The organism is Kribbella sp. NPDC005582, from assembly GCF_040605415.1.
In the GTDB taxonomy this organism is placed as follows: Bacteria; Actinomycetota; Actinomycetes; order Propionibacteriales; family Kribbellaceae; genus Kribbella.
Genome location: NZ_JBEXCU010000008.1, coordinates 1 through 57,671 on the forward strand (window position 1 = coordinate 1; position 57,671 = coordinate 57,671).

Below are 57,671 nucleotides of genomic sequence, written 5' to 3' on the forward strand. Positions count from 1 at the left end.
AAACTCACACCCATCGAGTTTGAGACAATTCAACCCGTCGCACTCGCGGCCTGAAACACCAAACCCCGCGAGTCAACTGAACTCGGGGCAGTCCCCCCTCCTTGGCGGTGCATGCGAGGTTCGCTACGGCGCTGGTCGAATGACAGCTCCAGTGCGGGTCCTCGTGAACGGCCGGGCCGCTCACACCTGCGGTGACGAGGCAATCCCGGTCGCAGAACTGGTCGAAGCCGAAGTTCGGGCATTCTTCGGCGACCGCCTTCCCGAGCTGACGAATCATCTCGACATCGTCTTCAACATCACCAGCAACTCCAGCCCAGGCGCGGTGATCACGGACGGCTCAGTACCGGACCGCGTCCGGTGGTTCAACCCACGCTCGATCGAAGATCTTCGTGAGAGACGAGTCCGGTTGTCGAACGACACCTCGTTGGGGACTGGCTGGGCGCCAGAGAACCCCTTCGAATCGTTCGTTCGCGAACTGGTCGACCGCTTTTCGGGACGATCCAAGTTCACGCTTGCCCATCCCTGGTGCGGATCGGACGTGAAACTTATGGGCTACTGCGACGGGGAGCTCGCCGACGTCGTCCTCTGCGTACCGCAGAAGTCGAGGTTCGTCAGCAACCGCGCCGAGTACGTGCGAAACCTCGAGGTTGTGCGCGAAGAGTGCTGCCGGCTAGCAGCGGCACAACTGCCAGATTCCGAAGTGCGTTTCCGCCTCAATGCACGGGATGTTCCCGATCGTGACGAGCTGTATCTGACACATACCGGCAGCTCGATCGAGTCCGGCGACGAAGGCGTGGTCGGTCGAGGCAATCGTGTGAACGGTCTGATCACCCCGCTTCGGCCGATGAACCTGGAAGGTGCCAACGGCAAGAATCCGGTGTACCACGTAGGCAAGCTCTACAACATCGTTGCCCAACGACTGGCGGAACGGCTGTCCAACGAGACCGGAGCCCACGCAGAAGTGCACCTGGTCAGCCTGACCGGACAGCGGCTCGATCAGCCCTGGCGTGTCCTGGTTCGCCTGACGGACGACACCGCTGACATGGACAAGGTCAGGGCGCTTGTCACTGACGCCCTAGCAAGCTTCCCTGCCGTGACTGACGAGCTGGTGGCCAACGGGATTGTGTTGAGCTGATGAACCTTGGGGAGGTTTCCGAAGGCTGCCGACGAAGGCTTGTCGGGCACTACGGAGCAGCAGCGCTCGAATGGGTTGAGGAGGCGCCCGGACTACTCCAGGTTGCGGCTGCTCGGTGGGGTTTGTCGCTGATGAACTACCACGACTCTGGTCACGCGTCAGTTGTGTCGACCGCAGTCGACCAGCATGGTCGACAACTGATGGTCAAGGCGTGGACCGATCCAGCGCGGTATCGACGTGAGGTCGCGGCGCTTCGGCACTGGGCTGGTGGACCGGCCGTAGAGGTGATCGAGACAGCGGATGACTTGTGCGTGGCTGCCTTGGAGATGGTCGGCGAGGAACCAGGCGGTCGCGGTCGCCCCGTCAACGAGCTCGCACTGGTAACGGAGGCGCTGCGGCGCCTGCACGCCGTCGGCCGTCAGCCGACTCTTGCTAGCTTCCCGCTCCTTGCTGACTACTTGCGGGCCGAGATCACCCCGCGAATTTGGAAACGGCTGCGAGATCAGGACCTCGGCCGATGGCGGCCGGTGGCCCAGGCCGGCCTCCACGCTCTACGAGAGGCTGCCGGTGGTCATCCAGCTGGCGCCGGGAATCAAACCCTGCTTCACGGAGATCTCTACCGCGAGAACGTGCTGTTCGCGGACGTCCAGCAACCAGTTTTCCTTGACCCACTGCCAATGCTGGGATCGGAGGCCTTCGACTGGGCCTTCTGGGTCGTGTACTACGAGGTCGAACGCGGTTTCGAAGACCGGTTGGTGCTTGCTCAGCGGGTCTCGGGTCTATCGGTTCAAGATATCCGTCGGTGGTGCACAGTCCTGTTCCTGGACGGGCTCCTCTATTACCTCGAAACCGAAGATCCGAGAGCCTCGTTGCTGGGCGATACGGCCACCGCGTTCGTCCGGAACGACGAGGGGAGAAGCTCGTGGTCAACTTGATTTGTCGCCACGCTCAGACGGACTACAGCGTCCAGCACCGCGTGAACGGCGATCCTACATATCCGATCCTGCTGAATCGCGTGGGGCGCCAGACATGCCGCCAACAACGAGCTTCTTCGCGCTTCTCCGGTGTGCAGAGCTGGATCACCAGTGAGTTCCCACGCACACGCCAGACTGGCCGGCTCCTCATGGGGCCGTCGACCCGCGAACCACTGGTCGACCCCCAGCTGAACGAACTCGACTACGGAGTATTTGAGGGCACCCCGTTCCTTTCGTATGGGGAGTGGCTCGGCCAACACGGTGCAGACGAGCGACCCGAAGGAGCAACCGAGTCTCAGCGAGAGGGCATCCTGCGAATGCTCAGCGCCTTGGCCGGCATGCCCAACCATCTCGGCGATCGCGTGATAATCGGCCACGGCCTACTGACATCTGTGCTGATTTGGGGCCTCAGCAGCCACCACCTCGAATCGCTTCCGCTCTTTCTCCCCGAGGCACCGTATGTCGAACCACTTACGCTATCTGACGACGAGCTGAAGGACCTCGTAACAGCCCTACATGATCGGATCGCGCCATCAAAGATGCACCGGTGACGTCCGTAGGCAGCGATCGCCGCCTGGCTGCTAACTTCGACGGCACATGTCCACTGCAGGAAAATGAAGGATTGTCGCCATGCATGATGCTCGTGTTCTGATCGAGATGGGCCCCGAGGCCGTCCGCCGACTGGCCCGTCGGGGTTACAGCCTGGACCTGTCACTGCTCGAGGACCTGCAGTCTCGGCGGAACCAGAGCATTCATTCGATCGATGACCTTAGGGCCGAGTCCAAGCGGGTAGCCAGCGAGGTCCAGGCGACGGCGCGCGCTGGCGGAGACATTGCGGCTCTCAAGGAGACCGCGCGCAAGCTAAAGGAGCAGATCAACGACATCGAGGCCGAGCTGGGCGGAGTGCAAGAGGAACTCACGACTCTTCTACTAAGCATTCCGAACCTGCCGGACGACCGCACGCCCGAGGGCGACTCGGACGAGTTCGCGACCGAGGTCCGACGTGTCGGGGCCCAACCTGCCTTCTCATTCAGCCCCAAGGACCACGTAGATCTTGGCGAGAGGACCGGAATCCTCGACTTCGCCCGGGCCACCAAGCTGTCGGGGCCGCGCTTCGCCGTGACCCGCGGCGCAGGTGCAGCACTGGAGCGTGCACTGTCCACGCTCTTTCTCGACCTACATACCCGCCGCCACGGCTATGTAGAGCACTCAGTCCCCTATCTGGTCAGCCGGAAGACCATGACCGGAACCGGTCAGCTGCCAAAATTCGAGGCAGACCTCTTCAAGACGGGTGTCGCCGAGCGGGACCTCTTCCTGATCCCAACCGCTGAGGTCCCGCTCACCAACCTCTATGCCGACGAAGTCATCCCTGCCGCGGAACTACCGGTGGCGATGACCGCGAATACACCATGCTTCCGATCCGAGGCCGGATCATATGGTCGCGACACCCGCGGCTTGATCCGACAGCACCAGTTCACCAAGGTCGAGATCGTCCGGATCGTCGATCCCGAGCATGCCGACTCCGAGCTGGACAACATGCTGGGCCATGCCGAGGCGTGTCTCAAAGAACTCGAGCTGGCATACCGGGTCGTCATGCTCGCCGCCGGCGACACCGGATTCTCAGCCCAGCTCACCTACGACATCGAGGTCTGGTTCCCAAGCCAGAACACCTACCGCGAGATCTCCTCCGTCTCCAGCTTCGGCACCTTCCAAGCCCGCCGCGCGAACATCCGAACCCGTGGCGCAGATGGCAAGCCGAAACTGGTCGCCACACTCAACGGCTCCGGACTGCCCATCGGCCGGACCCTCGCGGCGGTGCTCGAGCAGCACCAGCAAGAGGACGGATCGATCTTGCTCCCTCAATCTCTTGTTCCCTACCTTGGCTTCCGCCGCATCGCGGCGAACGGATCACCGGAGGAATAGTGCTTGTCGGCGTCTGCGACTTCCCAAGTGACTACCCGTTTCCGCCCGCCGCCTATGGCGGCATCGAGCGCTGGCTCTGGGCGGTCGCTGTCGGGGCCCGGGCCGCAGGCGCCGATGTTCATCTGCTCGGACCAGGCTGGATCCCAGACCTCGGCCAGGAATGGACCCGAAAGCCAGTCCGCCTGGAAGACATCACTGCCGGCTCACTCGCAGAGCAAGAGCTGCGCAGTACGGCGTACGACCTGCTCGTGGTCGGCCACGAATACCCGTCACATCCCGGATGGGTCCGCACCTGGGAGCGAATGGACTGTGACGTGGCTACATTTCAGCACTCACCGACCTTCAACCACTCACCGGATGCCTTCGACGGCAAGCGATCACGTCTCTACTGCTACTCACCCGAGATGGTCGAACGCTACGAAGCTCACCAGCCGATAGCCGAACTCGCAGTCCACCTGGGTATCGACGAGCAGGAACCCAAGGCGAGCGCCGGCAGCGAATTGGTTTGGCTAGGCAGGATCGACAGCGACAAATCCCCGCACCTTGCTGCCAGAGCTGCCGAACTGCTTGGTCGGCGGATTCGTATCGTGGGCCCAATCTTCGATGAGTCTTACGTGCGTGCACACGAACACCTGCTGGGCGCCGACCATGTCGAACTAACTGGCGAGCTGGGCGGGTCCGCGAAGATCGCAGCGCTCCAGGCCGGGTCGGTATTCGTCTATACCTACGCTCGCAGCTACGTCGAGGCGGGCGCCGCAGTCTTCGGCGAGACCCTGCGTGCCGGAACGCCAGTGGCGGCACTTAGCTGGCGTGAGGGCACCTGCGCCGCCGCAGCCACATGCGAGCAGACGGGCGTCGTAGCAGTCGCCGATCCTGCCGAGGACGACGAGAATGCAGCTCATCGGCTGGCAGAAGCCATCATCCAAGCCGACGAACTCGAACACTCGACAGTCCAGGAGATCGGCCAACAACGCTTCCATCCCACGCGCCATTTCGAAGCGCTGACGTCGGCACTGTGCTGATTCCGGACCCGGTGGGCTGGATCCCCGGTTCACTCCGCCGGATTCTCGGCCCCAGATGGACAATTCATCTCGAGGGTGATCTGCTGACAGCCCTGCATAGCGATCGCTCGGATCGCTACACGCCACCGCGACGCTCTCTCACCTTCGCCGACCTACTCGATGTGCTGGCGTCCAGCTTCGCAATGCACGGCGTGCCCCGCGCCCGCCCCCTGCCGCTTCGTTGGGGACGCGACACCGACCTCACCGTATCCGCGGTCCAGGCCCTCGACCCTCTCCTCAAAGATGGCCAGAAACGGGTCTACCGATCAGGCTTCCTGCCGCAGCCGGTCGTGCGCCTCACGGGACAGCGTGACGACCGCGGCGAACTACGCGACGGATTCCTCACGTCGTTCGTCAATGTCTCCCACATCCAGCCCATCAGGCACCAGGACGACTTCTCAGGAGTCGTCGACATCTGGCTCTCTATCCTCTCCCGACTCGGTCTGCATGCCCGCCACATCGCCCTCTACGGTCATCTGACGACATGGCCGCGCGACCAGGTCAACGGCGTAACACTGCGCTTCAAGCACCTGGACCTAACTCTGGGAGACATCAATCTCCTCTGGAACGTCAACCAACCCCATCGCATGGCCGTCGACCTCGGCAGCGGCCTCGAGCGCCTTGCCTGGGCGAGATCCCGATCCAACTGGAAAGACCTCGTCTTCGGTCCCTTCGCCAACGCCGCACCGCCAGCGACGCTCGACGCCATCCGCACAGCGACCCTCCTACTCGGCCACGGCATCCGCCCAGGTCCCAGAGGCGCCGCCGGCACCACCCGCCGAATCATCAACACCATCGCGCCCGACGCATCTCCCCTCGGACTAGACGCAATGGTCCGCTTCTCACACCGCTACTGGCAGCCGCTGTCTGCCCTCACGCTTGAGTGGCCGGCCATCGCCTCAGCTATCGACAACGAACGGTCTCGCCAAGTCAGCTCTACCCGAAGTTGAAAAGACCGCCCGTTTGCGACAGGCCTATGAGTTCCCGACCGCCGACGATTGAGGACCGGCTCTGCCGAACTCGCTCAGCAGATGCGAGAGCATCGTTGAGATGGCCCGCTTGGACCGTTCACAGAATGTTGAGGCCAGACAGTGGGCTCTCCGAGGTGTCACCGCAGCGCTCAGCCCAGTCTCTGGCGACGAAGATCGCTCGGCTCAAAAGGTGATCACCGGCGCGCTGAGTCGAGAGGACCAGGCCTAGCTCGTCGAAAGCCGGGTCCCCGCATTGATTTATCCGGAGGTCCACGCCGAGGCCTTGGTGGTTGTCGAGAAACCAACCGGCTACCTCGGATGGAGGACGACCGATCAACTCGACCTCGTCAAGAAACCTGACGCGGGGACCAATCAGAGCATCGACAGCAACGGCTTTGAGACGCCCGGTCTCGGCATCGTAGAGCGTATCGACACCTACCTTCGAGAACCGCGCATCTCTCACGTAGCTGTTGTACTGGCCATAGCTGCTCGGCTGCTCGTCGAGCGCCTTCTCGACATCGCTCTGATCCATACCTCCGCCCAAGAGCAGGGGCCCAACCCGCAGCATGGGAACGAGATCCCAGACTTGGCGTTCGCTATCCGGCTTGGGTCGTTGCCACCATGAGCCATAGGACATCATGATCCCCTTTTGTCACTCGCCTACAGGTCCTGCAATTCGAAGCAACCGGACCCAACACACTCGATGACTGCTCAGATCAGTCGGTCGCTGTCTTGGTCTGGCCACCATGCTTTGTGATTCGCGGTCGCAAGGTCATCCGTACGGCCGAGTGCGTGATGACCGACGCTGAGGCCTTTCCAGCCCACACATAGGCTTCACCTGGTTGCAGGCGCGCCAGCTGTTCCGGGCGGAGCGCGGTCAAGGCGGAGTTGGCCTTCTGGATATGCTTCAGCCAAGCGGGCGACGTCATCTTATGCATGATGACAACGTCAGAGAGCTCTATCAGCGAAGTTGGGACCGATGGCGGGTCCTGGCTAGCGACCAGAATACTCATGCCTTTATGCCGCATCTCCCGGACAGATTCGACGAGCACGTCAACGAGGTCAGGACTGTCGATGTACTTGTGAGCCTCGTCGAAGACGACAAGCTTGTTGAATCGGCCGTCTGTGTCGGTTGCCTCAGCGAAAAGTTGCATGAGGACAACGAACAGGCCGAGGCTCTCGTCCTTCTCGATGTACTCGTCGCGCAAGTCGACGATGATCAGCCGCCCAGGGCGGACATAGTCAGAGATCCGCACCGAGTCGTCGATGTACTCGGCCGCCAAATCAAGGCGCTGGAAGGCGAGGTCTTTCATGTTGTCGGCCATCGTCGAGGCGCCGACGCCGCGGCGGATCGTGTCGAGGCTCAGCGACGCCCGGTTGGCACGAAAGATCTGCTTGAGCTGACGTATGTACATGGCCTGATTCCCAACCGCACCAAGCAGGAATGACCAGTGTGCGGCCTGGAGTTCCCCGGACCCGAAGAGCAGCGGCTGCACGTCAACGCCCGGAAACTCAGCGCGTCGTTCCACCACTTGGGCGGCCGGGGTAAGGAGCACTACATCGTCCAGGGCGTTGGGTTCGGCGCCGTATCGGTTCCGCAATATCGCCAGCTGCGCGTCCTGATCGTTGGGTTTAATCATCGATGTGAACTCGGGTGCGTAGTCCTGAGTGCGGCTGTAATGGAAGACGATGGTCGCAAGTGGGCGGGGAAGTTCGTTAATTCCTGAGGCAGGCAGAGTGGCACCCTCAATGAGCGACCCAAGGGTGTAGCTCTTGCCACCCCCTTGGACACCAAAGAGGCTGATGGTATGGGTCTCGTTGAGGTCGAGGCCGGTCTTCTGCCCGCCAGCAACCTCGCCGAGCATTGCCCATTGGGGTGAGATCCCGTTGGTGCCGACCATGATCGACGGCGCTGCAGCGTTGGGCTTCTGCGCGTCTCTTGGCTCCGAACCCGTTGCTTGTCCGCTACTGGCAATGGGTGCAACCGACGCGGCGGCGGATTCAGCGGTGGCACCCGTTGTGAGTGCGGCGGGCACCGTCGGTGTCTCGTCGAGTGGCTCCTCATGCCGAGCCTGCCCACTGCGACCCGTTTGCGCTTCGTCGGCCTCAGCTGGTGCCATGTCATCGATCGCTTCGAGGGGCGTCGCCCGGAAGGCGGCATTTCCCCGTCGCGTACGGGTGAGGGCTGGAACGGTAGTGGCATATGACTCAGTGCCGTCGCTGGGACGGTCGAGGTTCGTCGGGATCGCGTCGAGCAGTTCGTCGATCTCGTCGCGGCCGATGTGGTGGAACTCGACCCCGTCGACGATCTCCGGTTCGCTGCCGTCCCCCGCGAGCTCGAAGACGAGCCCGATCCGCTCGAACGAGAGCCTATAGCCGTCGTCGAGAGTCTGCAGGAGACGTCGAGCGTGCGTACTGACGGAGCGACCGACCATCTTGTAGCGCTCGGCGCGCTCCAGATAGAACCGCAACAGCGCGGCGAATTCGACGTTCTTCACCGCGCGATCGACCCGGTCGGGGTCGTGCAAGTTCGGGTCGAACTGCGCGGCCAGCACCGCCCGGGAGGTCTCGACCTGGTCGATGATCGACTGCTGCAGCGTCCCGTACTCGATGACGTTGCGGATCAACGAGTACGCCTTGACCTCCACCAGCCGGCAGGTGATGGTCCGCGCCTTCGCGTCGAACGAGAACAACGCGAGGTCGGTACGCCGCAGCGACCTCTCCACCGCGGGACGACGACGCGCCTCGGCGTACAACTCCTGATGGGCATCGAGGGGAATGACGATCTGGTCTCCGATGGCCCGCTGGCCCTCGAGGTAGAGGCGCGCCAACGCGAGGCCGAGGACTTCGGAGCGCTGGTTGCGGGCCGCCGAGGAGAGCTTAAAGGCGAGGCTTCCCGACAGCAGTCGGAGCTGTTCAAAGAAGGTCCGCAGGTGCCGGTCCTCGACCACGACGCCATGGTCGCTGATCGCCGCGGCCAGCAGTCCTCGGAGCTCCTCGATCTTGCGCGAACTGACCAGCACCTGCCGACCGAGCCCGACTCGGCCGGCGATGTAGTCGATCACGAAATCGCTGCGGCGGCTGGCGTCAGTGGCGCGGTCGAAGTACTCCAGGCCGAGGGTACGGTCAATGATGACCACCCAATCGCTGACGTCGTGGGCTTGGTGCAGTAAGGAGCGCTGCTGGCCGTCGAGGTTGAGCGTGGTGGCGGGGACCTGGCCTGATGCGGTGCCGTCGGTAGCTACGGACGCCGACGCGAGGGCGAGGGTCCGGGGTAGTTCGGCGAGCAGGTCGCTCAGCGAGTTCACGGCCGATCCAGGATGGGCGAAGACGGGAGTCTTTCGCCAGGTGACGCTGGTGCCGTCATCGTTGACGTCAAAGGTGGTGGTGGCCTGCTGAATGAGTCCATACGCCGGCGCGTGGGCGATCTCGTTCAGCGGGCCTGTTTCGTGCTCCTCACCGGAGAAAGCGTCGACGAAAATGGTTAGGTTGGCCTCGAACTCGCTCGGGCTCTCCTCGAACTCCTCCATGGAGCGGATGGAGTAGGCGAGCTTGGGCACGCTGCTACCACCACGGGCGCTGAAGGCGTCCGCCTCGTCGCTATTGAAGCGACTGTCGGATCGAGTCAGGTCGGCCAGCTGTTCACCGATGCCGGGCATCGCGGTTTGGAGGGTACATAGCCGCAGGTCGTAGGTGAGCTCCTTGGTCGCGGCACGGCGCTGGAGATCGAGGAGCATCTCGACGATCAGACCTGCGTCGCCGGGATTGATCACATTCATGACCAACGTGCGGACGTAGGAGTGGTGGTGCACGTAACGCTCGACGCGCTCGGCAAGCACCACGGCCGCTTGAGAACCACTGCCCCGCGTGCGAGGTGCGTCAGGCACGCCGATAGCGGTGCCGACCCGATTGAGGAGCCCGACGGCATCGTCGGTTCGCGGATGGACGAGCGCGGTCCAGAACGGGGTCAGATTGCCGACGGCGACGAGCAAGGCCCGGTTGTCCTGGCGGGGCATCGCGAAGGGGAAACCGAGCGGGTCGAACCGCTCGAAGAAGCTGGCTGCCGCGTCAGCCGCAGCCTCCTTGGTGTGCTCGGCGAGCTCGTTGCGCCACGTACTCCCGACGCCACACCAGCCGGCGACCCACAGCAGTCTCAGCGGATGGGTCGGGCCGACTAGCAAGACTCGGTGGAGATTGCCGAGGGCGTCGAGATAGCGCACCGCGACCGCGTCGATCTGCTGCAGGCCTGCCAACGCGCGCAGCGCAGCACCTTGCTCGGTTGCCGCGGCTGAGGTCGCGTACGCGGCCTGTGCGGTGATCATCTTCTGGAAACTCGCCGCGTAGGCGGTCACCTCGGCGCTCAGAGCTGGGACGTGGACGGTCTCGACAACGTCGACCTGCTTGTTGTCGTCGGGTCCTTCGACATTGGCGATGGCGGCGAAGAGGCTGTCCCGGATGTTGATGAACTCGGCGAACGCAGCTTCGGCTGCGGGCCCGAGCGCTGCGACCCACGGCGTCTCGTCGCGGACCGGCGCCGACGTTGCACCCTCCTGGCCGATCGCGAGCTGCCACATCCCCAACTCCCGGGGGCTGATTAGGGTGTCGCGCTCGATCTGAGTCAGCAGCCGCGAGAGTCTGATCTCGACGCTGCCGCCGCCTGCGACGTGCACGTTGGCGCTGGCGTACGACGACGAGCGGGCACCGTTGACCCAGGAGACCTCCCCCGGGGCGAGCTCACGCGCCGGGCGGCCGTCGACGAGCCGGCCAAAGGAGAGCCGCTCGATCGCGTGGGTGAGGCTCTCGTGGCGCTGGGCACGCGTCTCTGGCGGCTCCTCATCCTCGTCGGCGTTGACGACGTAGAACAATTCGCTCTGCCCCGAATCCGTCGCAACAACAATACGACGATCCGTTTCGGCGACGGGGGTGACCACAAGCCGGTGCCAGCCCTCGTCGAGCTGGGCTTTGCGCAGGTTGCGGATGGTGCCCTTGTAGGTGCTCTTCGGCCGCGCTCCGGCGGTGACGTTGATGGCTTTGCCAGTCGGTGTGCCGTCCTCGGAGACCAGCTCGACGCGCAGCTTCAGAAGTCCGTCCGTCGGCGTGAGTGCGGGGTCGACGGTGAAAGCAGCCACAACATCCTTCGCGCCGCTCGGGCCAGCGACGAGATACGGCTGGCCGGCGAGGCGCTCCAGGGAGGGGTACCGCCTGAGGTGCTCGGGGTCGTCACCGACGACGGACAGACCAACGGTGTGGACGTCGACTTTGAGCGCGATCTCCCGCTCGCTTGGCGCCGGCCATTTGTCGAAGGTGAGTCCGCGGCTGTCCCTGTCGATGATGATCCGTCGGGTCCATACGTTGCGATCCTCGAGCCCGACCTTCCCCGCAAACCGAGCAAGGCCAGCGGTGAAGGACAGGTCGGGCAACCCTAGGGAAAGAACGCGCTGACGTTCATCGAGCTCGCCACGGCTGAGGTCGTCGACATGGACACGATTGCGGCCGATGCGCTCGGACACCTCGTCACCCGACGTAAAAAGGGCAAGGTCGGGGACGAGCCCGAAGCAATAGATCGCGGCTCCGGCAGCATCGACCTCGTAGTCGTTGGCGGCGATGGTGAGCAGGTAACGCACCCAGGCCTGGTCGATGGAGCGGCCATCCCTTTTGCCGCCCAATACAGCGGCGAGTTTCTCGAGCTTGTCCCGAAGCACGGCCGGAATCCGGCCCATTAGCTCCTCGCGCAGGATCGCGTAAGCGTTGCCGACCTCAATCTCCTCGAACGTCGCGACTCCGAAGGAGTCCTCAGCACTCGCCCGTAGTCCTGGGGGCACGAAGACCAGGAGTGGCCCGGACGACTCCTCGACCGGCCGGTTGCGCAGCTCGACGAGCTGGGTGCTGGACACCAGAGTGTCATCGCCGTTGGTGACCTCCTCATCGGTCGCCAGCAGGCAGACGACGGTGCCCGGCATGGTGGCAGTGCGCAGGCGGGTGACCAGCCGTGAGCTGAGGTCACCATCAAGCTCGGTGACGCGCATGCAGTGTCCAGCCTGACGGGCCGACAACAGACCGAGCAAGTGCGGAACGAGGACTTCCTCCAGGGCACTGCGTACCTCGGCGGCAGTGGGTTCCGTCAGTCCGATCGCGGTCACCGTCAACGCGGCGTCCTCTCCGAGTTTGCGCCGATGGTGAAGCGCGGGGTAACGGTTTGGGTCAGGTAGGCGTCGGAGAGGTCGCGGTAGTAGCCGATCTCCCGGAGTCGGTCCACGAAGGCGGCAGTGTTCGCCCGCAATGCAGTCTGGTCGGGCAGGTCAGGCCCCTGGAAGCCGTCCTTGGGCGGGAGGGTGTCTACATAGATCCCGTAGCGTGTCCGGAACGTGTCGAGGACCTCGTCGACCCGCATCGGCCGTGTTCGCGGTCGACCATCCTTGTCGTGCTGCACCAGGCAAACCTGGAGCAATACCTCGAGGAGCCTGGAGTCAAGCACGAAGCGGCGGACCCCGGACCTGCCGCGCGGCTGGGTCAGCAGCTCCCCTGGGCGACCTTTGAGAAGCATCGAGTCGAGGCAGTCAACCAGATACTTACGCTGGAAGGCTCCGCGATAGTGCATGATCAGCTCGAGGTACGTCTCGAACCGCGAGAGCCCCAGGTCGATGATTGTCTGCAGCTCCGGAGCGAGCGGCTCCTCCTCGTCATCGAGGATGCGCCGCACCCGCATGTCGAAGAAGATCTCCCGATCGGCTTCGTACTTATCGTCGAGTAGACCGATCGCGTCGGTTGCGGGCAGATCCTCCTTGCCGAGAGGCATGGAAAACTTGCCCTGCCGGTGGAGGTCCTTGGCGAAGTCGGTGAGCTTGAGTACCGCGAAGGTTCCGCGGACGAACTGTGGCAGCCTGCCGTACCAGGTCGCGGCGCTCTTGGTCGCGTACGCCGCCGGCAGCCCGGTCTCGGAACCAACGAGGTCGACGAAGATGTGCGGCCGATAACGGCATTCCTCGCCGTGCTGGTGACCGGTGGTACAGGCGCGGTCGACGGCGCCGTCGCGGACGGCGGCAGGAACGAGCTTGAACATCCGCAGGTGGTAGAGAGCGAGGTGGAAGGAGAGGAGGATCTTGAGGTGCTCGACCAGCACGGTGCGAGGCATGAATTGGCGATGCAGCAGGAGCCGCAGGACGTCCTCGCCGAGGAGCTCAGCTGGCTGGCGGCACATCTGCCTCTGCTCACGCCGGCTGGCGTCACCCGGCCGGTCTTGGGCCTTGCCCTGAGTCGCCTCGACCATGTTGAGCAGCGCCTGAGACTCCACGTCGATGTCCGGACCGGGAATAGCCTCGCCGGTAGCGGGGTCGATGTCGGAGAAGAAGAACTCCTTGAGCCCTTGCAGAGCGACGTCATTGATGGCGACGAGCTCGTAGAGCTGCTCATCTGCGCCGTAGGGACGCGACCTGGCCGCATTGCGGAGCCGGTAGGCGAAGCCGTGCAGCGGCCGCGGGCCGGCGACAGCTTCGGTGGCCCGGCCACGGTTGACCAGGTCCAGCACATGGGTCGCGACCCAGCGGCGGCTGATGTCCTCGTTGACAGCGAACCCAACGAACTTGCCGGTCTTGTCGTCGACGAGCAGATCGACGTAGGCATCGACGTCTAGGTCGGTGGCCCGGCGCATCCGGCTGGTCACTCCCCCGTGCCACAGGCGGGCGAGGAACGCAGTCAGAACGCGATCCATGGTCAGGGTCTTGTAGTCGATCCGGCTGATGGCGTCGCACCGAAAAGCGCGGTCCTTGCTCTCTAGCGCCATTCCGCCTCCTCAGTCTCGGGCACGAGCGCCTCCTGTGTGATCAGGTGGAGAACGCCGTCGTCGTCGCGGCGAACGGTGTGCATCGAGGACCCATCGACTGTCAGCAGAACCTCCCGGTACGGCACGGCGGCGAGCTGATTCTTGAACACGGTCAGCGCCAGGGCATAGCCCTGGTCATCGTCGATGCTGGCCTGATAACCGCGGCGGAACCGCTCGACCAGCTCAAAGAGGTCAAGCCCGACACGCAGCTCCGCTGGCGGCACGCCTTCCCGCGACGTGTCGGTGTAGCTGAGCCGCAGCGCGGTCGGCCGAGTCTCCAGGTATGGGTGCACGTCGGTACCGACCCGGCTGGCATGAAAACCCTCTCCAGAGAAGCGTCGCAGACTACGGACGGTTCCACGCACTACGTCCCGGACACGGATGGCAAGGCCGCCGTCGGTGAGCTCGGGCGAGACAATCCCCTCGCTGCGGTTGAGAGCGGTGAGGAAGAGATCGGTCGGGACCGGCCGCTGCCCATCGAGCAGCTGCAGAAAATGCTGGACAGAGGCATACGGCAGCATCTTGACCGCCTCACCAGCGTCTCGCATCTCGAAGTACGACAGCCGCCTGGCCGCCGCGACGAAGCCGACGATCTCGTCAGGGCTCGCATCGGCGGCGGAGGACACAGCTGCATGCAGCTCACGGAGTAGCACCCGCTCCGGCGTCGCACGGTCGGCGGCATTGATCAAGTAATGCTCCAGCAACCCCTCGCCGGCCAGCCGCCGGTCGAGCACAGGCTGCGGCGGGCGGGCGACATCCACCCCGTGAAGCTGGATGAGCAGCCGGTCGCGCTCGATCGTGGGGGGACCGCCGCGATAGGCGTTGAAGTAGTGGCTCGCCAGAATCGCCGCCGACCGGGAGGTGGCATAGAGCTCGTGGATCTCGGCGCAGTCCCGCCCGGAGGTTAGCGTGTATGCGAGCGCCGAGCGCAGGTCACGCAAGGTGATGTGCAGCCGACCGCGGAGCTGGGCTACCTCGTAAATGCGCCGCATTCGTTCCTTGACCTGCTGTCCGACGACGGGGTGAGCGATCGTGGCGGCGTTCTGCCGGGCGTAACAACCATCGAACAGCGCGCAGTCCTCACACGCCGACCAGACTTCCGGGCGCACCATCGAGTCGAGCATCCGCTCCAAGATCGACCCATCGGACGGCTCACCGTGGAGCGTGTCGGCCGGACGGACGGTGACGTCACGCAGGTTGAGGTTCACCACCGCGACCGGTCCGGGCGCATCGTCCTCACCACGGAGTCCCGCCTCGACGATCTTGGTTAGGGCGGCGAACTCGTTGATGTGATGGCTGAGGAAGTCGACGAGACGCCCCTCGTTGACCGCGATCAGGCGAACTTCAGCGGCCAGCGTACCGATCTGGTCTTCGCCGGCGAAGGGACGGAAGAACTCGGTGAGAACCTCGTCGCTGACGACGCCGTCCTCGTCCTGACTGCCGTCGTGATTGGTGTGGAACCGGTGCCCGTCCAACTCAAAGTCGGCACCGTTAACCCGCTCCGAGGTAAACACCGCACCACGCTCCCGCGCGGTGGCGGCGAGGTTCTCCAGGAAGGCGGTCTTGCCGTCACCCGCGTTGCCGGTCACGATCACCAGCGAGTGCGCTCCAGCCAGGACACTGGGAGTTAGGGCGAGGTCGAGGGCGGTGGGAACATAGACACGTACGTCCGCGGCGTCCATGCCGCGAGTACCACGGTTACTGCGCCGACTCTGGCTGTAGAGGGTCTGCAGGTAGGAGACGAACGGATTGTGATCACTGATGGTCCCACCACCGTCAGGCGTCACCCGAACGACGGGTGGCGTCACATTCGCAGGCGGCCTCTGTGGTACGGCGGCCACCTGCAGCGCAGCGTAAAGTTCCTCGGCGCTGGTGAACCGATTGCCCCGCTCTGGCGAGGTCGCTCTTAAGATCGTCTCGATCAGCTTCGCAGGTACACCGGGCAGGGAAAATCGGTCGCGAGGGTCTTCCACCGCGACCGCCGGTGGTGGTGTGCTGGCCCCGTCCCATGGATAGGCGCCCGTCAGGGCCTCGTACAGCGTGATCCCGAGCGCATAGAGATCGCGATCGACGTAACCGGCGGCGCTTGCGGGGACCTGATCGAGATCTGGCGGTGTGTAGCGCGGCGTGCTGGCAGTGTGCCCTTGGGTGGACTCGGGAGTCTTGGCAATCCCGAAGTCGAGGATTTTCACTCCTTCCTCGGCCCAGAGCAGGTTGCCCGGCTTGATGTCGCAATGCCACACGTCGAGGCTGTGGAGGTACTTCAGCCCCTCGGCGACGTCGAGCCCGATCCTCAGCACGTCGCTCGGCGTCAGAGTACGGCTCCTGATCACCTCTCCCAGATCCTCGCCGGTGACGAACTCGAAGACAAGGAACGGATAGGGATATGGCTTAGGCAACACATCTACGTCGAGCATCCGGACCACATTCGGATGCGGGGTCGCGTCCTGAAGGCGGGTGAGCACCATCCCTTCACGACGGGCTCGCTCCTTGCTGTCCTCTTCGTCGCGCAGGATCAACTTGATCACCCTGTCAACGTTGCGCATCGTGTCGAAGACCTTGTACGCCACACCGCTGGCGCCCGGCTTCCCGAGCCGATGCTGAACGATGTACTTGGTCCCCAACGCGAAGTCACGCGGGAGGTTCCTCCAGAACGACGGATCCCTCCGCTGGTCGCCGGCGCCGTCAGCCTGCTCAGGTGGCCTCGGCGACTGCCCGCCGTTGCCACCGGTCACACGGCGCTTCGGTCGCTGCACCTCACCGATCGCCAGCTCGAAGCGCCGGATCGCCTCCCGAGCATCAGGACGGTCCTCCGGCTTGGCCGCGCTCAAGAGCGAGAGCCAGTGCCGCAGCGGCGCCGGAACGTCGGCCTGCTCCAGGTCCTTCTCTGGTAGCCGTCCGTTGGCCTTCACCTGAGATGTGACGGAGTCGAACGGCAGATGCCCAGTGAGCATCTCGAACCCGATCACGCCGAGGGCATAGATATCGGCCTTGTCAGTCATCCGCGTCGGATCCGCGATTGCCTCTGGAGCTAGATACGCCTGATCAGCCGCCGCGTGCGCATCGAGGGCAACCGTGTAGGCCCGCATCTGGGCGGTTTTCGCGTAGTCGAAGCCGGTGATCATGGCCCGGCCGTCCTGCGTGAGCAGAATCGTGGCGGGGCTCAGTGCCCGGTGGACGATCCGGCGCGACTGGGCGTGTGCGAGGCCGGCGAGCACCTGCCGCAAGATCAGCAGCTTGCGATCGCGAGTGAGGGGATCAACCGGCTTCTCGCCCAGGTGCAGCCGCAATGCATGGCCCGGGATGTCGTCGTACACCGTGATGAATCCCCGGTCCTCGGGGTCCGGAAAGAAGTCCCGCACCCCGACGATCGACGGGTGCGGCGAAAGCTTGCCGAGCGCCTCGTACGCAACGCCGATCTGCCTTTGCTTCCTCTCCCGCTCGGTGGAGGGCGCATATGGGTCGGCCTGGCGCACCACGAGCCGCACGGTGCCTGAGCCCTGCACCGCGTTGGCGTTCTTCGCCCGGTATTCCCCGACCACATCGATCCCAGCGGCGTGGATCGTCTCGCTGAGCGTGTCGAGCACCAGCCAGTTGCCGAACTGCAGCGGCCCGGTCGGCGCCTGTCCGATCGCCTTTATCTGTTCAACGATCGTCTCGTGGTGACGCGCGATGTCAGCGTCGACTGCGGACGACCCAGTCGGTACCCGGGAGACGTCCGAGAGCAGCGCCACCAGATGTTGCAGATTCACCGTCGAGGCGGCGTCACGCTGCGGCGTGTTGTGATCGACCAGCCGCGCGTCGGCCGCGGGCAGCGCGACGACCGCATCCACGTAGACCCGCGACAGCTCGCGGTGAGCGTCCTCAAGGAGCGTCTTGAGCCGCTTGGCATTCTCACGCAACTTCGGCAGCGGGGTGTGAAACGGCGAGCGCCCCGCCGGCATCCACCGCGACCCTTGCACGTCGATCCGGCCAAACGTGCCCTTTACGTCGATCACGAAGACCATGTGCGGTGTGACAACCACCAGGTCGACCTCGAAGAGCCGGCCCCGGGAGTCCGGGATCTCCAGGGAATGCAGAATCGTCCAATCTTCCGGCCCGTGGTCACGCAGATACGCGATGACGCGCCGCTCCGCGTCATTCACGGGCCGCCCGATCGGAACGATCTTCGCCATCAGCCCTCGGCCCCCTCGACCGCCGCCGTCAATAGCGCCAACGCCTCGTCCTCCAGCACGTCTGCCTGGTCACGATCGCGATACGCCTGACGAACCGTCTCGGCTATCCGATCCCTATCAGCGACTGGCGCCATAGGGATCGGAATCTCGCGTCGCAGGTGGGCGTGAATGTCCTGCTGCTTCCCGCCGACGCTCATGGAACGGAGAAGTCGGAACGCCACTTCGGAGCGGAGGAACGCGTATAGGTAGGCGCCACTCACGCGATCATCTCCACTAATGACCCGCAAGAAGTGCTGCGTATAGGCGTGTTCCTTCCACGCGCCGTAAACCATCAGCGCACGACAGAAGACCTCATTCTCTCCAAGCGTCCCCTGAGAGGCGATCAGAATCGTTTCTTCTGGAGCGAAGATATCCGGCGGGGCGGCAAGTGCACTAATCCAGCGACCCTCCGGTCGCATCCAGAATCCCTGTCGCTGCCCGATCAGCTGCACGCCGTGTTGCTGGTCAGCGTCGATCCGCTTGAACCTAACTCCAGATCCGAGCAAACCCCCTTCGCAAATCTCTCCCAGGTGCCGATGCTCAACTGCCGCCAGCCTCTCAACGATTCGGCGGGCACGAGGCGAGAAGTTGAGCGCCCGAATCGACTCCGGACCGAAGTTGGTGACCTCGAATCCGTGCTCTCGGTCAGCGCCATGCCAGCGGTAGTCGATCAATTCTGGCAACCCCACGCTGCGAAAGAAGTCTTCGGTAGCCTTCTCCAGCCCGGACTGGAACGCCGCCCGAAGGCGAGCGCTCGCCTCGACGAGCTCGTGGATTCGAGTCTCCAGGTCGGAGTCGAACCGCGGCACCGGCAGGTCGACCAGGTGGTGCGGTTCAATGTGTTGGACGATCGCGCCGTACGCCGACGCCAGGATCATCGGAACACCGAACCGGCTACGTAGGAAGGTGTTCAGGTAGCCCGGCAGGACTTCCGACTCATTCGGAATAACCCGCATCACGTGCTCGCTACACGCAAACCCCGCCACATCCTGGCGGGCGTAGGCGATTCGACCCACCGTCCCGGAGCGGGTGATCAGCGTCCACCGAGGCTCGATCAGCAGCTCCGGCGCCTGTGCCGCAGCACTCTTGGCAATGTACGGCAGATACGAGTAATCGGCCTCCAGAATGTCCGTGCTGGAGAAGAATGGGACACCGTGCTCCCGGTCGTTCACCCATCTGCGGCTGAACCGTCCAGCATGGTGGATGTCCGTAGTGATCCGGTCGAGACGAACGGTATTGGGCAGAGATTCAAGTCGTTTGCGAGCTTCGATCGCGCCTGATAGGTAGGGCGTCGCATCGAGCCTTAGGCCCTGGTCATAGAACCAGTCTGCACGGACTGGGCTGTCGAGGTCGGCGACCTTCACGCGCCTGCTCCCCGGGCGTCATGGGGATCGACCCCCGGGACCGGGTGCCGCTCGCGGAACTCCCGGTAGCGCTCGGCGATCACCGGCAGGTCATTGTCGATGACTGGGCGGCTACGCGTCACTCTTCGGGTCCGCCTAGCGCCGCCAATCGTAAGGTACTCGCTCTCCTCGAAGGTCTCCATGATGAGCTCGCCATTTGGGGAACGCTTGTACAGGTCGTTGCCTCGCCGGTCGAAGCCCACCTTCTCCGCAACCGCCATGAAGACCGGGTAGGAAACGGGCCCGTTAAGTTTCTCAGCCGCCTTCTCATCGAAGGTCTTTCGCTTCAAGAAGAGCAGGCTGGTGAGGATGTTGACGTTTGCGTCGACGATAAAGGTCTCCACCGGCAACTCGACGCTGGCCAGCAGCCAGCACTCTTGCAGGATGAACCGACGGATGCCCTCATCGGCCGGGCCAGGATTGGAGAGGATGCCGTTGGGCAGCACAATGCCGAGACGACCACCGGGCTTGATCCACTCGATAGCCCGTTGAACGAAGAGCTGCTCGGGCGCCATGGAGTTCGGCCGGTTCGGACTCGCGATCAGCTCGCCAGTGGCTTTATCACGCGACCAGGTCTTAGCGACACCCTCGCGGAAATCGCCTAGGACGGACTCGTCACTGATCGGGATGTCTGCGCCGAAGGGCGGGTTGGTCAGCAAGACGTCGACGACTCCGGTGCGACCGTCCTTGGCGAGAGGGACTCGCTTAGTGGCCTTCTCGACGCCGCTGAGGTGTCCTTTCGGGAAGGAGAGGGAGTCCATGTGGAATACGTTGCCGGGAGTGTCGGCCAGCGTCATGATGTTCATTGAAGTGGCGCGCACGAGGAACTGGTCGAAGTCTGCGCCGAAGAGGTGCTCGTCGGCGTATCTGCGGAGCCGATCGCGATAGCGCTCGCCCTGCTCCGGGCTGTCCGGCAGGCCGCGTGTGCCGTCCTCGTCCTGCATCTTGTGGTGCAGGTGCGTCAGCGTGGCATGGAGGAACCCACCGGTACCGCAGGTGGGGTCGAGGACCGTCTCGTCCTCCCGCGGGTCCAGAATTTCGATCATCAGCTTCACCGCACCGCGCGGGGTGAAGTACTGTCCCCTATCGCCGCGCAGGTTGGTGCCGACCAGTTCCTGGTAGGCGAGTCCCTTGGCGTCAATGTCGGTCAGGCTGAGGTCGTAAGGAGCAAGCTCGGAGACGATGAAGGCCAGTGCGCGGTCCGAGAGGATGATCTCATCGCTGGGCTTGAAGAGCTCCGATGCGGCGTACTGCTTCTTCACATCCTCGAAGAGCTCGGTGATCCGCTTCCGGATGGCGCTGCGGCCAGCATCGCTGTAGGGCTCGGACATGGAGGTGTAGAACCGACGCGGACCGCCCGCGCGGGTGACACGCTCGTCGTACATCTTGGTGAACAGCAGGTAGAGGAACTGCCAGAAGGCGGCATCCTTGGGCATGCCTTCGTTGCCGTGGACATAGTTGTGGCAGCGCCGGAAGGTGATCTTGAGCATTTCCGGCTCTGCGCGGCGTAGCTGCTGGGAGGAGACAACCTGGCCGCTGCCCTCGGAACCGTCGGCCATCGGCCAGTCGGCGCGCTCGTGAAAGTCGGCGCCCCAGCGGGTGGTCTCCTTCTCAACGAAGAAGAAGTCGACGTTGTCGGTCCAGAGGCCCCAGCTGCGGTCGGGGCAGTCCTCGGCTCCCAGGAGGTCTTGGAGATCGGACATCTCCGACTTCATCTGGTCGTACGTACGCAGTTTGACCACGTTTTTGCCGCGCTTGGGCTCCTTGTTGCAGACCACGACACGACGAAGGTTGTCCTCGGTGTGTTCGCTGCCAGGAGCGAAGATCGCAATGTCGACCCTCTTGGTCCGCCGCCCTTTCTCCGACTGCACCTTCACCGCGAAGTCGAGCTGCATGTCCTCCGGAGCGAACTGGTACTCATGGAAGAGGACGCGCACGATCCGCTGCCGGACCTGCTCCTTCGGCGTGTCCTTGATGGGCTTGTCGGTGAGGAAGTCGACCAGGTAGCCCTCGTCAAGACGATGAACCTCAGATTCGGTCATGGCTTCCTGAGGAAGACCCTCATCGCGAGTTGCGTCATCCAAAGCAGATCCCGTCAAAGTCACCAGTACGTCCAGTCCATTGGAGTTCGTGATCAGCTACCTCGAACAGGCAGCAGCCAAACTTATCCGGAATCGTCGCATCCCGTCCCTGAAGGCTCGGCTCGCGGCCGGCATTGAAACGTCACCTCACGACACCGAACGAGGGCCCTGAACTGACATGCAACCGACACACAGCGCAAGTTCTCGTACACCAGTCAGCGCATCTCGTTCCTCGGGCGATCCCTGTCGTACTGCCAGCCCGCTGTGATCCCCTCCCTGAAGAACACCAGATCAGAGCTTAGAGCTGGCTCCGGACACTCGCAAGGAACGGGAGCGCGAACCACGATCCGCTGCACGGGATGGCGCCTCGAAGATCTGGGTATCTGCGTCGCGCTCGTGGCGACACTCACGAGGTTCTGCACACACGCGCGGTGTGGTCGGGGACGCTGCCCGACTCTCCAGCCGTGATACCCCCGATACCTTCCAGGCCTTGGCCGGTGGCCGTACCTGCGACCGCGGACAGATCTGGTACGTGCAGTACTTCGTGAGACCGCTCGGTCACCCCGGCCCTGACGCAGGCCAATGGCCGCACGGCGCCCCCAATGCACCGCCGAACCTAACAGCGCACCCGAACGAGCAAGCCGGTTTCTGATCGCCCTGTAGCGGCTTGGCGAACGCCAGGTTGGTGCTGCGCCGGCCGGACACCTAGGAGGGAATGGGCGGAAGCCGCCGGCGACATACAGCCCGATCGCGGCGCCGTTCAGTACGGCTATTCCACCGGATGACGCCAGCCACAGGTAGTTAGCGCGGGCGGTAGCCCGCATGGCCGGGCGGTCGCACGCAGAGACTAAGGGGGCGGGTGCGCGCGTAGCAGACGCGCCGAAGGAGTGTCCGCGTAGCACGCGGGGAAGTCTCTTCTTCCCTCCTTCCCGTCTCTTCCCTTAAAAGGTGAGGTTGGGGTGGCGGTTTACGTCTTTGTAGAGGAGGTAGCGGAAGCGGGTGGGGCCGCCGGCGTAGCAGGCTTGGGGGCAGAAGGAGCGGAGCCAGAGGAAGTCGCCGGCTTGGACTTCTACCCAGTCTTTGTTCAGGAGGTAGACGGCTTTGCCTTCTAGGATGTAGATGCCGTGTTCCATGACGTGGGTTTCGGGGAACGGGATGACGCCGCCGGGTTCGAAGGTGACGATGTTGACGTGCATGTCGTGACGAAGGTCGTCGGGGTCGGCGAAGCGTTGGGTTTGCCAGGCGCCGTTGGTGTCGGGCATGGGGATGCCTGGTACGTCGGCTTCGTTGGTGACGAAGGCGGTTGGTACGTCGATGCCTTCGATTCGGTTGTAGGACTTGCGGATCAGGTGGAAGGTGCAGGGGGCGTCGGTGGGGTTGTGGAGGGTCCAGTCGCCGCCGGGTGGTAGGTAGGCGTAGCCGCCGGGGGCTAGGGGATGTTCGGCGCCGGCGACGTTCAGCGTGATGTTGCCGTTGACAACGAAGAGGACTGCTTCGGCGTTGGGGTCGGTGTCGGGTTTGGTGGTACCGCCGCCTGGGCCTACTTCGACGATGTACTGGGAGAAGGTCTCGGCGAAGCCGGAGAGGGGGCGAGCGATGACCCATAGGCGGGTGTTGTCCCAGAAGGGGAGGCGGCTGGTGACGATGTCGCGCATGGTGCCGCGCGGGAGGACGGCGTACGCCTCGGTGAAGACTGCGCGGTCCGTGGTGAGGTCGGTCTGCGGGGGCAGGCCGCCTTGCGGGGCGTAGTAGGTCATCGGTCTTCTCCTCGGGTCAGCAGGCGGCCGGTGGCATCAGAGGTGCCACGGAGCCAGGTACGGCGGACTACGCCATACAGGGTGCGGCCGTCGTACGGTGTGATGGGGTTCTTGTGCTCAAGCTGATGAGCGTCGACTACGAAGCTTTGGTCGGGGGCGAAGACGCAGAGGTCGGCGTCGGCGCCTACCTCGATGCGGCCCTTCGTGGTGAGGCCGGTTTGGATCGCGGGGGCCAGGGACATCCAGCGGATGACGTCAGCGAGGGTGAAGCCGCGGTGGCGGGCTTCGGTCCAGACGGCGGGGAGGCCTAGTTGGAGGGAGGCGATGCCGCCCCAGGCGGTGCCGAAGTCGCCGGTGTCGAGGTTCTTGAGCTCGATCGTTGACGGCGAGTGGTCGGAGACGACCAGGTCGATGGTGCCGGCGCGGAGGCCCTCCCAGAGGAGGTCGCGGTTTGCGGCCTCGCGGATGGGCGGGCAACACTTGTACTGCGTAGCGCCGTCGGGGATGTCTTCGGCGGCGAAGGTCAGGTAGTGCGGGCAGGTCTCGGCGGTGATGCGTATGCCGTCGGCTTTGGCGGCCGCGATCAGTGGCAGGACCTCGGCGCTGGAGACGTGCAGGATGTGGACGCGACAGCCGGTACGGCGGGCGAGGTCGATGACCTGGGCAACGGCCTGGTTCTCGGCTGAGCGAGGGCGGGAATGCAGGAAGCCCTGGTACGACGCGCCGCGCGGCGGCGGGGCGTGGTCGATGCTGTGGGCATCTTCCGCGTGCACGATCAGCAAGCCGTCGAAGGTGCTGAGTTCACGCATGGCCGCTTCGAGTTGCACAGCATCGAGGGCCGGGAACTCGTCGACTCCCGAGTGCAGCAGGAAGCATTTGAAGCCGAAGACGCCAGCCTCGTGCAGGGGGCGGAGGTCGGACAGGTTGCCTGGGATCGCGCCGCCCCAGAAGCCGACGTCGACGACGGCCTGGGGTGCGGCCGTCTCACGCTTCAATGTCAGCGCCGGTACGTCGCAGGTCGGCGGGATGCTGTTGAGCGGCATGTCGATGATCGTGGTGACGCCACCCGCGGCTGCGGCTCGGGTCGCGGAGGTGAAGCCCTCCCAGGCGGTCCGGCCTGGGTCGTTCACGTGGACGTGTGAGTCGACGAGTCCCGGCAACAGGACCTCGTCGTCCGCGAGGACAACCTCAGAGGCGGCCGCCAGCTCCGTGTCGTACGGGGCGATGACGGCGATGCGGCCGTCGCGGATGCCGATGCTGCCCGGCTGTTCGCCGGTGGCGCGCACGACTCGTCGGGCACGGATCACGAGATCCAAAGCAGTCATGCGCTGACCTCCCCGGTTTCCGCCATCGTAAGGTGCTCGGTTGCGATCTGCTCGGCAAGTTTCTCCAGCAGCGGAATCGGTTCTGCGATGCAGCGGGCGACGTCTGGCTCGAGGTCGGTCAGCGCGTACGCCGCTCGTATGCCGATTGTGGTCAGTTGGTCGGGGCGCAGCTTGTTGACGCCGCAGACGGCAACCACCGGTACGTCGGAGGCTGCGGCGACGCCTGCGACTGCCTTGCCGTGGAGCGTCTGCTCGTCGAGGGCGCCCTCGCCGGTAATCACCAGGTCCGCGCCGGTGAGGTGCTCGCGGAAGCCGACGAGCTCCAGCATGAGGTCGATCCCCGGCCGGAGTTCGGCGTCCAGCAGGGCCAGCGCGGCGAAGCCGACCCCGCCGGCTGCTCCGGCGCCTGGGGTGTCGCGGAGGTCACGCCCGGTCGCTGCCGCGACTTGGTCGGCCCACTCAGTGAGCCTGGCGTCGAGAAGGCTCACCTCCGACGCTGACGCGCCCTTCTGCGGACCGTAGACTGCGGCAGCGCCCCGTGGGCCCGCGAGCGGGTTGTCGACGTCGCACGCCACCACGATCTGTACGCCGTCGAGCCGAGCCCGCAGCGCGGCCGTGTCGAGCGCCTGAGCGCCGCCGGTGCCGTCGGGGATCAGATCGACCGCGGCAAGGCCGTTAGCGACGGGAATCAGGTGGGGGTTGCCGGCGGGCGAAGCGTCGGGTTTGAGGTCGTGCATGGGGTTGGTGGCGCTGGATTGCGCGGTGGGGGTGGGAGGTTCGCTGACGCTGCGATTGGCGGGCGAGGTTAGGGCTTGGATCAGGCCGCGGCCGCCGTCGGTGGAGGCGCTGCCGCCGATGCCGAGGATGACTCGGGTGCAGCCGGCTTCGAGGGCTGCGGAGATTAGTTCGCCGCAGCCGAACGACGAAGCAGTCAGCGGGGCGAAGCCGTTAGACAGCCGGACGAGGCCGCAGACGTCGGCGAGCTCGACGACTGCGGTGTCGCCGCGCCGCGCGTAGCCCGAGCGGACCGGGAGACCGGTGGGGCCGGAGGCGATCACCGGCACCAGGCTGTAGCCGGCTGCTACGGCGGCGGCTAGCGTGCCGTCGCCGCCGTCAGCTACCGGTACGGCGACCACCTCGGCGTTGGGGCAGACATGTCGTACCCCAACGCCGACCGCGGCAGCGACCTCAGCACTCGTCAGCGAGCCTTTGAATTTGTCTGAGGCAACGATCACCCGCACCATCAGTCGAGCAGCGCCAGAGCAGTCGGCGCGTCCTCGGGGTTGATCGCGAGATCCTCGAATTCGATGATGTTGTCGATCTCGACTCCCATGGAGACGTTGGTGACGCGCTCCAGGATGACCTCGACGACGATCGGGACCTGGTGCTCGACCATCATCTTCTTCGCCTGCTCCAACGCAGGCAGGATGCCGTCGGGTTCGACGACCCGCAAAGCCTTGCAGCCAAGGCCTTCGGCGACCTTCAGGTGGTCGACGCCGTAGCCCTGGACCTCTGGACTGTTGATGTTCTCGAAGGAGAGCTGCACGCAGTAGTCCATGTCGAAACCGCGTTGTGCCTGGCGGATCAGGCCGAGGTACGAGTTGTTCACGACGACGTGGATGTACGGGATGTTGAACTGCGCACCGACCGCCAACTCTTCGATCAGGAACTGGAAGTCGTAATCGCCGGAGAGGGCGACGACGGTGGCCGAGGGGTCGGCGACGGCGACGCCGAGGGCGGCGGGGACTGTCCACCCGAGCGGGCCGGCCTGGCCGGCGTTGATCCAGTGCCGCGGGCGGTAGACGTGGAGCATTTGGGCGGCCTGGATTTGGGACAGGCCGATCGTCGAGACGTAGCGCGTGTCTGGTCCGAAGGCTCGGTTCATTTCCTCGTAGACGCGCTGGGGCTTGATCGGTACGGCGTCGAAGTGGGTCCGCCGCTGCAGCGTCGTACGGCGCTCGCGGCACTCGGCCGCCCACGCCGTGCGGTCGGGCAAAGTCCATTCGCGGGCGACTTCTACGAGCATCTCCAAAGCGAGACGCGCATCCGAGACGACCGCGTAGTCGGGGGCGAACACCCGGCCGATCTGCGTCGGCTCGATGTCGACGTGGATGAACTTTCGATCACCCCTGTAAACATCCAGCCCGCCGGTGTGGCGGTTGGCCCAGCGGTTGCCGATGCCCAGTACGACGTCCGCCGCCAGCATGGTGGCGTTGCCGTAGCGGTGGGAGGTCTGCAGGCCGACCATGCCCGCACTCAGGGGGTGGTCGTCGGCGATTGCGCCCCAGCCCATCAATGTCGGTACGACGGGGATGCCGGTCAGTTCGGCGAATTCGACCAGGAGGTCGGCTGCGTCGGCGTTGATGATGCCACCACCGGCCACGATCAGCGGGTGCGAGCCGGCAGCGAGCATCGTCAGGACCTTTTCGGCCTGCAGACGAGTCGCGGCCGGACGCGCGAGCGGCAGCGGCTCATACGTGGAGATGTCGAACTCGATTTCTGCCAGCTGGACGTCGATGGGCAGATCGATGAGCACCGGGCCTGGACGGCCGGATCGCATGATGTGGAAGGCCTTCTGGAAGGTTCCTGGGACCTGCGCGGCTTCCATCACGGTGACGGCCCACTTAGCCACCGGAGCAGCAATCGATGAGATATCGACAGCCTGGAAGTCCTCCTTGTGAAGCTTGGCTACCGGCGCTTGGCCGGTGATACACAAAAGAGGGATCGAGTCCGCTGAGGCGGAGTACAGGCCGGTGATCATGTCGGTTCCGGCCGGACCCGACGTACCGATGCAGACGCCGATGTTGCCGGCGCGAGCGCGGGTGTAGCCCTCGGCCATGTGTGACGCGGCCTCGACGTGGCGGGCCAGCACGTGCCGGATGCCACCGTGGGCACGCATTGCGCTGTAGAACGGATTGATCGCGGCACCCGGCAAACCGAATGCCTGCGTCGATCCCTCCTTCTCCAGGATCAGAACGGCCGCGTCGACCGCACGCATGCGAGCCATCAGGACACCGCCTTGCCGGACAAGCGCTCGACGCCGCGCAGGAGCGCGGAGTGGTCGAGGCCGCCGTCGCCGTTGGCGCGGGCTGATGCGACTAGTTGCGCTACCAGCGAGCCGAGCGGTACGACGACGCCTGCCTCGCGGGCCGCCGCGGTCACGATGCCCATGTCCTTGTGGTGCAGGTCGATCCGGAATCCGGGCTCGAAGGAGCGGGACAGCATGTTCGCCTTCTTCTGCTGAAGCACAGTTGATCCGGCAAGCCCACCGCCAAGGACTTCAAGGGCGGCTTCCGTGTCGACGCCGTAGGCCTCCAGGAAGACGACAGCTTCGGAGACGGCTTGGATGTTCGCGGCAACGATCAGTTGGTTGGCGGCCTTGACTGTCTGGCCGGAACCGCTTGGCCCGACGTGCACAACCGTCTTGCCCACAACGTCGAACAGCGGCTTGGCCTCGGCGAAGTCTTCGGGCGAACCGCCGACCATGATCGACAGTACGGCGTTCTTCGCGCCGGCCTCGCCGCCGGAAACCGGTGCGTCGAGCAACCGAAATCCGAGCGCACGGGCCTGTGAGGCGAGCTGCTGCGTGACGTCCGGCCGGATGCTGGAGAAGTCGATGATCAGCGTGCCCGTCTCCGCCTCCTGGAAGACGTCGTCGAGCACCTCCTGTACGTCGGGCGAGTCCGGCACCATCACGCAGACCACGTCGGCGCCCTTGACCGCGTCCGCGATCGAGTCCGCGGCGCGACCGCCGGCTGCGATCAGCTCCGCGGCGCGATCCGGGCTGCGGTCGAGCCCGGCCACGGTGTGGCCAGCCTTGGCGAGGTGGACAGCCATCGGGTTGCCCATGATCCCGAGACCGATGAAGGCGATGTTCGTCATGTCGTTGTCTCCCAAGAAAAGTTAGCGGCGGCGCTCGAACGGGAGCCAGCCGAAGCATTCGTCGGTGGTAGTGGACGGCTTGTACTCGAGGCCGACCAGGCCCGTGTAGCCGTTCGCCTCGAGGGCGGTCAGTTGCTGGTCGAGCGGCAAGGTGCCGGATCCGGGCTCGCCCCGGCCGGGCGCGTCGGCGATCTGCACGTGAGCGATCCGGTGGGTGTGGTCGGCGATCACGCGCTCGACGTCATCCCCGTTGACCGCAAGGTGGTAGAGGTCGGCAAGCAGACCAAGCGCGGGGAGGTCGGCGGCAGGGTCCTCGGCGCGGCGCGCTGCGGTAGACCCTTGGAGGTCGACGCGGTCGATCACCGCGAGTGCGTCAGCGGCGGTCAGGAGCGGATAGCGGGGCGCCCCGCTCACCGGCTCGAGCAGCACAGTCGCACCGAGGCGAGCAGCCGCCCGCGCGGCAAGCGCGAGGTTCTCAACTGCGAGCTCGTCCTGCTCCTCCGCCGCCACCTCGTCCAGCCGGTTCCCGTACAGCGCGTTGAAGCCCAACGTCCCCAGCCGCGACCCGATCCCGACAACCACATCGACGTTGTCCCGGAACTCCCCCGCCCGCTTCGGCCACGACACCAGCCCACGATCCCCACCAGGCATATCCCCGGCGAAGAAGTTCAGCCCGGTCAGCTGAACCCCCGCATCCGTGATCGCCGCGACGAACGCGTCGACCTGCCGGTCCGGCGGCACTGCCTCGACGAACGGCCACCAGAACTCGACCGCCCCGAACCCCGCCTGCCGGGCCGCCGCGGGGCGCTCCAGCAGGGGCAGCTCGGTGAAGAGCAGCGAGCAGTTCACCGTGTGGCGCAACTGATGAGCCATGGTCACTCCAGTTTTCCGTATTGCGGAAGTTCAATTCTGTTCTGCGAAATGACCATAAGATGGCGCTGGACCGGGCGTCAAGCGTTCAAACCACGGACCACGCGTTGTACGTTCCTCTAAAGCACCTAGAGGAGGTACGGCGTGCTGCTGTCGGAGTTGCTGGACGCGCCGGAGCTCGGACTGCGGCTGCTGCACGCTGCCGGTGGCGCGCTGGATCGACCGGTCGGGCGGCTGGTCACGACCGACCTGTTGGACCCCGGCCGCTATCTGAACGGCGGCGAGGTCGTACTGACCGGACTCGTCTGGCGCCGGCGACCGCTGGACAGCGAACTGTTCGTCGCGTCGATGGCTGCCCGCGGGGCCACCACGATCCTCGCCGGCCGGGCGCAACTGGGCGACGTACCGGCTGACCTGCTCGAGGCGTGCCAGCGGCACGAGGTGACCTTGGTCGAGGTACCGATTGAGATCGCGTTCGCCGACATCACCGAGTACGTCGCTGCTGCGGGGTCGGCGGAGACCGGGGCGCGGCTGTCCGCGAGTCTGGTCCGGCAGCGGCAGCTGCTGTCGTCGATCGCGGCCGGCCGTAGCCTGGACGAGCTCGCAGCGCGGATCTCCGCCGAGATCGGGCACGACTGCCGCGTGCTCACGCCGACCGGGCGACACGTCGTACCGGGGCCCGGCGAGTTGCCGGACGACGTGCTCGACGTGATCACGCACCGGTTCCTGACGGCGGATCGGACTCCAGCGGTTGCGGGCGAGACGCCGTACAGCCTGTTCCCGGTCGGGTCCGGGCTGGGTAACCGGCTGACCGCGTGGGTGCTGGTGATCGAGGGCGATCACACCACCTGGTCTCGCGATCATGTCGAAGCAGTGCATGAGCTCTGCGCGATCGGAGCGCTGGACAGAGCGCGCAGGGACGAAGGCAGGCGCGCGCTAAGGCCGCTCGTGGCGGACGCGCTGGCGCTAGTCGAGTCAGGCGCACCGCACGCGGAAGTCGCCGCGCGGCTCCGGCAGGCGGGCGCGTACTCGGGGCGACCGCTCGTTGTCGCGGTCGGTGAGCTCAAAGACGACGGTCCGAGCGAGGTTGCGCTCAGCCTCTTCGAGGACGTCGCGCTGACCGTCGGACCAGCCGTGGTCGCGCCCGCGAGAGACGGCCTGCTGGTTGGCTTCCTGCCGGCCGCGCCGGGTCTCCCAGAACAGTTGAGAAGAGCATTCGGACGGCTGGCACCCGGCCTGCACAAAGCCCGCCTCGCGGTCGGCGTCAGCGGCGAGACCGCAGTCGACGCGCTCGCCGGCGGGCTCGAGGAGGCACGCTTCGCCCAGCGCGCCGCCTCCGGCAGTCGAGCACCGGTCTCGGTGGTCACCTCCGACGAGGTCGCGTCCCACGTGCTCCTGCTCGCCACGCTCCCGGACGACGTCCGCCGTACCTACACCCAGCGCGTCCTCGGCCCGGTCCTCGAACAGGACCGCAAAACCAACGCCGAACTGCTCACCACCCTCCAGGCCTTCCTCGGTTGCGACGGTTCCTGGACCCGTACGGCGGACCTCCTGCACCTGCACGTCAACACGGTCAGATACCGGATCGAACGCGTCGAGCAACTGACCGGTCGCGATCTGTCGACCTTGGAGAACCGGGTTGACGTGTTCCTCGCCCTGAAATCGCTCTGACTGTCGGATCCTCCAAAGCCAGGCCCTCCGCACTGACGCATCTTCAGAGGTTCATCGGGTGCAATCCGGGTCGCCGCGGGTCGATGCTGGCGTGCAGGTCAAACCCTGAGGAGCGATGTCCGATGAAGGCAGCCCGCACCAGCCTCCACCCTGTCGACCAGGTCCTGCCTCCCGGCAAACTCGCCGTGTACGGCGCCCAGCACGTGCTCGCGTTCTACGCCGGAGCGGTGATCGTCCCGATCCTGCTGGCCGGCTCGATCGGGCTCAGTACCGAGCAACTGATCCACCTGATCAACGCCGACCTCTTCACCTGCGGAATCGCCTCGATCATCCAGTCGGTCGGTTTCTGGAAGGTCGGCGTCAAACTGCCGCTGCTGCAGGGCGTCACGTTCACGGCGGTCTCGCCGATGATCGCGATCGGCCTCGCCGCAGGGGGTGGCACGGACGGCCTGCTGGTGATCTACGGCGCCGTACTGGTCGCCGGACTCGTGACCTTCTTCATCGCGCCGTTCTTCAGCCGCCTGATCCGGTTCTTCCCGCCAGTAGTGACCGGCTCCGTGATCACGATCATCGGCCTGGCGTTGCTGCCGGTCGCGGCCGGGGACGCCGTCGGCGGCGCGGGACCGACCGCGGCGCCGACCAGCGGCAAGAACATGGCGTACGCGCTCGGCACGCTCGCGCTGATCGTGCTCATCCAGCGCGTCTTCAAGGGCTTCATGGCGACCATCGCCGTGCTGGCCGGCCTGGTGATCGGGACCCTCGTGGCCTGGGCGTTCGGCGACGCTCACTTCGGCGCGGTCAGCGACGCCGCGTGGGTCGGAGTCACCCAGCCGTTCTACTTCGGCTGGCCCAAGTTCTCGGTGGCGGCGATCATCTCGATGGTCGTGGTCATGCTGATCACCGCGGTCGAAACGACCGGTGACGTCTTCGCGACCGGCGAGATCGTCGAGAAGCGGATCACTCGCGAGGACATCGCCAAGGCGCTCCGCGCCGACGGCCTGGCCACCACGATCGGCGGCATCTTCAACTCGTTCCCCTACACCTGCTTCGCCGAGAACGTCGGTCTGGTCCGGCTGACCCGGGTCCGCAGCCGCTGGGTGGTCGCGGCGGCCGGCGGGATCATGATCCTGCTCGGTCTGCTCCCGAAGGCCGGCGCGATCGTTGCCGGCATCCCGCATCCAGTACTGGGCGGCGCCGCACTGGCCATGTTCGCCACCGTCGCCGTCGTCGGCTTCCAGACCCTCGCGAAGGTCGACTTCAACGACCACCGCAACGTGGTCATCGTCGCGACCAGCGTCGGCTTGGCCATGTACGTGACCGCGCAACCGCAGGTCGCCCAGGCTGTCCCGGACTGGGCCGAGATCATCTTCGGCAGCGGCATCACGCTCGGCAGCCTGACCGCGATCTTCCTGAACATCCTGTTCCACCACGTCGGCAAGGACTTCGGTCCCGCCGTCGCCGGGCAGCCGGGCGACTCGATCCGGCTCGACCAGGTGAACAAGATGAGCCGCGCCGAGTTCGTCGAGACCTTTGGTGACCTGTTCCAGGGTCCGCGCTGGGCCGTCGAGCGCGCCTGGGAGCTCCGCCCGTACGCCGACACTCACGCGCTGCGGCGGTCGTTCCAGGAGGCGCTGTTCTCCGGATCGCGCGACGAGCAGCGCCAGCTGATCGAGGCGTATCCGCAGCTCGGGTCGCAGCTCGTCGCCGACGGTCTGAGCGGAGCGGCGTCACTGCGGGACCAGTCCGACAAGGGACTGACCTTCCTGGCCGGCCCGGATCAGGATGAACTCGCCTCGATCACCGGGGCCTACCGCGAGCGGTTCGGCTTCCCGCTGGTGATCAGCGTCCGCGACGCCGAGTCGTACGCCCGGATCCTCGAGCAGGGCCGCGAACGCCTCGGCAACTGCGAGAACCAGGAGCACGCCGCCGCCCTGCTCGAGATCGCGAAGATCGCGGGGTACCGGTTCGACGACTACGTCTCCGAGGCCAACCCGATTCACAGCGCCCGGTCCAATTGGAGCAGCAACCGATGACCACGATCCCCGCTCTGAAGGTGAACGGCGAGCCGACTCCGATCGGCGCCGTACCGGTCCACACCTCGGTCCTGGACTGGCTGCGGGATCGCGGTCTGACCGGCGCCAAGGAGGGGTGTGCGGAGGGTGAGTGTGGTGCCTGCTCGGTGCTGATCGCCCGGCCGGGCATCGATACGCCGACCGAGTGGACTGCTGTGAACGCCTGCCTGCTGCCGATCGCTTCGCTCGATGGGCAGGAGGTGATCACGGCCGAGGGGCTGGGGTCGCCGGCCGACCTGCATCCGGTGCAGCAGGAGCTGGCGGTGCGCGGTGGTTCGCAATGCGGATTCTGTACGCCGGGCTTCGTGTGCAGCATGGCGGCGGAGTACTACCGTCCGAGCCGGGGCGCGTGTGGTGGCGACCATGAGCACGGGGCGAATGGGTTCGACCTGCACGCGCTGAGCGGCAATCTGTGTCGCTGCACGGGCTATCGGCCGATCCGGGATGCGGCGTACGCGCTGGGAGAGCCGGACGATGCCTTCAGTGCACGATCCGCGGAGCCGCCGCCCGCGCCCGTCGCGACTGAGCTGGTGAGTACTGAAGGCGAGTTTGTGCGTCCTGCATCCCTTGCCGACGCACTCGCGGTGCTGAGCGAGCGGGAGGATGCGGCGGTCGTTGCCGGGTGCACCGATACCGGTGTCCAGGTCAACATCTTCGGCTCCCGGCCCCAGCTCACGATGGCGATCGACCGGTTGGACGAGCTCCGTGAGTTCAGTGTCGGCTCCGATGAGGTCCGGCTCGGGGCGGCGTTGACGCTGACCGAGATCGAGCGGCGGCTGGCCGGCCGGGTGCCGTTGCTGGAGCAGCTCTTCCCCCAGTTCGCGTCGCGGTTGATTCGTAACGGGGCAACGATCGGCGGCAATCTCGGGACCGGATCGCCGATCGGAGACACTCCGCCCGCGCTGCTCGCGCTGGATGCGTCCCTGGTGCTCGTATCCAGTCGCGGTGAGCGGACGGTGCCGCTGGCCGAGTACTTCACCGGCTACCGGCAGACCGTGAAGGCTCCGGACGAGCTGATTCGGACGATCGTGATTCCGTTGCCGCTGGCACCGATCACTGCATTCCACAAGATCGCGAAGCGGCGTTTCGACGACATCTCCAGTGTGGCGATCGGGTACGCGCTCGACGTCCGCGACGGAATGGTCTCCGCGGCCCGGATCGGACTCGGTGGCGTGGCCGCGACACCACTTCGGGCGCGGGACACCGAGGCGGCGTTGATCGGGCAGCCGTGGACCGAGGAGACGGTACGGCGGGCCGCGGCGGTTCTCGCTGGTGAGGGTACGCCGATGGACGATCACCGGGCGAGTGCGTCGTACCGGTCGGCGATGCTCGGGCAGTCGCTGCTGCGCTTCTACTTCTCGCAGGAGCAGGGGGTTTTCGCATGAGCATGTTGTCGGAGCGGCCTGCGGTGGCGGTGGTCGGCGTACCGATGCCGCATGAGAGTGCTGCACTGCATGTGACTGGAAATGCCTTGTATACCGACGACCTGGTGCAGCGGACCCACGGCGTACTGCACGCTTGGCCGGTGCAGTCGCCGCACGCTCATGCGCGGATCACGGCACTGCGCGTGAAGCCGGCGTACGACGTACCTGGTGTGGTGCGGGTGCTCACCGGGGAGGACGTTCCGGGGGTGAACGACGCCGGGGTGAAGCACGACGAGCCGCTGTTTCCGGATGAGGTGATGTTCCACGGGCATGCGATCTGCTGGGTGCTCGGGGAGACCCTGGAGGCTGCGCGGCTCGGTGCGTTGGCCGTAGAGGTGGAGTACGAGCCACTGCCGTCGTTGGTGACGGTTCGCGAGGCGATCGAGGCTGAGAGCTTCCAGGGCATCGGGCGGCACCTGGAGCGCGGGGATGTGTCAGCTGCGTTGGATGGTGCTGCGCATGTGTTCCGGGGCGAGTTTGAGTTCGCGGGGCAGGAGCACTTCTACCTCGAGACGCACTCGGCGCTGGCTCTGCTGGACGAGTACGGACAGGTCTTCGTGCAGTCGAGTACGCAGCACCCGTCGGAGACGCAGGAGATCGTGGCGCATGTGCTCGGGCTGTCCAGCCACTCGGTCACCGTGCAGTGCTTGCGGATGGGCGGTGGGTTCGGCGGCAAGGAGATGCAGCCGCACGGGTTCGCTGCGATCGCGGCTCTCGGCGCGACGCTGACCGGGCGGCCGGTCCGGCTGCGGCTGAACCGCACGCAGGACATGACGATGTCGGGTAAACGACACGGTTTCCACAGCTCGTGGACGGTCGGGTTCGACAACGACGGGCGGCTGGTTGCGCTCGACGCGACGCTGACCGCCGACGGCGGCTGGAGTCTGGACCTGTCTGAACCTGTCCTGGCCCGGGCGATGTGCCACATCGACAACTCCTACGAGATCCCGCATGTACGCGTGGACGGGCGGATCGCCAAGACGAACAAGACGTCGCAGACCGCCTTCCGCGGCTTCGGCGGTCCGCAGGGGATGCTCGTCATCGAGGACATCCTGGGCCGCTGCGCACCACTCCTCGGGTACGACGCTCTCGAGCTCCGCCGGCGGAATCTGTACCAGCCCGGCGACTCGACGCCGTACGCGCAACCGGTCCGGCACGCGGATCGGCTGGAGTCGTGCTGGAGTCAGGTGCTGGCCGCTGGTGAGGTCGAGGCGCGGCAAGCCGAGATCGCGGCGTTCAACGCGACGCATCAGCATGTGAAGCGTGGGCTCGCGATGACGCCGGTCAAGTTCGGCATCTCGTTCAACCTGACGGCGTTCAACCAGGCCGGCGCGTTGGTTCACGTGTACAAAGATGGATCGGTATTGATCAATCACGGTGGTACCGAGATGGGTCAAGGTCTGCACACCAAGATGCTGCAGGTGGCCGCGACGGCCCTGGGTCTGCCGCTCGCCCGAGTCCGGCTCGCTCCGACTCGCACGGACAAGGTCCCGAACACGTCGGCGACCGCCGCGTCCTCGGGTGCGGATCTCAACGGCGCTGCGGTAAAGAACGCGTGTGAGCAGATCCGCGAGCGGCTGGCGCAGGTCGCCGGTGGGCGGCTCGGCATCAGCCCGGCGGACGTGCGGTTCGCGGACGGCGTCGTACGGGGGCTGTCTGGGGACGGTCTGGCCTGGGACGAGCTTGTAGCCGCTGCGTACATGCAGCGCGTGCAACTGTGGGCGGCTGGGTTCTACCGGACCGAGGGGCTGCACTGGGACGCCAACGCGATGCGAGGCGAGCCGTTCAAGTACTTCGCGTACGGCGTTGCTGCGTCCGAGGTGGAGGTCGACGGGTTCACGGGTGCTTATCGACTGCGTCGGGTCGACATCGTGCACGACGTGGGGGACAGCCTGAGTCCGCTGATCGACATCGGGCAGATCGAGGGCGGGTTCGTTCAGGGCGCCGGCTGGCTGACGCTCGAGGATCTGCGCTGGGACGAGAGCACCGGCGAGCGCCGCGGGCGGTTGGCGACCCAGGCCGCCAGCACTTACAAACTGCCGAGCTTCTCGGAGATGCCCGAGGTCTTCAACGTCCAACTGCTGGAGAAGGCGCATGAGGACGGCGCTGTCTACGGCTCCAAGGCCGTCGGCGAACCGCCGCTGATGCTCGCGTTCTCGGTCCGCGAGGCGTTGCGGCATGCGGCGGCCGCCTTTGGGCCAGCTGGTACCAGCGTCGATCTGCCGTCACCGGCTACGCCGGAGGCCGTGTACTGGGCGCTGGAACGGGCGCGCGGAGGTGTGTCGTGGAGTGGGTAAAGGCGATCCAGAGTCTGCGGACTGCGCGACGTGCCGGGGTGCTGGTCACAGTGACTTCGGTGCGCGGTCATGCGCCGCGGGCGGCCGGCGCGAAGATGGTCGTTGCCCTGGACAACGTGTGGGCAACTATTGGCGGCGGCAACTTGGAGGCGCTGGCGATCGAGCGGGCGCGGGCGATGATCACATCGGGGGCTGTCGCGCCTGAGGAGCTCACCTCGGCTTTGTCCGACAAGGCGCCGTACCAGCATGGGGTGCAGTGTTGTGGGGGTGAGGTGACGATGTTGCTCGAGCCGCTGCCGGTGGTGCCGTCCGTGGCGATCTTCGGGATTGGTCATGTGGGGCTTGAGCTGGCGCGGATTCTGGCGCGGCAGGACCTGGAGCTGCATCTGATCGACTCGCGGCCGGAGCAGCTGACCGCGTCGCGGCTCGCCGTACTGGATGATGCGATCGCCTCGGTGCACGTTCACAACGTGCCTGTGCTGCCCGAGTTGGTCGTCGGCGAGCTGCCTGCGGGTACGCACGCGGTGATCATGACGCACGACCACGCTGAGGACGCGGCACTGTGTGACGCCGCGATCCGTAACGACCACCTGGCCACGATCGGCCTGATCGGGTCGCGCGCCAAGTGGGTCCGCTTCCAGCGCAAGCTCGCCGAGGACGGCAACTCCCCCGAGGCGATCGCGCGCATCACGACTCCGATCGGAGTCCCCGGCATTACCGGCAAAGAGCCGGCCGTTATCGCAGTCAGCGTCTCCGCGTGGCTGCTCGAACTGTTCACCGCCGAGCGTCGCCCTGCGCCGGCTCATCGTGAGGCGAAGGCATGACGATCTTCCGTGGCACTTTCATCGACACCCCGGAGAACCCGTTCACCGGTGGTGCGCTCCGCGTCGACACCGACGCGGGGTTGTTAGTGGACGATGGGGTGATCGTTGCCCGCGGCCCGTTCCTGGACATTCGGCGGGCCCACCCGGCCGAGCCGGTGGTCGATCTGACGGGTGGCGTCGTACTGCCTGGGTTCGTCGACTCGCACGTGCACTTCCCGCAGATCCGCGCCGTGGGTGGGCTCGGCTTGCCGCTGCTCGAGTGGTTGGACAAGTACGCGCTGCCCGAGGAAGCCCGGATGGCCGACGCGGTGTACGCCGCTGGGGTGGCGCGCGAGTTCGTGCGTGGACTGGCCGCGGCCGGTACGACGTCCGCATTGGTCTTCGGCGCGCACTACTCCGACGCCATGGACGCGCTGTTCGGCGCCGCGTCCGAGGTCGGGCTGCGGATCACCAGCGGGTTGGTCTTGAGCGACCGGTTGCTGCGGCCCGACCTGCTCACCACACCGGTCCGCGCGTACGCCGAATCCCTCGCGCTCGCGAATCGCTGGCACGGCACCGGTCGCAACCGGTACGCCGTCACGCCGCGGTTCTCGTTGTCGTGCACCGACGAGCTGCTGGCCACTTGCCGTGAGCTGATGGAGGCGATTCCTGGCGCGCTCTTCACATCCCATGTGAACGAGAACGAGGCCGAGATCGCCACTGTCGCCGACCTCTTCGGTGGCGCCGACTACGTCACGACGTACGACCGTCATAGTCTGGTCGACCGCCGTACCGTGCTCGCGCACAATGTTCACCCCACGGACGTCGAGCTCAAGCTCCTGGGGGTCAGCGGCGCCACGGTCGCCCACTGCCCCACCAGCAACGCAGCACTCGGAAGCGGCCTCTTCCCCCTGCACCGCCACCTCCAGCACGGCGTCCGCGTAGCCCTAGGCTCCGACGTCGGCGCCGGCACCGGCTTCTCCCTCCTCAAAGAAGGCCTCCAGGCCTACTTCTGCCAGCAACTCCTCGCCGACCAGGGCCGCCCCCTCACCGCAGCCCACCTCCTCTACCTGGCCACCACCGCCGGCGCCGAAGCCCTCAACCTCCCCGAGGTAGGCCACCTCTCCCCCGGCCAAGCCTTCGACGCCCAACTCATCCGCCCCGCCGCGGATTCTCCCCTGGCCGTCAGCATCACCCACGCCGAAGACACCGAAGAAGCGTTGGCCCGGATCTTCACGCTAGGCACCCCCGGCGACGTCCAGGCGGTGTGGATCAACGGCGCGCTGCTCACCCCGTAACCCCGGACCGCCCCCACTCACCAACCCACCAAATCGCCCCTGCAACCCAACCTCCTAAGCGTGACCGCCCCCACCCAGCACAAGTTGCTGAGTGGGGGCGGTCCGGTTCAGGACAGTTCTTGGGTTAGAGCTTGTTGCTTGGCGCCTACCTGGGTGGCTAGCAGCTCGGGGTCGACGGTGGTGAGGGTGTTGTCTTGTACGACGGGGTTGCCGTTGACGAGGAGGAGAGCCAGGGGCGGCGGGGTGCTGAGGACCAGGGCGGCGATGGGATCCGGGATGCCGGCGTGGGGGAAGGTGTTGAGGTTCCAGAGGGCTAGGTCGGCTAACTTGCCGGGTTCCAGCGAGCCTAGGTCTTCGGACCGGCCGAGGAGGTGGGCACCGCCTAGTGTGGCCATTTCCAGGGTGTCGCGGACGGTCAACGACTGCGGGCCGTTGCTGGCTCGGGCCAGCAACAGGGCGTGGCGGAGTTCTTCCACCAAGCTGCCGGCTTCGTTGCTGGCGGCACCGTCTACGCCTAGGCCTACGGGGACGCCAGCGGCGCGGAGGTCCGCCGTACGGGCGATGCCGGCGCCGAGGCGGGCGTTGGAACTCGGGCAGTGGGCTACGCCGGTGCGGGTTGCGCCTAGTTGTTTGATCTCGGTGTCGTCGAAGTGGATGCCGTGTGCGAACCACACATCAGGTCCGGTCCAGCCGAGGCTGGCGGCGTACTCGAGGGGTGTGCAGCCGTGCGTCTCCTGGCACCACGCCGTCTCATCCGTGGTCTCGGCGAGGTGGGTATGCAGGCGGACGCCCTTCCGGCGAGCCAGTACGGCGGACTCCCGCATCAGCTCGCCGGTGACGCTGAACGGCGAACACGGCGCAACCGCGATCCGCAGCATCGAGTCGGGTGCCGGATCATGCCAACGGTCGATCGCAGCCGACGTCGCGGCGAGGATCTCGTCGCGGTCCTCGACGACCGAGTCGGGCGGCAATCCGCCGTCCTTCTGACCACGGTCCATCGACCCACGCGCGGGGTGGAACCGCAGCCCCACCTCAGCCGCAGCAGTGATCTCCGCCGCCAGCAGGTCACCACCGCCACGCGGAAACACGTAGTGGTGATCGGAGACAGTCGTGCACCCGGTCAGCGCCAACTGCGCCAGTGCGCCCTGGGCGGCGACGTACACGGACTCCTCATCGATGCGCGCCCACACCGGATACAGCGTGGTCAACCAGCCGAACAACGTGTCGTCAACAGCAAGACCACGCGTCACCCATTGATATAGATGCTGATGCGTGTTGACGAATCCCGGCGTCACAAGACACCCCGACCCATCGACCACCCGAGCACCCTCAAGCGCCGGCGCCGATCCAGGGCCGACAGCAACGATGCGATTGCCCTCGACAACCACATGCCCGACGAACTCACGCCGGGCCGGATCGAGGGTCGCCACGTAGGCGCCCTCGATCACCAGCATCAGCAGAAGCCCGGTACGGCGTGCCAGGCGCTCCCGGCGTCGCTTGCTTCATCTCGGACCACGGTCGCCTCGATCAGCCCGTACGGCCGCTCGGCGGCGATGAAGACCTCGCCGGGGTTCTCGACCTCGAACGGGCTCAGGTCGACCAGGAAGTGGTGCTTGTTCGGCGCCGAGAACTTGATCTCGGCAACCTCCGGGTGCTCGTTCAGCACCGCTTCGCCCATGCCGTAAAGGCTTTGCTGCAAGGCGAGACTGTGGATCGTCGCGAACTGTGCGAGCAGTAGCTGCTTGATCGCGTCGTACGACTTGTCCCAGTCGACCTCGGTGTGGTCGTAGCGCCAGCGGGCAACCAGCGAGGTCGCGAGGATGCGGTCGTTGGTCTCGGGCAGCGTCGTGTACTTGTCCTTCAAGAACCCATGGAACTCGGACCCGGTCGACTTCAGCACGACCAGGTCGCTGATTCCGGACACTACGTACGCGCGACGGTCCGCGCCGCGGCCCTCGACGTTCACGACCGTGTTCCGTACGCCGCTGCCGCCGCGGACGAACGCGTGGTCGTGCTCCTGGCCGTCGACCGAGATCCGCTCCCAGGCGTACTCCTCGACCTCGATCCGGGCACCCTCGGCGGCCGGCGACGCGTCCAGGAAGTGCGCGCCGAGCGTCAGCGCGTAGTCCTCGATCGCGCCGATGCCCTTCTCCTTGGCGAAGGCGAAGGCGGTGTTCTTCTGCGTATCGGTCGGCAGGACGTCGCTCTGATCGCCGGTCGTATGCGCGGCCCCGAAGTTGCCGCGGAGGGCCGTCGAGACGTTCAGGTCGCGGATCTGATGGCGGGGCGTGTCGCGGTAGATGCGGACGACGCGGCTCTCGGCTTTGCCGTACTGGTTGGCTCCCAGGCGGATGGCCATGACGGTCAGCTCCCTCGGTAGGTGGAAAACGCGAACGGGCTGAGCAGCAACGGGACGTGATAGTGCCGCTCATCGGCGACCGTGAAGGTCACGGAGACCTCCGGGAAGAAGCTTTGTTCGTTGTACGCGGCAACGTCGAACCACAGCCGGTACGTGCCGTGCTCCAACGTCGGCGCCAGCTCGGCGATCCGGCCGTCGTCGTCCGTCGTACCGGTCGCCAGTACGACGTCGTCCCGATACAGCCGAACCGGTACGCCGGCCGCCGGCAACCCGAGCGCGGTATCGAGCACATGAGTGGACAGGCTGCTCATCCGGTCACCAACTTCCCCAGCCGGAGCAACGCGATCTTGCGCAGCTCCTGGTGCACAACAGCCGCCTCGGACACGTCGTCGTGCGTGAGGCGTTCCTGCAGGCTGCTCAGCATCTGCGCGGCGGACAATCCGGTCGCGCAGATCAGGAACACCCGCCCGAACCGGTCCTCGTAGACACGGTTGCCCTCGGCAAGCGCCGTACGGACGGCCGGGTCGTCACCGACACCGGATTGTTCGTTGCGGGACCAGGCCGCCTCGGTACTCGCACCCTGCGGCCGGTCGCCGATCCGCGGGTGTGCTTGGAGAGCACGATCGACCTCGTTGTCGTCGAGCTCGCGCGCCAGCTGATCCGCGACCGCGGTCAGGGCGGCGCGATCGCCGTACGGGCGCTTGGCCAGGATTCCGTCGACCCAGCGTGGTACGTCACAGCAGCTCGCCAGCTCCGGCCGCAACCGGTCGACGGGCGCCGCATTGAACTCCACCAGATCCATGCCGAGAGCCTGACATCCCACCCGGCCTACCGTCAACAGTTTGTTGAATTTTAGCGAGAGCGGTTCAGGTAGTTGTAGACGGTGAAGCGGGTGACACCGAGCGCTTCGGCCACGATCTCGGCCGATTTCCGGTACTCGAACGCCCCGCGAGCCTCGAGCAACAACACCGCCTGCTGTTTGTCGGTCCGCGACAACTCGTTGAGCGGCCCGCCGAGCTCAGCGGCCACGTCGGCCAACAGGCCTTGAACGCCGTCGACCGGCTTGGGTGTCAGCCGCACGGCGACGACCGGTTTCCCCTTCCACAGCAGGGGGATGTCGTCGCCCTGAGCCTCGTCGGGCGTGACGAGCTCCGCATTCAGCCGCTCGATCAGCGGGGTGATCGCGGCGACCAGTGGATGCTCAGGCATCGCGCCGTACCTGCAGAGTCACCTGGCTCGCGCCGCCGGAGAACGCCGCCTCGAGCACCTTGGGCAGCGCGGCCAGCACCTCCTGCTGGTCACCGCGAACGAGCGTGCCCAACGGACCGAAGTCGCAGTCCAGCCCGGCCTCCTCGGCGGCCCGCAGCGCCTCGGTCGCGTGCGCGGGCGGCGAGCCCTCGACATCGAAGGGCTCGGTGGTGAACTCAGCAACCAGTCGCATGACGCGAGGCTAAGCTCGGCGAGCCAATTTGGCGAGCTCTCCCAGGTCGACACCGATCAGTTGGTCGATCTCGGCCTCGTCGATCGCGCCGCAATCGAGACCGCGCAGGACGAACGCAGCCAGAGCAGTGGCCGTCGCCGGCTCGTCGAGATAGCCCGACTCCCCGTGCCCGAGGTACGCGCGCAATCTGGCCGCAGCCTGGTCGAATCCCTCGCGATAGAACAGGTACGTCGCCAGGAACCGCGTCGGCAGTTGAGCGGGATGCATGTCCCAGCCCTGATAGATGCCGCGGGCAAGCGAACGCCGTACCAGCCGGAAGTGCAACTGCCACGCCGCCTGCACCCCGTCGCCGACCGGAAGCACATTGGTCGAGCCGTCCGACACGAAGACGCCGGTACCGGCCGTGGCCAGCTGCATCACGTCCTTGGCGTGGTCGGCGACGGGATGCTCCATGCTCTGGTACGCCGCCGCGACGCCGAGCGAAGCGCTGTAGTCGTAGGTGCCGTAGTGCAATCCGGTGACGCGAGAACCGCCGGCCTTGAGCATTCGCGCGATCAACGCGGTCCCGTCCGCGCCGAGGATCGCCTGCGGCGTCTCAACCTGGATCTCGAACTTCAACTCCGGCAGGCGATAGGTCTCTTCCAGCGTCTCCAGCACATACCTGAACGCTTCGACCTGCTCGACCGACGTCACCTTCGGCAGGGTCACGACGAAGCCCTCGCCGACACCGCCCTCGCGGACGAAGAGATCCAGCGTCCGGATCGCCCGCCGCCGGGTCGGCGCCTCCAGCGACTTCACCCGCAGCCCGTAGTACGGCGTCTGCCTCGCAACCCGCGCCGCCGCGACTGCCGCCGCATCCTCCTCCGCGTCCGGCCGATCGCCGTACCCGTCCTCGAAGTCGATCCGGAGGTCCTCGATCGGCTCGCGCTCGAGCTTGGCCGACATCCGGTCGTAGACGTCAGCAGGCACCCCCAGTACGGCGGCCAGGTCGTGGCCGGCGAGCGCCGTACGGGCCTGTGCACCCCAGTCGGCGACCGTGCGATCGTCGTACCGGTCGGCCGGGATGTAGACGGTGTGGACCGGCTGCCGCACGCCGCGATCGCCGGGATAGTCGGCCGCGAGGGCCGCATCAGCCGCCTCCAGCCGCCGATCCAGTTCGGCACCAAGCTCTTCCAGCCTCATCGGCTCGCCTCCTTCGTTTTCCGTATTGCGGAGACTAATATCTACTCTGCGGATACGAAAGGGTGACCGATGACTGAGACCAGCAAGCCCCGCAGTGGCAGTGTGCAGTCGATCGAGCGTGCGTTCGGCCTGCTCGAGACGATGGCCGACGCCGGCGGGATGATGGGCCTGTCCCAGCTGGCCACGGCCTCCGGCCTCCCGCTGCCGACGATCCACCGCCTGGTTCGCACCCTGGTCGACCTCGGTTACGTCCGTCAAGAGCCGTCCCGGCAGTACGTGCTGGGTCCCAAGCTGATCCGGCTCGGCGAGAGCTCGTCGACCATGCTGAGCGTCTTCGCCCGGCCGCATTTGGCGCGGCTGGTCGACGAGCTCGGCGAGTCCGCCAACATGGCGATGCTCGACGGGGACCAGATTGTGTATCTGGCACAGGTTCCGTCACGGCACTCGATGCGAATGTTCACCGAGGTCGGCCGGCGCGTTCTGCCGCACTGCACCGCGGTCGGCAAGGCGATCCTCGCGCAGTACCCCGAGACGGCGGTCCGCGAGCTGCTTGGTCGGACCGGCATGCCGCAGCACACCGAGAACACGATCAGTACGCCGGACGCGTTCGCAACCCAGCTGCACGAGGCCGCCCGATCCGGTTTCGCCACCGACGAAGGTGAGCAGGAGCTAGGTGTCCGCTGCGTGGCCGTCGCGGTCCCGGATGCTCCGACGCCGCTCGCCATCTCAGTCTCCGGCCCGGCACCGCGGATGACCGAGGCGCTCGTCGACCGAGCCGTTCCCCTGCTGACGCAGGCCGCCAAGGCCCTGTCCGACGACCTCCGCTGATCGTTCTCGTTGCGCGGCAGGACGCTAGAAATCCGATCTCGTTGCCAAATGCGCAAGATGCCGTGCGTTGGACGCAGGTCCGGCATACCGTGGCGGTATGGCGCACTCACACGAGCACGGTCGGGATCAAGCACACGGGCACGGACATGGGCACGGCGGGGGCGGTCAGGCGGAGATTCTTGACCTTGATGCGGAGGTTCTTGCCGAGCACACGGCCTCGATCATCGAGTGGTTGCCGCTGACAACGAGCCCGCGGCAGATCGTTGATCTCGGCTGCGGAACCGGCACGGGCACCTTCGCGCTCCTCGCCCGCTTCCCCGACGCTCACGTCACCGCCGTCGACTCCTCGTCCGAGCATCTGCAACGGCTCCGCCAGAAGGCCGTCGACTCCGGGCTGACCGAGCGCATCCACGTCGTCGAAGCCGACCTCGACGCGAACTGGCCGGACCTCGGCAAGCCCGACCTCGTCTGGGCCTCTGCATCCCTGCACCACATGGCCGATCCCGTTCGCACCCTCCAGCAGGTGTACGACGTCCTCGCGCCCGGCGGGCTGTTCGCCGTTGTGGAGCTTGCCGGCTTCCCACGGTTCCTGCCGGACGACGATCTCGAGAGGCGCCTGCACGAGGCGAGCGACCGCCGTACCGCCGAGCACATGCCGCACCGAGGCGCCGACTGGGGCGCGCTGCTCACAGCTGCCGGATTCCAGCTCGAAGGCGAGCGAACCCTCGACGTCGACATCAAACCGACCAACTCAGAACTCGTCGGCCGCTACGCCCTCACCGGCCTCCGCCGCCTACGCGACTCCGTCACCGACGACCTCCCGGCCGAGGACCTCGCAGCCCTGGACCAACTGCTCGACCCATCCAGCCCGCTCAGCATCCTGCGCCGCGACGACCTCGCTGTACGCACCGAGCGCACAATCTGGGCCGCCCTCCGCAGCTAGGGCGGCGGCGGGAGGATTTCGAGACGACGCTGGACGAGGTCCAGGGTTTCGTACTCGTTGTGCTTGAGTGCGAGCAGCAGGTCGTCCAACTCCTGCCAGTACTGCGCCTTCTCCGGCCAGGCCAGCGGGAGGGACGCGATCCGGGCGCGGGCGCAGCGGACCTCGAGGCGGAAGCGAAGGACCGCGGGTTCACCCTCGTACGCCGGCGGCGTGGCCAGGCGACCGGCCTTGGCGAGCTCAGCCAGGAGGTCGGCGTGGGCCTTGGTGGCCGCGTGCTTGTCATGTGCGCGCTGCTGGCTGAGGTAGGTGGCGACTTGCTGGAACGCCAGCGCAACCAGCGCGGTCACCCCGGCCATGATCGCCTCCGCAACCGCGGGCTCGCCGACCACGACCGCACCGACGGGTGCCGCCGCGGCGGCGAGGCCGATCACTTGGGCGATCCGGAGGACGAAACCCATCAGCCGGTCGAGGAGGCCGTGATCGCGAGTGACGGAAGCTCTCTGGAGCTGCTGACGCAGTGCGCGGATCTCGCGGAGCATCAGGTCGCGATCGGTGCGGACGAAGCCGCCCTTTCGGACCAGGCGGTCGAAGAGATCGTCCATGACCGGAGTCGGCAGACCGAGGATCTCCGCGACCTCGTCGAAGGGCAGCGCCCTGAGCTCGGAGACGGTGACGAGTTCCGGGATCGCCTGCTGGAAACTCTGGCGCGAGCGGCGGGTTCCGACCTTGCGCACGTAATTGGCAGTCGTGACGAGCATGGCGTCGAGGTCGGCGACGACATCGCGAAGCGCGGCGGCCGCGGCGGCGGGCTGGTTGGCTTGCAGCGCGGCGATGCGGCGCTGGTCGTCGCCGACCAGGCGGTTCAGGCTGGGTGGGCCGGTGGGGGCTTTCGGTTGGCTGTACGCCGACACGTTCGTCGGAGGCTGTTCCCGCCGGGAACCAGCCGGGCGGCCCCTCGCCTTACGCCCCTTCTTGGACTTTGACGACTTTGACGACTTCGACGACTTCGGCGCTGCGGACTGTGCCGCCCGCCGCGCCTGCCCCTCGGCTGCGCGCTCGGCGGCTGCCGCTGCCCGCTTCGCCGCGGCAACCTTCGCCTCCGCCTGCCTCACGATCTCCTGCCGGGCGGCCTGCTGCCGCGCAGACTCGCCTGGGCCGTGCGGGCCACTCTCGGGACCCCGCGACGAGAAGCTCACAAGCACCGACGGTATCCGCGGGCAGGTTCTCCGGCGAGGCGGAGCATGTCACGCCGTAAATGGATTGCCGACCAGCCGACCCACTGGGATCGTCGCTCGAGAGGGGGACCTGATGACTGAAGTCCGTACGACGGTCGGTGTCCTGCGCGGGGTGAGGGAGGCGGGCTGCACGGTCTTCCGTGGCATTCCGTACGCCGAACCTCCGGTCGGCGAGCGGCGGTTCGCCGAACCGCGCCCGGTGCGCCCGTGGGACGGCGTACGGCCGGCGATCGCGTTCGGCCCACCGCCACCGCAGTCCGGCCTACTGGGCGGATCAACAACCGACGCCGGTGACGACTGGCTGACGCTCAACGTCTGGACGCCGGACGCGACTGGGCTGCCGGTGATGGTGTGGATTCCGGGCGGTGGGTACCTGGCCGGCGACGCGAGCCTGCCGGAGTTCGACGGGGCGCGGCTGGCGGCGAGTGGGGTCGTGGTCGTGACGGTCAACTACCGGCTTGGTGTTGAGGGGTTCGCACAGCTCGACGGCGTGCCGGCGAATCGGGGATTGCTCGATCAGGTTGCGGCGCTGCAGTGGGTGCGGAAGAACATCGGGGCCTTCGGTGGCGATCCGGACCGTGTGACGGTCTTTGGACAGTCGGCGGGTGGCGGGTCGGTTGCTGCGCTGCTGGCCATGCCTCGCGCGGTCGGGCTGTTCCGGCGGGCGATCGTGCAGAGCATGCCGGGGACCTTCTTTGCTCCTGAGCTGGCCGCTGAGATCACCGCGGCCTGCGCCGCCGAGCTGGGAATCGCGCCACAGGACCTCAGAACGGTCGAACCAGCTCTCCTGACGTTGGCCGGTGACGCCGTCGCGGGCCAGATGAAGGAGCGTTGGGGCCCGATCTCGCACCGGCCGATCCCGTTCGCGCCGGTGGTCGACGGCGACATTCTGCCGACAACTCCCTGGCAGGCGCTGGCCAATGGCGCTGCCCGCGGGATCGACCTGCTGGTCGGGCACACCCGCGACGAACATCGGTTGTTCAGCCTGATCGACGGCGTACTCGGCCAGGTCACCCCCGAGCAGACCGCGACCGCTCTGCAGATGCTTGCCCCGAGCAAGCGCTACCGCGAAGCGTTCCCGCAGGCGACCGACGAGGAGCTGTACGAAATCGTCAACGGGGACTGGCTGTTCCGGATGCCGAGCCTGCACCTTGCCGAGGCACAAATCACCGGCGGCGGCCGCGCCCATCTCTACGAACTGACCTGGGCCGGGCCTCTCGGCGCTTGCCACGGCTTGGACCTCCCGCTCGTCTTCGGCAACCTCGCCAACAGCCAGCCCGCCACACTGCTCGGCGATCCCCAAGAAGCAGCGGCGCTGTCGACTCAGATGCGCAAAGCATGGGTCGACTTCGCCACCCACGGCGACCCCGGCTGGCCGCCGTACGACGCTCAGCGGCTCACTCAGGTCTTCAACTTCCCGTCCACAGTCGACGTCTACCCGGAAGAGGCCTCCCGGCTGCTCTGGCAGAACCACACGTTCGACGCCCTGCAGTTTCGGTGAGGTGTGACGCGATGGGTGTCTCGATGCGTTGGTAGGGATGTGACGGGGATGAGCTCCACCGAGGCCGACTTCGAGGCGTTCGCGCGGGCGAACACGCAGCAGTTGTACCGGACCGCGTGGTTGCTGACAGCGGACTCCTTCCACGCGGACGATCTCGTGCAGGAGACGCTCGGGAAGCTCTTCGGCGTCTGGGGACGCGTACGGCGGATGGAGAAGCCGGCCGCTTATGCGCAAACGGTGCTGACCCGGACGTTCATCTCGCAACGACGCAGGCGGAGCTGGCACGAGCAGCCGACGGACGTCGTACCGGAGCAGTCGTTATCGGATGACGATCACGAGTTGCGGCTCTTGTTGTCGCAGGCGCTGGCCGGATTGCCGGCGCTGGATCGGGCGGTGCTGGTGCTGCGGTTCTTCGAAGATCGCAGTGTCGAACAGGTGGCCCGCGATCTCGGCAAGAGCGCCGGGGCGATCAAGAACCGCACGGCTCGGGCGCTGGTCCGGGTGCGGGCGGTCCTCGGCGACGACAGCTTCATCGCACAGTGACGAATCAGGAGAACGACCCCGTGGACACATCCGACGACCGGCTGCCGCACCTGATGCGGCGAGCCACCGAGACGCTCGAACCGCGCTACCCCGATCTGGTCGAGCGCGGGATGCGGCGCGGCGTCGTACTGCGGCGGCGCCGGCGGGTGCTGGGAAGCGTGGCGGCCGCGGCGGCGGTGGCGATGACCGTCGCCGGTGTGACCGCCTTGCAGGGGACCGTCGGCTCGCGGGCCGTGCCGCCGCCGGTTGCCGGCTTCAGCACACCCACACCGACCCCAAAGCCTCGGCCCCAAAAGCCGAGTCCCGCTACGCCGGCCGGGACGTTGAGGATGCTCAAGGCGCAACTGCCGACCGGGGTGAAGCCGGCCGGCGGCGAGAAGTTGTGGGGCGACGACTTCATCGCGGCCGGACTCTTCGTCGACGACGGCCGCGGAAAGTCGTGGCTCGAAGTCAGTGTCCAGACGGTGAAGTACGACCCCAACTGCGCGGACCAGCCGTCCACCCAGCACTGCCGCAAGCGCCGTGACGGATCGTTCCTGCGGTCCTACCAGGCCAAGGACGACGGCGGCGTGCTGATCAACTCCGTCATCGTCGAGTACCCCGATCGGCGCGGGATCTACCTGGGCAGCACGAACGCCCTGAGCGCCGACCACGGCGTGACGGCCGTCCGGGCGGAACCGCCTTTGACCATCGACCAGCTGGTGACCATGGCCGACAGCCAGTCCTGGAACTTCCCGGCCGCCAACTACGGAAAGAACCTGAACCGATGATTCTTCGCAAGACCGTCCTGATTGCCGCACTGACCGGCGTACTGATGGCGCCGTCGCTGACCGCCCAGGCCGCGCTGTCCTGGACCGTGACGCCCACCAAGACCACGCCGTCGACATTGGATGACATCGACTCGAAGGGCGGCGAGACCTGGGCTGTGGGTAGCGATCTGATCGATTCGTTCAGCGACTCGCGTCCGCTGGCCTTCCGGTGGAGCGGCACGCGCTGGGTCGAGACGCCGCAGCCGGTGCGGACGAACGCGACGCTCAACAGTGTCGCTGTTGCCAATGGCAACGAGGTGTGGGCGGTCGGCGAGGATCGCGCGCAGAACAAGCCGCTGGCGATGCGCTGGACCGGTACGGCGTGGAAGGTCGTCCCAGGACCGGCGGTGCCGACCGGGTCCTTCAGCGACGTGACGATCGCACCGGACGGAACACCGTGGGTCTCGGGTTGGGCTGACGTCGCTGGGTCGGAGCACGCCGTTGTCTATCGGTACGCCAAAGGTGCGTGGCAGCCGCTGACCGCCGGTCTGGAGCAGTCGATCAACGGCAATACGCTGACCGTGCTCTCCGCGACTGACGCCTGGGTGGGGTTGAACGGCGGGATGGCGCACTTCGACGGGAAGACCTGGACGCTGGCGACCGACGTACCGGCTGATGGATCGCAGATCCCCACGAACCTGGTCGCGGCCGGGCCGAAGGACATCTGGGCGTCCGGAGTCGCGCACACGTCGAAGGGTGAGCGGCCGTTGGTGCTGCACTACGACGGCAAGGCGTGGAAGCAGGTGGCGACGCCGCAGATCTTCTCGCAGCTCTACGACATCGCGCTCTTCAACAAGAAGCCTGTTGCAGTCGGCGAGAAGTTTACGACCTCGGGCGACCTCATCACCGAGCACCCGTTCGTCCTGACGCTGCAGAACGGCAAGTTCGTCGAAACCACCAGCCCGGCCGCGAAAATCGGCACCCTGAGCGGCGTCGAAGCAGTGGGCACCCGCCTCTGGACCGTCGGCTTCCACCGCCAGGCCACCAGCGACTCCACCGCCCTGGCCGCCCACACGAAGTAGCGGCACACTGCGTTCAGTCGACCCGCGACTTCGCGGGGCGGCTGGCGTAGGCGCCGGTGGTCAGGGCGGCGAGGGCCAGTACGGCGGCGCTGAGGGCCAGGGAGTTCTTGAGGCCGATGGCGGCGCCGGTGAGGCCGACCGTGAGGCCGCTGCCGATGCGGAGACCGCCCGACGAGGTGTTGTAGAGGCCGATGATGCGGCCTCGGTCGGCGGGTGGGGCTTCGAGCTGGACGACGGTTTGCGAGATCGACATCGAGACGAAGTTGGCGACGCCGCTGACGGCCAGCACGATCAGGGCGAGCACGTAGTTGCTGGTGATGGCGAAGACGACGATGCAGAAGCCGTAGAGCACGGTGCCGACGACGGCGGTTCGGACGGTGGGGCGTAGCCAGCCGGTGGCTTCGATGACGAAGCCGCCGGCCACGCCGCCGAAGCCGCTGGCGAACAGGAGAGCGCCGTACGTGAGACCGGCGGAGCCGGCGCCGAGGTTCTCGGCGAACTCCGGCATCGCGGTCTGGATCGAGGCGCCGACGAAGAAGGATCCGAGGCCGGCCAGGACGATCATGCCGCCGACCGTCGGTCCGAGCGGTACGGCGCGAGCCGCACGCAGGGCCGCGATCGGGCCGAGCCGCGGCCGGGCGGCAACGGCTTCCCGGAGATGACCGGTGAACCGCGTGCGGAACAAGAAGATTGTCAACGGCAAATAAATCGCGATGTTGGCGAAGATGCCGCCGGTCGGACCCAGCAGAAGCAACAGCAGCGACCCGACCACCGGACCACACAGAACGCCCAGACTCCGGAACGTCGCATTGAGACGAACGGCGCTCGGCAGATCATCACGGCCGACGAAGTCGTGCAACATCATCTGCTCGGCCGGGCCCCACAACGCACCGGCGCAGCCGTGCAGCACCAGCAGCACGCACGCATGCCAGATCTGCAGCGAATCGGTCAGGAACAGCAGTCCCCAGCACAGCGAGACAAACATGAACAAGCCCTGCGCCGACTGGATGATCCGCCGGCAGTCGTACCGATCCGCCAGCGACCCGGACAGCACCGAGAACAGCAGGAACGGCAACCAGTGACTGATCACCTGGAACCCTGCCAGCGCCGGTGAATGGAACTCGCGCCACAACACCCAGTACGTGATGACGTGTTCGACGTTGTCGCCCATCATCGCCAGCCCGGTGCCGAACAGGTACGGCCGCGCGTCGCGGTTCCGCAGCCCGGCGAAACGTGGCGCCCGGGTCGCCGCGGGCCGATGGTCGTTCGAGCCACAGGCCCGGCACATGGCAGATCCTCCCCACTCGGCGAGGCACCGCGCCTCGCCGTACCGACGATAACAGATATCGAGACATGATGTCTCGATATAGCTAGCGCAGTCGCCCAGCGGCCACGGCCAGATCTGCGACGTCCGCGGTGGCGGCGAAGCTGAGGCGAAGCCACGCGGCCGGCTTTTCGGTGGCGAAGAAGCGGCCGCCTGGACTGACGATGACGCCCGCCTGCCGGGCTTCGGCCGCGGCGGCCGCGTCATCGGCGCCAGCCGGAAGGCGCACCCACAGATGCAGACCACCGGCCGGCACCTGCTCCACCTCCCAACCGGCAGGGAGCGCATTCACCAGCGCACCACACCGCTCGCGTAGTGCGACCGCGAGACCGCGCAGATGCCTGTCCCAGCTCGGCGAACTGAGCAATTCCAACGCCGCTTCCTGCAGCGGCCGCGCGACGAAGAAGTCGTCGACCTGCCGAATCGCTCGCAGCCTCTCGAGCACCGGCCCACGCGCGATCAACGCACCGATCCGCAGGCTCGGCGCGGCAGGCTTGGTCAGCGAAGTGAGATAGACGACCGTCCCGTCCCGATCCGCGCTCAGCAACGGCCTCGGCACCACCCCGCCGTGATGCAGGAAGCGCGCGAAGTCGTCCTCGATCACAAACGCCCCGGCCGCCCTGGCGACCGCGAGCACTTGCTGCCGCCGCTCGTCGCTCAGCACGGTCCCGGTCGGATTCTGGTACGTCGGTTGGCAGTAGAACACCCGTGATCCCGACCGAGCGAACGCCTCCGCGAGCAGGTCGGGCCGAACGCCGTACTCGTCGATCGGCACGGGCACCGGACTCAACCCAGCCGCCCGCGCAGCCGCCAACGCACCCGGATAACTCGGCGACTCGACCAGCACCGGACTCCCCGGCGCAGCAATCGCGCGGAAGGCGATCGACAGTCCGCTCTGCCCGCCCGCGGTGATCAGTACGTCGTCCGCCCGGACATCAGCGTCGGCCAACGTGGCGAAGACCGTCCGGAGCGAACTCAGACCGACCGCAGGTGCACGATCCCACGCATCAGGTCGCCGAGCAGCGCGGGCCAGCGCAGCGGTCAGTGCCCGCGTCGGTTGCAAGCTGCGATGGAGATACCCACCGTCCAACCGGATCGCCCCATCCGGCGCAGCGGAGTCGGCTAACGACTGCGCGTCGACACTGCGGTCCGCCAGCGCGACCGTCTGCCAGCCCGTGTCGATCACTGCATCAGTACGGCGCGCCCGCGGCGCGACGTACGTGCCGCTGCCGGGCCTCGTGACGACGACCCCCTCCGCCGTGAGCTGCGCGATCGCGCGGGAGACCGTCCCTGGTCCGACGCGATGCCGGTCGATCAGCTCGCGACTGCTCGGCAACCGGTCCCCCGGCGACAGTTCGCGGACGAGACCGCGGAGCACGGTCAGCAGCCCCTCGGAAGTGCTACTGTCGTTCATGAGGAACCATAGTAGCGCTTCTGCATCCTGGGAAGAATCGCTTCCCGCCCTCCGGGCCGACACCCCAGGCTGCGAACACGTCGTCCACTTCAACAACGCCGGCTGCGGACTGCTCGCGACCCAGGTGCTGACGCCGATGATCGAGCACCTGCAGCTTGAGGCCACCATCGGTGGATACGAGGCGGCGGCCGCCCGCGCCGACCAGGTCCGCGGCTTCTACACCGAGCTCGCCGCGCTGATCGGCTGCCGCCCTGAGAACCTTGCCTTCGCCGGCAGTGCGACCCATGCCTACGCGACCGCACTCTCGTCGATCGCCTTCGAGGCCGGTGATGTCATCCTGACCACGCGGAACGACTTCATCTCCAACCAGATCGCGTTCCTGTCGCTGCGCAAGCGATTCGGCGTCGAGATCGTGCATGCGCCCGACCTGCCGACGGGCGGCGTCGACGTCGCGGCGATGGCGGTGCTGATGAAGGAACACCGGCCCCGACTGGTCGCGGCCACTCACATCCCGACCAACTCCGGGCTGGTCCAGCCGGTCGCCGAGATCGGCCGCCACTGCCGCGATCTGGGTCTGCTGTACCTGGTCGACGCCTGCCAGTCGATCGGCCAGTACCCGCTCGACGTGACGGAGATCGGTTGCGACTTCCTGACCGCGACCTGCCGCAAATTCCTGCGCGGCCCACGTGGCTCCGGATTCCTGTACGTCTCCGACCGAGTCCTTGCTGCAGGCAACGAGCCGCTGTTCATCGACATGCACGGCGCCAACTGGACCGCACCGGGCGCTTACACGCCGAGCCGGACGGCGTCCCGGTTCGAGGAGTGGGAGTTCCCGTACGCGACGGTCATCGGCTGCGCGGCCGCCGTACGGTATGCCCGTGAGGTCGGCATCGAGGCGATCTCACAGCGGACTCCCGCGTTGGCCGCCCGGCTGCGGGACGGCCTCGACCAGCTCCCGGGCATCCGGGCACTCGACCGCGGCGCGCAGTTGGGTGCACTCGTCACGATCGCGGTCGACGACTGGCAGCCGGAGGCGTTCAAGTCGGCATTGGATGCCCGCAGCATCAATTCGGCGTTGAGCTTCCGGCGGTTCGCCCAGTTCGACTTCGGCGACAAGAACGTCAACTGGTGCTTGCGATTGTCACCGCACTACTACAACACCGATGACGAAGTGGATCACGTCATCGCGACCATCGCCGAACTGCGCGCCGCCGGCTGATCTATTCGGCGGTGAAGACGACGTCGTGCAGTCCGGAGGAGCCGTTCGGGCGCGGCGCTGCTTGGTCCGCGGTCTGCACTTCACCGGCGCCGTTGGTGGCCCGGACAGTGAGGCGATGCATGCCCGGGGTTGCGTCCCAGCGGAAGGTCCATTGGCGCCAGGTGTCGATGCTGTCCTCGGCGGCGAGTTTGGCCGGCTGCCACTCGCCGTCGTCGACGCGAACCTCGACCTTCTGGATACCGCGCCCCTGCGCCCACGCGACCCCGGCCGCGACCGCAGGCCCGGCTTTGATCGTGGCCAGTCCCCTCGGTACGTCGATCCGCGAGGAAGTCTTGATCGGCGCTTCCACCGACCAGCCGCGGGCGGTCCAGTAGGCGCTGAAGGCCTGGAATCGCGTCACCTCGAAGTCGACGATCCACTTGGTCGCCGAGACATACCCGTACAGTCCCGGCACGACCATGCGCACCGGGAAGCCGTGCTCGAACGGCAACGGTTCGCCGTTCATCGCCACGGCGAGGATGGCGTCGCGGCCGTCGGTCAGCGCGGCCAACGGCGTACCGATCGTGAGGCCGTCCACGCTGGTCGACTTCACCGCGTCCGCTCCGGCACGGACACCGGCCTCGGCCAACAGGTCCGCGACCGGTACGCCGATCCAGCGGGCATTGCCGACGTACGGGCCGCCGACCTCGTTGGACACGCAGGTCAAGGTGATGTCGCGCTCGATCAGGCGGCGATCCACCAGGTCAGCAAGGGAAAGGCGCAGCTCCTTGTCGACCATGCCGTGGATCCGCAGCTCCCACTCGTCGGGATTGATCCGCGGGACTTCGAGCAGGGTGTCGACGCGGTAGAACTTCGGATTCGGCGTCACAAAGCTGGACACACCAGGTACGTCGACCTGCGCCCCAACCGGTACGGCGGGAGCCGGCTCGGCCGGTCGCGGTACCCGGAACTTGTCCCGCAACGCCTCGCCGGCACGGACCGGCAACACCTTCGTCGCTGTCCATCCGGCCGCACCGGCCACGGCCAGCGCCGACACGGTCACCAGGAAGCGACGCCGATCGAACCCAGCCGGCTGTTCCTTCTCAGGTGCAGGTTGTTGCTTGACAGGCTGGAAGATCCGAGCGACCAAGAACATCCCGACAACAGCAACCACCAGCGTCACCACAGACGGCAGCACACGGTCCACGACCCCGGACGCCGCCGACCGGGCGAAGATCGCGAACGCCAACCCCACCACGCCCAGCCCTGTCGCGATCCCCACCGCGATCCGGCCTCGACCCCGACTGGCGATCAGCCCCGCGAGGCCGGCAACCACGACCAGCACCGCGCAGATCCCCACCCGCAGCAGCGGCCGATCCGCCGTACCGAGCTCGCGAACTGCCCAGTCCTTCACGGGCCCGGGCGATAGGTCGATCACCTGCACGCCGACCGCATCCACCGGCCACGGGCCACCCGTCACGGCCGCTACCAGATACCCGATCGCCAGCGCCGCGGCCGCCGCCACAACCCCGCCGACCACGCCCGCGAACCGCCGTACTGCTCTCGTCGCCATGAGGGTGCTTCGGAGCCGGGGCCTGCACGGATAGGCGGACCGCCCCCACTCACCAACCTCGCGCAGCCGATGCGGTTCACGCTCGGCACCCGCCGTCCGACGCGCTCACAGCAGGGTTAGTGAGTGGCTCAGGTCCGCCCAGCCGGGACAAGATCCGTGATCGGGGCGGCATGCGCCTCGGCGTAGCCGGCTGCGGCCAGGCGATCCAGTGCCGCCTGGAGCACCGCGGTGTCCTCCAGGGTCCGGACCTCCGTGATCTTGCCCCAGCGCATCCGGATGAACTGGTTGACCACGTTGTGGTACCGCGTGCCGTCGACCAGACCGACATCGACCGTGACCGCGGTGGCCACGCGGGTGTTCCAGGGCCAGCCGGCGACGAGGATCTCGTCGACGGTGAAGCGAGTCTCGGGAAGCAGCCGGAAGGCTCGTTCCCACCACCGGCGCAACGCCTCGTGGGTGTGACGCTCACCCGACAGCGCGTGATCGCCGTAGAAGCGATAGGTGAAGGTCGGGGCCATGCCCTGGACCATCGCCTCCCAGTTGCCGGCGGTGATCTCGGCGAACGCCTTGCGGACCTGAGCTGCTACGAACCGGTGGTACATCGATCGCTCCCTCGAGTCGGTGTCCCACCAACCTAGGGACAGTGCGTTCAATAACGCAACTGACTAGGATGCAGCTCATGCGCAACACGTCGTTCGCCGAGTTCCACTGCTCCCTCGCACAGTCGCTGGAGGTGATGGGTGACTGGTGGTCGCCGCTGATCCTGCGCGATCTCTACCTGGGGCTGGACCGGTTCGAGCAACTCGTCACCGATCTGGGCATCTCGCGGAACCTGCTCACCAGCCGGCTGCAGACGATGGTCGACGGCGGGTTGATCACGCGAACGCCGTACCAGGAGAATCCGGTGCGGCACCGCTACGGGCTGACCGAGGCAGGCCGTGAACTGCTGCCGATCCTGATGGCGCTGACCGCCTGGGGCGACCGGTGGGTGACTCCGGCCGGCGGCCCGCCCATCCAGTTCACGCACTCGACGTGCGGCCACCGCACGACGCCGACTGTCGCCTGCTCCGAATGCGGTGAGCCGCTCGACACCGAACACGTCACCGCCACGCCCGGGCCCGGCGGTCGCACCGCTCCGGGGACCGCGCTGATCGCCACGGTGCTGTCCTAGGTCGCGTACGCCGTTGTCGCGAGTTCGACGAAGGTGGGGATCAGCGGGTTCGGGTCGGTGGCGGACCAGGCGGCGACGACCTTGCTGGGCGGAAGGTCGATGACCGGTACGACGACGAGCTCGTCGGAGAGGTGGTGGCCGAGCGGGG

The 57,671-nt window shown here is 66.4% G+C and carries 45 protein-coding genes (1 of these 45 running past the window's edge); 20 read left to right on the forward strand and 25 right to left on the reverse strand.

Going from position 1 to position 57,671, the window contains the following annotated elements:
- Positions 1-19: 19 nt before the first annotated feature.
- The 6 genes from ABZS29_RS34045 (at position 20) to ABZS29_RS34070 (ending at position 6,043) form a co-directional block, all read left to right on the forward strand.
- A complete protein-coding gene (locus ABZS29_RS34045; RefSeq protein WP_355468984.1) occupies positions 20-1,135 on the forward strand; it encodes a methionine adenosyltransferase in 1,116 nt (371 codons plus the stop codon).
- Complete coding sequence (locus tag ABZS29_RS34050; protein ID WP_355468370.1) at positions 1,135-2,070, forward strand: aminoglycoside phosphotransferase family protein; 936 nt, start codon at positions 1,135-1,137, stop codon at positions 2,068-2,070. The genes ABZS29_RS34045 and ABZS29_RS34050 overlap by 1 nt, the downstream gene beginning before the upstream one ends.
- Positions 2,058-2,660, forward strand: coding sequence for a histidine phosphatase family protein (locus ABZS29_RS34055; RefSeq protein WP_355468371.1), 603 nt, complete (start codon positions 2,058-2,060; stop codon positions 2,658-2,660). The genes ABZS29_RS34050 and ABZS29_RS34055 overlap by 13 nt, the downstream gene beginning before the upstream one ends.
- A 79-nt stretch (positions 2,661-2,739) precedes the next feature.
- Positions 2,740-4,032 carry a serine--tRNA ligase gene (gene serS / locus ABZS29_RS34060; RefSeq protein ID WP_355468373.1) on the forward strand — a complete coding sequence of 431 codons (1,293 nt, stop codon included), beginning with the start codon at positions 2,740-2,742 and terminating at the stop codon, positions 4,030-4,032.
- The gene (locus ABZS29_RS34065; protein ID WP_355468375.1) at positions 4,032-5,054 is read left to right on the forward strand and encodes a glycosyltransferase; all 1,023 of its coding nucleotides are present in this window, start codon (positions 4,032-4,034) and stop codon (positions 5,052-5,054) included. Before serS ends, ABZS29_RS34065 begins: the two co-directional genes overlap by 1 nt.
- Complete coding sequence (locus ABZS29_RS34070) at positions 5,048-6,043, forward strand: hypothetical protein (RefSeq protein WP_355468376.1); 996 nt, start codon at positions 5,048-5,050, stop codon at positions 6,041-6,043. The genes ABZS29_RS34065 and ABZS29_RS34070 overlap by 7 nt, the downstream gene beginning before the upstream one ends.
- A 118-nt stretch (positions 6,044-6,161) precedes the next feature.
- On the opposite strand, the gene ABZS29_RS34075 is transcribed toward ABZS29_RS34070, so the two are convergent.
- From ABZS29_RS34075 to ABZS29_RS34130, 12 genes are all read right to left on the reverse strand, one after another.
- Positions 6,162-6,596 (reverse strand): hypothetical protein, encoded by a 435-nt coding sequence (locus tag ABZS29_RS34075; RefSeq protein ID WP_355468378.1) that lies wholly within the window; start codon positions 6,594-6,596, stop codon positions 6,162-6,164.
- A 184-nt stretch (positions 6,597-6,780) separates the two neighbouring features.
- On the reverse strand, positions 6,781-12,210 hold the full coding sequence (locus ABZS29_RS34080; protein ID WP_355468380.1) for a hypothetical protein: 5,430 nt from the start codon (positions 12,208-12,210) through the stop codon (positions 6,781-6,783).
- The gene (locus tag ABZS29_RS34085) at positions 12,207-13,844 is read right to left on the reverse strand and encodes a hypothetical protein (RefSeq protein ID WP_355468382.1); all 1,638 of its coding nucleotides are present in this window, start codon (positions 13,842-13,844) and stop codon (positions 12,207-12,209) included. Before ABZS29_RS34085 ends, ABZS29_RS34080 begins: the two co-directional genes overlap by 4 nt.
- Positions 13,835-18,058, reverse strand: coding sequence for a protein kinase (locus ABZS29_RS34090; RefSeq protein ID WP_355468384.1), 4,224 nt, complete (start codon positions 18,056-18,058; stop codon positions 13,835-13,837). The genes ABZS29_RS34085 and ABZS29_RS34090 overlap by 10 nt, the downstream gene beginning before the upstream one ends.
- Positions 18,058-19,461 carry a hypothetical protein gene (locus ABZS29_RS34095; protein ID WP_355468386.1) on the reverse strand — a complete coding sequence of 468 codons (1,404 nt, stop codon included), beginning with the start codon at positions 19,459-19,461 and terminating at the stop codon, positions 18,058-18,060. Before ABZS29_RS34095 ends, ABZS29_RS34090 begins: the two co-directional genes overlap by 1 nt.
- Positions 19,458-21,542, reverse strand: a complete 2,085-nt coding sequence (locus tag ABZS29_RS34100; RefSeq protein WP_355468388.1) for an N-6 DNA methylase — start codon at positions 21,540-21,542, stop codon at positions 19,458-19,460. The genes ABZS29_RS34095 and ABZS29_RS34100 overlap by 4 nt, the downstream gene beginning before the upstream one ends.
- Positions 21,543-22,522: 980 nt before the next feature.
- A complete protein-coding gene (locus tag ABZS29_RS34105; protein ID WP_355468390.1) occupies positions 22,523-23,338 on the reverse strand; it encodes a bifunctional allantoicase/(S)-ureidoglycine aminohydrolase in 816 nt (271 codons plus the stop codon).
- Positions 23,335-24,663, reverse strand: coding sequence for an allantoinase AllB (allB, locus tag ABZS29_RS34110; RefSeq protein WP_355468391.1), 1,329 nt, complete (start codon positions 24,661-24,663; stop codon positions 23,335-23,337). The genes ABZS29_RS34105 and allB overlap by 4 nt, the downstream gene beginning before the upstream one ends.
- Positions 24,660-25,907, reverse strand: coding sequence for a glycerate kinase (locus ABZS29_RS34115; RefSeq protein WP_355468393.1), 1,248 nt, complete (start codon positions 25,905-25,907; stop codon positions 24,660-24,662). The genes allB and ABZS29_RS34115 overlap by 4 nt, the downstream gene beginning before the upstream one ends.
- On the reverse strand, positions 25,907-27,670 hold the full coding sequence (gene gcl, locus ABZS29_RS34120; RefSeq protein ID WP_355468395.1) for a glyoxylate carboligase: 1,764 nt from the start codon (positions 27,668-27,670) through the stop codon (positions 25,907-25,909). The genes ABZS29_RS34115 and gcl overlap by 1 nt, the downstream gene beginning before the upstream one ends.
- Positions 27,670-28,545 carry a 2-hydroxy-3-oxopropionate reductase gene (locus ABZS29_RS34125; protein WP_355468397.1) on the reverse strand — a complete coding sequence of 292 codons (876 nt, stop codon included), beginning with the start codon at positions 28,543-28,545 and terminating at the stop codon, positions 27,670-27,672. Before ABZS29_RS34125 ends, gcl begins: the two co-directional genes overlap by 1 nt.
- Positions 28,546-28,566: 21 nt before the next feature.
- Positions 28,567-29,418: a TIM barrel protein gene (locus tag ABZS29_RS34130; RefSeq protein ID WP_355468399.1), complete on the reverse strand. Its 852-nt coding sequence runs from the start codon at positions 29,416-29,418 to the stop codon at positions 28,567-28,569.
- A gap of 141 nt (positions 29,419-29,559) precedes the next feature.
- Between ABZS29_RS34130 and ABZS29_RS34135 the strand changes: the two genes are divergently transcribed.
- The 6 genes from ABZS29_RS34135 (at position 29,560) to guaD (ending at position 38,980) form a co-directional block, all read left to right on the forward strand.
- Complete coding sequence (locus ABZS29_RS34135; RefSeq protein ID WP_355468401.1) at positions 29,560-31,086, forward strand: helix-turn-helix domain-containing protein; 1,527 nt, start codon at positions 29,560-29,562, stop codon at positions 31,084-31,086.
- Between the two features lie 122 nt (positions 31,087-31,208).
- Positions 31,209-33,119 (forward strand): 2-oxo-4-hydroxy-4-carboxy-5-ureidoimidazoline decarboxylase, encoded by a 1,911-nt coding sequence (gene uraD / locus ABZS29_RS34140; RefSeq protein ID WP_355468403.1) that lies wholly within the window; start codon positions 31,209-31,211, stop codon positions 33,117-33,119.
- Positions 33,116-34,543 (forward strand): FAD binding domain-containing protein, encoded by a 1,428-nt coding sequence (locus tag ABZS29_RS34145; RefSeq protein ID WP_355468405.1) that lies wholly within the window; start codon positions 33,116-33,118, stop codon positions 34,541-34,543. The genes uraD (ABZS29_RS34140) and ABZS29_RS34145 overlap by 4 nt, the downstream gene beginning before the upstream one ends.
- On the forward strand, positions 34,540-36,879 hold the full coding sequence (gene xdhB, locus ABZS29_RS34150) for a xanthine dehydrogenase molybdopterin binding subunit (RefSeq protein WP_355468407.1): 2,340 nt from the start codon (positions 34,540-34,542) through the stop codon (positions 36,877-36,879). The genes ABZS29_RS34145 and xdhB overlap by 4 nt, the downstream gene beginning before the upstream one ends.
- Complete coding sequence (gene xdhC, locus ABZS29_RS34155; protein WP_355468409.1) at positions 36,867-37,703, forward strand: xanthine dehydrogenase accessory protein XdhC; 837 nt, start codon at positions 36,867-36,869, stop codon at positions 37,701-37,703. The genes xdhB and xdhC overlap by 13 nt, the downstream gene beginning before the upstream one ends.
- On the forward strand, positions 37,700-38,980 hold the full coding sequence (guaD, locus tag ABZS29_RS34160) for a guanine deaminase (protein WP_355468411.1): 1,281 nt from the start codon (positions 37,700-37,702) through the stop codon (positions 38,978-38,980). Before xdhC ends, guaD begins: the two co-directional genes overlap by 4 nt.
- A 107-nt stretch (positions 38,981-39,087) precedes the next feature.
- Here the strand turns inward: guaD and ABZS29_RS34165 are convergent, their stop codons facing one another.
- Genes ABZS29_RS34165 through ABZS29_RS34195 form a run of 7 tightly spaced genes read right to left on the reverse strand, consistent with a single transcriptional unit; the run spans position 39,088 to position 43,962 of the window.
- On the reverse strand, positions 39,088-40,434 hold the full coding sequence (locus ABZS29_RS34165; RefSeq protein WP_355468413.1) for an 8-oxoguanine deaminase: 1,347 nt from the start codon (positions 40,432-40,434) through the stop codon (positions 39,088-39,090).
- Positions 40,434-41,339 carry a factor-independent urate hydroxylase gene (gene pucL, locus ABZS29_RS34170; RefSeq protein WP_355468415.1) on the reverse strand — a complete coding sequence of 302 codons (906 nt, stop codon included), beginning with the start codon at positions 41,337-41,339 and terminating at the stop codon, positions 40,434-40,436. Before pucL ends, ABZS29_RS34165 begins: the two co-directional genes overlap by 1 nt.
- 5 nt (positions 41,340-41,344) lie before the next feature.
- Entirely contained in the window at positions 41,345-41,650 is a 306-nt protein-coding gene (gene uraH / locus ABZS29_RS34175; protein ID WP_355468417.1) for a hydroxyisourate hydrolase, read from the reverse strand.
- Complete coding sequence (uraD, locus tag ABZS29_RS34180; RefSeq protein ID WP_355468419.1) at positions 41,647-42,141, reverse strand: 2-oxo-4-hydroxy-4-carboxy-5-ureidoimidazoline decarboxylase; 495 nt, start codon at positions 42,139-42,141, stop codon at positions 41,647-41,649. The genes uraH and uraD (ABZS29_RS34180) overlap by 4 nt, the downstream gene beginning before the upstream one ends.
- Positions 42,142-42,191: 50 nt before the next feature.
- On the reverse strand, positions 42,192-42,548 hold the full coding sequence (locus tag ABZS29_RS34185) for a helix-turn-helix domain-containing protein (protein WP_355468421.1): 357 nt from the start codon (positions 42,546-42,548) through the stop codon (positions 42,192-42,194).
- Positions 42,541-42,780 (reverse strand): thiamine-binding protein, encoded by a 240-nt coding sequence (locus ABZS29_RS34190; protein ID WP_355468423.1) that lies wholly within the window; start codon positions 42,778-42,780, stop codon positions 42,541-42,543. The genes ABZS29_RS34185 and ABZS29_RS34190 overlap by 8 nt, the downstream gene beginning before the upstream one ends.
- 9 nt (positions 42,781-42,789) lie before the next feature.
- A complete protein-coding gene (locus ABZS29_RS34195; protein WP_355468425.1) occupies positions 42,790-43,962 on the reverse strand; it encodes an aldolase/citrate lyase family protein in 1,173 nt (390 codons plus the stop codon).
- A 69-nt stretch (positions 43,963-44,031) separates the two neighbouring features.
- Between ABZS29_RS34195 and ABZS29_RS34200 the strand changes: the two genes are divergently transcribed.
- Both ABZS29_RS34200 and ABZS29_RS34205 read left to right on the forward strand, forming a co-directional pair.
- Entirely contained in the window at positions 44,032-44,790 is a 759-nt protein-coding gene (locus ABZS29_RS34200) for an IclR family transcriptional regulator (protein ID WP_355468427.1), read from the forward strand.
- A gap of 97 nt (positions 44,791-44,887) precedes the next feature.
- Entirely contained in the window at positions 44,888-45,733 is an 846-nt protein-coding gene (locus ABZS29_RS34205; RefSeq protein WP_355468428.1) for a methyltransferase domain-containing protein, read from the forward strand.
- Here the strand turns inward: ABZS29_RS34205 and ABZS29_RS34210 are convergent.
- Complete coding sequence (locus ABZS29_RS34210) at positions 45,730-46,929, reverse strand: hypothetical protein (RefSeq protein ID WP_355468430.1); 1,200 nt, start codon at positions 46,927-46,929, stop codon at positions 45,730-45,732. The genes ABZS29_RS34205 and ABZS29_RS34210 overlap by 4 nt on opposite strands.
- 112 nt (positions 46,930-47,041) lie before the next feature.
- On the opposite strand from ABZS29_RS34210, the gene ABZS29_RS34215 reads away from it, so the two are divergent.
- Genes ABZS29_RS34215 through ABZS29_RS34230 form a run of 4 tightly spaced genes read left to right on the forward strand, consistent with a single transcriptional unit; the run spans position 47,042 to position 50,843 of the window.
- Positions 47,042-48,469: a carboxylesterase family protein gene (locus ABZS29_RS34215; RefSeq protein ID WP_355468432.1), complete on the forward strand. Its 1,428-nt coding sequence runs from the start codon at positions 47,042-47,044 to the stop codon at positions 48,467-48,469.
- Between the two features lie 48 nt (positions 48,470-48,517).
- Entirely contained in the window at positions 48,518-49,012 is a 495-nt protein-coding gene (locus ABZS29_RS34220; protein ID WP_355468434.1) for a SigE family RNA polymerase sigma factor, read from the forward strand.
- Between the two features lie 20 nt (positions 49,013-49,032).
- The gene (locus ABZS29_RS34225) at positions 49,033-49,782 is read left to right on the forward strand and encodes a hypothetical protein (protein WP_355468436.1); all 750 of its coding nucleotides are present in this window, start codon (positions 49,033-49,035) and stop codon (positions 49,780-49,782) included.
- Positions 49,779-50,843, forward strand: a complete 1,065-nt coding sequence (locus tag ABZS29_RS34230; RefSeq protein WP_355468438.1) for a hypothetical protein — start codon at positions 49,779-49,781, stop codon at positions 50,841-50,843. The genes ABZS29_RS34225 and ABZS29_RS34230 overlap by 4 nt, the downstream gene beginning before the upstream one ends.
- Positions 50,844-50,856: 13 nt before the next feature.
- Here ABZS29_RS34230 and ABZS29_RS34235 read toward each other — a convergent pair whose 3' ends face one another.
- Together ABZS29_RS34235 and ABZS29_RS34240 are read right to left on the reverse strand one after the other, a co-directional pair.
- Entirely contained in the window at positions 50,857-52,131 is a 1,275-nt protein-coding gene (locus ABZS29_RS34235; RefSeq protein WP_355468440.1) for an MFS transporter, read from the reverse strand.
- A gap of 82 nt (positions 52,132-52,213) precedes the next feature.
- Positions 52,214-53,581 (reverse strand): PLP-dependent aminotransferase family protein, encoded by a 1,368-nt coding sequence (locus tag ABZS29_RS34240; RefSeq protein ID WP_355468442.1) that lies wholly within the window; start codon positions 53,579-53,581, stop codon positions 52,214-52,216.
- Between ABZS29_RS34240 and ABZS29_RS34245 the strand changes: the two genes are divergently transcribed.
- Positions 53,580-54,800, forward strand: coding sequence for an aminotransferase class V-fold PLP-dependent enzyme (locus ABZS29_RS34245; protein ID WP_355468444.1), 1,221 nt, complete (start codon positions 53,580-53,582; stop codon positions 54,798-54,800). The two genes, ABZS29_RS34240 and ABZS29_RS34245, sit on opposite strands and share 2 nt — an antisense overlap.
- 1 nt (position 54,801) lies before the next feature.
- Here ABZS29_RS34245 and ABZS29_RS34250 read toward each other — a convergent pair whose 3' ends face one another.
- Together ABZS29_RS34250 and ABZS29_RS34255 are read right to left on the reverse strand one after the other, a co-directional pair.
- Positions 54,802-56,352, reverse strand: a complete 1,551-nt coding sequence (locus ABZS29_RS34250; protein ID WP_355468446.1) for a molybdopterin-dependent oxidoreductase — start codon at positions 56,350-56,352, stop codon at positions 54,802-54,804.
- A gap of 128 nt (positions 56,353-56,480) precedes the next feature.
- Complete coding sequence (locus ABZS29_RS34255) at positions 56,481-56,954, reverse strand: nuclear transport factor 2 family protein (protein WP_355468447.1); 474 nt, start codon at positions 56,952-56,954, stop codon at positions 56,481-56,483.
- Positions 56,955-57,031: 77 nt separating this feature from the next.
- Between ABZS29_RS34255 and ABZS29_RS34260 the strand changes: the two genes are divergently transcribed.
- Positions 57,032-57,523 (forward strand): helix-turn-helix domain-containing protein, encoded by a 492-nt coding sequence (locus ABZS29_RS34260; RefSeq protein WP_355468449.1) that lies wholly within the window; start codon positions 57,032-57,034, stop codon positions 57,521-57,523.
- On the opposite strand, the gene ABZS29_RS34265 is transcribed toward ABZS29_RS34260, so the two are convergent.
- A protein-coding gene (locus ABZS29_RS34265) for a LysR substrate-binding domain-containing protein (RefSeq protein WP_355468451.1) crosses the window boundary here: on the reverse strand, positions 57,520-57,671 show its 3' end. Its footprint extends 775 nt past the window's final position; the window shows 152 of its 927 coding nt (coding positions 776-927); its start codon lies off the right edge, out of view; it ends in the stop codon at positions 57,520-57,522. The genes ABZS29_RS34260 and ABZS29_RS34265 overlap by 4 nt on opposite strands.

Coding starts and splice junctions, on each gene's coding strand:
- ABZS29_RS34205 (WP_355468428.1), top strand. CDS start 44,888: ATGGCGCACTCACACGAGCACGGTCGGGATCAAGCACACGGGCACGGA.
- ABZS29_RS34090 (WP_355468384.1), bottom strand. CDS start 18,058: ATGGCGAAGATCGTTCCGATCGGGCGGCCCGTGAATGACGCGGAGCGG.
- ABZS29_RS34165 (WP_355468413.1), bottom strand. CDS start 40,434: ATGCTGGTGATCGAGGGCGCCTACGTGGCGACCCTCGATCCGGCCCGG.
- allB (WP_355468391.1), bottom strand. CDS start 24,663: ATGACTGCTTTGGATCTCGTGATCCGTGCCCGACGAGTCGTGCGCGCC.
- ABZS29_RS34185 (WP_355468421.1), bottom strand. CDS start 42,548: ATGCCTGAGCATCCACTGGTCGCCGCGATCACCCCGCTGATCGAGCGG.
- ABZS29_RS34195 (WP_355468425.1), bottom strand. CDS start 43,962: ATGAGGCTGGAAGAGCTTGGTGCCGAACTGGATCGGCGGCTGGAGGCG.
- xdhB (WP_355468407.1), top strand. CDS start 34,540: ATGAGCATGTTGTCGGAGCGGCCTGCGGTGGCGGTGGTCGGCGTACCG.
- guaD (WP_355468411.1), top strand. CDS start 37,700: ATGACGATCTTCCGTGGCACTTTCATCGACACCCCGGAGAACCCGTTC.
- ABZS29_RS34230 (WP_355468438.1), top strand. CDS start 49,779: ATGATTCTTCGCAAGACCGTCCTGATTGCCGCACTGACCGGCGTACTG.
- ABZS29_RS34075 (WP_355468378.1), bottom strand. CDS start 6,596: ATGGATCAGAGCGATGTCGAGAAGGCGCTCGACGAGCAGCCGAGCAGC.
- ABZS29_RS34245 (WP_355468444.1), top strand. CDS start 53,580: ATGAGGAACCATAGTAGCGCTTCTGCATCCTGGGAAGAATCGCTTCCC.
- ABZS29_RS34220 (WP_355468434.1), top strand. CDS start 48,518: ATGAGCTCCACCGAGGCCGACTTCGAGGCGTTCGCGCGGGCGAACACG.
- ABZS29_RS34190 (WP_355468423.1), bottom strand. CDS start 42,780: ATGCGACTGGTTGCTGAGTTCACCACCGAGCCCTTCGATGTCGAGGGC.
- ABZS29_RS34200 (WP_355468427.1), top strand. CDS start 44,032: ATGACTGAGACCAGCAAGCCCCGCAGTGGCAGTGTGCAGTCGATCGAG.
- serS (WP_355468373.1), top strand. CDS start 2,740: ATGCATGATGCTCGTGTTCTGATCGAGATGGGCCCCGAGGCCGTCCGC.
- ABZS29_RS34100 (WP_355468388.1), bottom strand. CDS start 21,542: ATGACCGAATCTGAGGTTCATCGTCTTGACGAGGGCTACCTGGTCGAC.
- ABZS29_RS34260 (WP_355468449.1), top strand. CDS start 57,032: ATGCGCAACACGTCGTTCGCCGAGTTCCACTGCTCCCTCGCACAGTCG.
- pucL (WP_355468415.1), bottom strand. CDS start 41,339: ATGGCCATCCGCCTGGGAGCCAACCAGTACGGCAAAGCCGAGAGCCGC.
- uraD (WP_355468419.1), bottom strand. CDS start 42,141: ATGGATCTGGTGGAGTTCAATGCGGCGCCCGTCGACCGGTTGCGGCCG.
- ABZS29_RS34115 (WP_355468393.1), bottom strand. CDS start 25,907: ATGGTGCGGGTGATCGTTGCCTCAGACAAATTCAAAGGCTCGCTGACG.
- ABZS29_RS34235 (WP_355468440.1), bottom strand. CDS start 52,131: ATGTGCCGGGCCTGTGGCTCGAACGACCATCGGCCCGCGGCGACCCGG.
- ABZS29_RS34215 (WP_355468432.1), top strand. CDS start 47,042: ATGACTGAAGTCCGTACGACGGTCGGTGTCCTGCGCGGGGTGAGGGAG.
- ABZS29_RS34255 (WP_355468447.1), bottom strand. CDS start 56,954: ATGTACCACCGGTTCGTAGCAGCTCAGGTCCGCAAGGCGTTCGCCGAG.
- ABZS29_RS34085 (WP_355468382.1), bottom strand. CDS start 13,844: ATGGCGCTAGAGAGCAAGGACCGCGCTTTTCGGTGCGACGCCATCAGC.
- ABZS29_RS34050 (WP_355468370.1), top strand. CDS start 1,135: ATGAACCTTGGGGAGGTTTCCGAAGGCTGCCGACGAAGGCTTGTCGGG.
- uraD (WP_355468403.1), top strand. CDS start 31,209: ATGAAGGCAGCCCGCACCAGCCTCCACCCTGTCGACCAGGTCCTGCCT.
- uraH (WP_355468417.1), bottom strand. CDS start 41,650: ATGAGCAGCCTGTCCACTCATGTGCTCGATACCGCGCTCGGGTTGCCG.
- ABZS29_RS34130 (WP_355468399.1), bottom strand. CDS start 29,418: ATGGCTCATCAGTTGCGCCACACGGTGAACTGCTCGCTGCTCTTCACC.
- ABZS29_RS34250 (WP_355468446.1), bottom strand. CDS start 56,352: ATGGCGACGAGAGCAGTACGGCGGTTCGCGGGCGTGGTCGGCGGGGTT.
- ABZS29_RS34240 (WP_355468442.1), bottom strand. CDS start 53,581: ATGAACGACAGTAGCACTTCCGAGGGGCTGCTGACCGTGCTCCGCGGT.
- gcl (WP_355468395.1), bottom strand. CDS start 27,670: ATGGCTCGCATGCGTGCGGTCGACGCGGCCGTTCTGATCCTGGAGAAG.
- ABZS29_RS34105 (WP_355468390.1), bottom strand. CDS start 23,338: ATGACCTACTACGCCCCGCAAGGCGGCCTGCCCCCGCAGACCGACCTC.
- ABZS29_RS34145 (WP_355468405.1), top strand. CDS start 33,116: ATGACCACGATCCCCGCTCTGAAGGTGAACGGCGAGCCGACTCCGATC.
- ABZS29_RS34125 (WP_355468397.1), bottom strand. CDS start 28,545: ATGACGAACATCGCCTTCATCGGTCTCGGGATCATGGGCAACCCGATG.